52 protein-coding genes and 1 pseudogene (1 of these 53 running past the window's edge) are annotated in these 56,726 nt (G+C 73.0%); 41 read left to right on the top strand and 12 right to left on the bottom strand.

The window, feature by feature from the left end; all coding sequences use genetic code 11:
- Positions 1–195: 195 nt before the first annotated feature.
- The 3 genes from AB0C78_RS02240 (at position 196) to AB0C78_RS02250 (ending at position 2,847) form a co-directional block, all read left to right on the top strand.
- Positions 196–1,023: a hypothetical protein gene (locus AB0C78_RS02240; RefSeq protein ID WP_360740757.1), complete on the top strand. Its 828-nt coding sequence runs from the start codon at positions 196–198 to the stop codon at positions 1,021–1,023.
- Between the two features lie 64 nt (positions 1,024–1,087).
- Positions 1,088–2,074: an ATP-binding cassette domain-containing protein gene (locus AB0C78_RS02245; RefSeq protein WP_360740759.1), complete on the top strand. Its 987-nt coding sequence runs from the start codon at positions 1,088–1,090 to the stop codon at positions 2,072–2,074.
- Positions 2,071–2,847: an ABC transporter permease gene (locus AB0C78_RS02250; protein ID WP_360740761.1), complete on the top strand. Its 777-nt coding sequence runs from the start codon at positions 2,071–2,073 to the stop codon at positions 2,845–2,847. The genes AB0C78_RS02245 and AB0C78_RS02250 overlap by 4 nt, the downstream gene beginning before the upstream one ends.
- On the opposite strand, the gene AB0C78_RS02255 is transcribed toward AB0C78_RS02250, so the two are convergent.
- From AB0C78_RS02255 to AB0C78_RS02270, 4 genes are all read right to left on the bottom strand, one after another.
- The gene (locus AB0C78_RS02255; protein ID WP_360740763.1) at positions 2,825–6,013 is read right to left on the bottom strand and encodes a BTAD domain-containing putative transcriptional regulator; all 3,189 of its coding nucleotides are present in this window, start codon (positions 6,011–6,013) and stop codon (positions 2,825–2,827) included. The genes AB0C78_RS02250 and AB0C78_RS02255 overlap by 23 nt on opposite strands.
- Before the next feature lie 76 nt (positions 6,014–6,089).
- Positions 6,090–6,965, bottom strand: coding sequence for an HAD-IB family hydrolase (locus tag AB0C78_RS02260; RefSeq protein ID WP_360740765.1), 876 nt, complete (start codon positions 6,963–6,965; stop codon positions 6,090–6,092).
- Between the two features lie 10 nt (positions 6,966–6,975).
- The gene (locus tag AB0C78_RS02265) at positions 6,976–7,179 is read right to left on the bottom strand and encodes a hypothetical protein (protein WP_151546421.1); all 204 of its coding nucleotides are present in this window, start codon (positions 7,177–7,179) and stop codon (positions 6,976–6,978) included.
- Positions 7,180–7,255: 76 nt separating this feature from the next.
- A complete protein-coding gene (locus tag AB0C78_RS02270; protein WP_151546422.1) occupies positions 7,256–7,882 on the bottom strand; it encodes a sigma-70 family RNA polymerase sigma factor in 627 nt (208 codons plus the stop codon).
- Between the two features lie 198 nt (positions 7,883–8,080).
- On the opposite strand from AB0C78_RS02270, the gene AB0C78_RS02275 reads away from it, so the two are divergent.
- The 8 genes and pseudogenes from AB0C78_RS02275 to AB0C78_RS02310 all read left to right on the top strand — a co-directional run bounded on the left by AB0C78_RS02275 (position 8,081) and on the right by AB0C78_RS02310 (position 17,135).
- Positions 8,081–9,457 carry an antibiotic biosynthesis monooxygenase gene (locus AB0C78_RS02275; RefSeq protein ID WP_360740767.1) on the top strand — a complete coding sequence of 459 codons (1,377 nt, stop codon included), beginning with the start codon at positions 8,081–8,083 and terminating at the stop codon, positions 9,455–9,457.
- Positions 9,458–9,459: 2 nt separating this feature from the next.
- Positions 9,460–9,735 (top strand): glutaredoxin family protein, encoded by a 276-nt coding sequence (locus tag AB0C78_RS02280; protein ID WP_151545944.1) that lies wholly within the window; start codon positions 9,460–9,462, stop codon positions 9,733–9,735.
- 347 nt (positions 9,736–10,082) lie between these two features.
- Positions 10,083–10,826: a redox-sensing transcriptional repressor Rex gene (locus AB0C78_RS02285; RefSeq protein WP_151545943.1), complete on the top strand. Its 744-nt coding sequence runs from the start codon at positions 10,083–10,085 to the stop codon at positions 10,824–10,826.
- Between the two features lie 157 nt (positions 10,827–10,983).
- A pseudogene (locus tag AB0C78_RS02290) lies at positions 10,984–12,273 on the top strand (glutamyl-tRNA reductase); the annotation flags it as partial.
- A gap of 390 nt (positions 12,274–12,663) precedes the next feature.
- Positions 12,664–13,584 carry a hydroxymethylbilane synthase gene (gene hemC / locus AB0C78_RS02295; RefSeq protein ID WP_360740770.1) on the top strand — a complete coding sequence of 307 codons (921 nt, stop codon included), beginning with the start codon at positions 12,664–12,666 and terminating at the stop codon, positions 13,582–13,584.
- 122 nt (positions 13,585–13,706) lie between these two features.
- On the top strand, positions 13,707–15,236 hold the full coding sequence (locus AB0C78_RS02300; RefSeq protein WP_360741099.1) for a uroporphyrinogen-III synthase: 1,530 nt from the start codon (positions 13,707–13,709) through the stop codon (positions 15,234–15,236).
- A gap of 55 nt (positions 15,237–15,291) precedes the next feature.
- Positions 15,292–16,275, top strand: coding sequence for a porphobilinogen synthase (gene hemB, locus AB0C78_RS02305; protein ID WP_360740772.1), 984 nt, complete (start codon positions 15,292–15,294; stop codon positions 16,273–16,275).
- 221 nt (positions 16,276–16,496) lie between these two features.
- Positions 16,497–17,135, top strand: coding sequence for a bifunctional DNA primase/polymerase (locus tag AB0C78_RS02310; protein ID WP_360740774.1), 639 nt, complete (start codon positions 16,497–16,499; stop codon positions 17,133–17,135).
- A 39-nt stretch (positions 17,136–17,174) separates the two neighbouring features.
- On the opposite strand, the gene AB0C78_RS02315 is transcribed toward AB0C78_RS02310, so the two are convergent.
- Entirely contained in the window at positions 17,175–18,872 is a 1,698-nt protein-coding gene (locus tag AB0C78_RS02315; protein ID WP_360740776.1) for a protein kinase, read from the bottom strand.
- A gap of 136 nt (positions 18,873–19,008) precedes the next feature.
- Here AB0C78_RS02315 and hemL point away from each other — a divergent pair, with 136 nt between their 5' ends.
- Positions 19,009–20,301, top strand: coding sequence for a glutamate-1-semialdehyde 2,1-aminomutase (gene hemL, locus AB0C78_RS02320; protein WP_360740778.1), 1,293 nt, complete (start codon positions 19,009–19,011; stop codon positions 20,299–20,301).
- Positions 20,302–20,455: 154 nt separating this feature from the next.
- Here hemL and AB0C78_RS02325 read toward each other — a convergent pair whose 3' ends face one another.
- Together AB0C78_RS02325 and AB0C78_RS02330 are read right to left on the bottom strand one after the other, a co-directional pair.
- Positions 20,456–21,331, bottom strand: coding sequence for a 4-hydroxy-tetrahydrodipicolinate synthase (locus AB0C78_RS02325; RefSeq protein ID WP_360740780.1), 876 nt, complete (start codon positions 21,329–21,331; stop codon positions 20,456–20,458).
- Between the two features lie 5 nt (positions 21,332–21,336).
- Positions 21,337–22,359, bottom strand: coding sequence for an EamA family transporter (locus AB0C78_RS02330; RefSeq protein ID WP_360740782.1), 1,023 nt, complete (start codon positions 22,357–22,359; stop codon positions 21,337–21,339).
- Positions 22,360–22,432: 73 nt separating this feature from the next.
- Between AB0C78_RS02330 and AB0C78_RS02335 the strand changes: the two genes are divergently transcribed.
- From AB0C78_RS02335 to AB0C78_RS02375, 9 genes are all read left to right on the top strand, one after another.
- Entirely contained in the window at positions 22,433–23,347 is a 915-nt protein-coding gene (locus tag AB0C78_RS02335; protein ID WP_151545935.1) for a LysR family transcriptional regulator, read from the top strand.
- A gap of 175 nt (positions 23,348–23,522) precedes the next feature.
- Positions 23,523–25,307, top strand: coding sequence for a serine/threonine-protein kinase (locus AB0C78_RS02340; protein WP_360740784.1), 1,785 nt, complete (start codon positions 23,523–23,525; stop codon positions 25,305–25,307).
- Between the two features lie 93 nt (positions 25,308–25,400).
- Positions 25,401–26,042, top strand: coding sequence for a histidine phosphatase family protein (locus tag AB0C78_RS02345; protein WP_360740786.1), 642 nt, complete (start codon positions 25,401–25,403; stop codon positions 26,040–26,042).
- Between the two features lie 48 nt (positions 26,043–26,090).
- Complete coding sequence (locus AB0C78_RS02350) at positions 26,091–26,681, top strand: TlpA disulfide reductase family protein (RefSeq protein WP_151543240.1); 591 nt, start codon at positions 26,091–26,093, stop codon at positions 26,679–26,681.
- A 10-nt stretch (positions 26,682–26,691) separates the two neighbouring features.
- A complete protein-coding gene (locus AB0C78_RS02355) occupies positions 26,692–27,432 on the top strand; it encodes a cytochrome c biogenesis protein CcdA (protein ID WP_360740789.1) in 741 nt (246 codons plus the stop codon).
- Between the two features lie 27 nt (positions 27,433–27,459).
- On the top strand, positions 27,460–29,343 hold the full coding sequence (locus AB0C78_RS02360; RefSeq protein ID WP_360740791.1) for a cytochrome c biogenesis protein ResB: 1,884 nt from the start codon (positions 27,460–27,462) through the stop codon (positions 29,341–29,343).
- A 4-nt stretch (positions 29,344–29,347) separates the two neighbouring features.
- The gene (gene ccsB, locus AB0C78_RS02365; RefSeq protein WP_360740793.1) at positions 29,348–30,340 is read left to right on the top strand and encodes a c-type cytochrome biogenesis protein CcsB; all 993 of its coding nucleotides are present in this window, start codon (positions 29,348–29,350) and stop codon (positions 30,338–30,340) included.
- A 288-nt stretch (positions 30,341–30,628) separates the two neighbouring features.
- Complete coding sequence (locus tag AB0C78_RS02370; RefSeq protein WP_360740795.1) at positions 30,629–31,639, top strand: hypothetical protein; 1,011 nt, start codon at positions 30,629–30,631, stop codon at positions 31,637–31,639.
- A gap of 47 nt (positions 31,640–31,686) precedes the next feature.
- A complete protein-coding gene (locus AB0C78_RS02375) occupies positions 31,687–31,974 on the top strand; it encodes a hypothetical protein (RefSeq protein ID WP_360740796.1) in 288 nt (95 codons plus the stop codon).
- Between the two features lie 102 nt (positions 31,975–32,076).
- On the opposite strand, the gene AB0C78_RS02380 is transcribed toward AB0C78_RS02375, so the two are convergent.
- The gene (locus AB0C78_RS02380) at positions 32,077–32,280 is read right to left on the bottom strand and encodes a BldC family transcriptional regulator (protein WP_151543245.1); all 204 of its coding nucleotides are present in this window, start codon (positions 32,278–32,280) and stop codon (positions 32,077–32,079) included.
- A 294-nt stretch (positions 32,281–32,574) separates the two neighbouring features.
- On the opposite strand from AB0C78_RS02380, the gene AB0C78_RS02385 reads away from it, so the two are divergent.
- From AB0C78_RS02385 to AB0C78_RS02475, 19 genes are all read left to right on the top strand, one after another.
- Positions 32,575–33,540 (top strand): threonine/serine dehydratase, encoded by a 966-nt coding sequence (locus tag AB0C78_RS02385; protein WP_360740799.1) that lies wholly within the window; start codon positions 32,575–32,577, stop codon positions 33,538–33,540.
- Positions 33,541–33,585: 45 nt separating this feature from the next.
- Positions 33,586–33,825, top strand: coding sequence for a DUF4229 domain-containing protein (locus tag AB0C78_RS02390; RefSeq protein ID WP_151543247.1), 240 nt, complete (start codon positions 33,586–33,588; stop codon positions 33,823–33,825).
- Between the two features lie 56 nt (positions 33,826–33,881).
- Positions 33,882–34,583, top strand: a complete 702-nt coding sequence (locus tag AB0C78_RS02395; protein WP_360740801.1) for a demethylmenaquinone methyltransferase — start codon at positions 33,882–33,884, stop codon at positions 34,581–34,583.
- Positions 34,584–34,719: 136 nt separating this feature from the next.
- Positions 34,720–35,976: a geranylgeranyl reductase family protein gene (locus AB0C78_RS02400; protein ID WP_151543249.1), complete on the top strand. Its 1,257-nt coding sequence runs from the start codon at positions 34,720–34,722 to the stop codon at positions 35,974–35,976.
- A gap of 241 nt (positions 35,977–36,217) precedes the next feature.
- Entirely contained in the window at positions 36,218–36,577 is a 360-nt protein-coding gene (locus tag AB0C78_RS02405; protein WP_151543250.1) for an NADH-quinone oxidoreductase subunit A, read from the top strand.
- Position 36,578: 1 nt separating this feature from the next.
- A complete protein-coding gene (locus AB0C78_RS02410) occupies positions 36,579–37,127 on the top strand; it encodes an NADH-quinone oxidoreductase subunit B (RefSeq protein WP_151543251.1) in 549 nt (182 codons plus the stop codon).
- Complete coding sequence (locus AB0C78_RS02415; protein WP_360740804.1) at positions 37,128–37,874, top strand: NADH-quinone oxidoreductase subunit C; 747 nt, start codon at positions 37,128–37,130, stop codon at positions 37,872–37,874.
- A complete protein-coding gene (locus AB0C78_RS02420) occupies positions 37,871–39,217 on the top strand; it encodes an NADH-quinone oxidoreductase subunit D (protein WP_151543253.1) in 1,347 nt (448 codons plus the stop codon). The genes AB0C78_RS02415 and AB0C78_RS02420 overlap by 4 nt, the downstream gene beginning before the upstream one ends.
- Complete coding sequence (gene nuoE / locus AB0C78_RS02425) at positions 39,214–39,996, top strand: NADH-quinone oxidoreductase subunit NuoE (protein WP_360740806.1); 783 nt, start codon at positions 39,214–39,216, stop codon at positions 39,994–39,996. The genes AB0C78_RS02420 and nuoE overlap by 4 nt, the downstream gene beginning before the upstream one ends.
- Complete coding sequence (nuoF, locus tag AB0C78_RS02430) at positions 39,993–41,291, top strand: NADH-quinone oxidoreductase subunit NuoF (protein ID WP_360740808.1); 1,299 nt, start codon at positions 39,993–39,995, stop codon at positions 41,289–41,291. Before nuoE ends, nuoF begins: the two co-directional genes overlap by 4 nt.
- A complete protein-coding gene (locus AB0C78_RS02435; RefSeq protein WP_360740810.1) occupies positions 41,288–43,753 on the top strand; it encodes an NADH-quinone oxidoreductase subunit G in 2,466 nt (821 codons plus the stop codon). The genes nuoF and AB0C78_RS02435 overlap by 4 nt, the downstream gene beginning before the upstream one ends.
- Positions 43,750–45,087, top strand: coding sequence for an NADH-quinone oxidoreductase subunit NuoH (gene nuoH, locus AB0C78_RS02440; protein ID WP_360740812.1), 1,338 nt, complete (start codon positions 43,750–43,752; stop codon positions 45,085–45,087). The genes AB0C78_RS02435 and nuoH overlap by 4 nt, the downstream gene beginning before the upstream one ends.
- A gap of 43 nt (positions 45,088–45,130) precedes the next feature.
- Complete coding sequence (gene nuoI / locus AB0C78_RS02445) at positions 45,131–45,682, top strand: NADH-quinone oxidoreductase subunit NuoI (RefSeq protein ID WP_360741101.1); 552 nt, start codon at positions 45,131–45,133, stop codon at positions 45,680–45,682.
- On the top strand, positions 45,679–46,623 hold the full coding sequence (locus AB0C78_RS02450) for an NADH-quinone oxidoreductase subunit J (RefSeq protein WP_360740814.1): 945 nt from the start codon (positions 45,679–45,681) through the stop codon (positions 46,621–46,623). Before nuoI ends, AB0C78_RS02450 begins: the two co-directional genes overlap by 4 nt.
- Entirely contained in the window at positions 46,620–46,919 is a 300-nt protein-coding gene (gene nuoK / locus AB0C78_RS02455; RefSeq protein ID WP_151543260.1) for an NADH-quinone oxidoreductase subunit NuoK, read from the top strand. Before AB0C78_RS02450 ends, nuoK begins: the two co-directional genes overlap by 4 nt.
- Positions 46,920–46,929: 10 nt before the next feature.
- Positions 46,930–48,846 (top strand): NADH-quinone oxidoreductase subunit L, encoded by a 1,917-nt coding sequence (gene nuoL, locus AB0C78_RS02460; protein WP_360740816.1) that lies wholly within the window; start codon positions 46,930–46,932, stop codon positions 48,844–48,846.
- The gene (locus tag AB0C78_RS02465) at positions 48,843–50,432 is read left to right on the top strand and encodes an NADH-quinone oxidoreductase subunit M (RefSeq protein ID WP_360740818.1); all 1,590 of its coding nucleotides are present in this window, start codon (positions 48,843–48,845) and stop codon (positions 50,430–50,432) included. The genes nuoL and AB0C78_RS02465 overlap by 4 nt, the downstream gene beginning before the upstream one ends.
- Positions 50,429–52,039 carry an NADH-quinone oxidoreductase subunit NuoN gene (gene nuoN / locus AB0C78_RS02470; protein WP_360740820.1) on the top strand — a complete coding sequence of 537 codons (1,611 nt, stop codon included), beginning with the start codon at positions 50,429–50,431 and terminating at the stop codon, positions 52,037–52,039. The genes AB0C78_RS02465 and nuoN overlap by 4 nt, the downstream gene beginning before the upstream one ends.
- A 22-nt stretch (positions 52,040–52,061) precedes the next feature.
- On the top strand, positions 52,062–53,090 hold the full coding sequence (locus tag AB0C78_RS02475) for a polyprenyl synthetase family protein (protein ID WP_151543270.1): 1,029 nt from the start codon (positions 52,062–52,064) through the stop codon (positions 53,088–53,090).
- On the opposite strand, the gene AB0C78_RS02480 is transcribed toward AB0C78_RS02475, so the two are convergent.
- A complete protein-coding gene (locus AB0C78_RS02480; RefSeq protein WP_360740822.1) occupies positions 53,066–54,316 on the bottom strand; it encodes an MFS transporter in 1,251 nt (416 codons plus the stop codon). The two genes, AB0C78_RS02475 and AB0C78_RS02480, sit on opposite strands and share 25 nt — an antisense overlap.
- A 95-nt stretch (positions 54,317–54,411) precedes the next feature.
- On the opposite strand from AB0C78_RS02480, the gene AB0C78_RS02485 reads away from it, so the two are divergent.
- Entirely contained in the window at positions 54,412–55,431 is a 1,020-nt protein-coding gene (locus AB0C78_RS02485) for a LysR family transcriptional regulator (RefSeq protein WP_360740824.1), read from the top strand.
- On the opposite strand, the gene AB0C78_RS02490 is transcribed toward AB0C78_RS02485, so the two are convergent.
- The 3 genes in view from AB0C78_RS02490 to AB0C78_RS02500 are tightly spaced (each overlapping or abutting the next) and all read right to left on the bottom strand, a layout consistent with a single transcriptional unit that may run on beyond the window.
- Entirely contained in the window at positions 55,364–55,990 is a 627-nt protein-coding gene (locus AB0C78_RS02490; RefSeq protein ID WP_151543265.1) for an ATP/GTP-binding protein, read from the bottom strand. The genes AB0C78_RS02485 and AB0C78_RS02490 overlap by 68 nt on opposite strands.
- A complete protein-coding gene (locus tag AB0C78_RS02495; RefSeq protein WP_151543266.1) occupies positions 55,971–56,399 on the bottom strand; it encodes a DUF742 domain-containing protein in 429 nt (142 codons plus the stop codon). The genes AB0C78_RS02490 and AB0C78_RS02495 overlap by 20 nt, the downstream gene beginning before the upstream one ends.
- Positions 56,396–56,726, bottom strand: partial view of a roadblock/LC7 domain-containing protein gene (locus AB0C78_RS02500; RefSeq protein WP_360740827.1) — the 3' portion only. The gene runs 95 nt beyond the window's last position; 331 of the gene's 426 nt are visible here — the last part of the coding sequence; its start codon lies beyond the right edge, outside the window — the gene reads right to left on this strand; the stop codon is at positions 56,396–56,398. Before AB0C78_RS02500 ends, AB0C78_RS02495 begins: the two co-directional genes overlap by 4 nt.

Consider the following 56,726-nt stretch of genomic DNA (forward strand, 5'->3'; position numbering starts at 1 on the left):
GCAGAGGCTCCAAAGTCAAGGGTGGACGAAGTCCATCGCGTAGCGACGCCGAAGGCGCCCTTGACTTTGGAGGGGCGGCCCCGTACGCAAGCGCCGCCCCCACCGCCTCTGCGTCCTATGCTCGAACGCTCCCAATGGGTCAAAGGCGAATTGTGTGGCTTGATGGGCGGTTCTGCGGCAACGAGCATGCTGTGCATGGAGACGGGCGACCTGACCACACCGGCAACCAGCGGCGAGCACCGCGAGCAGCACGAGCAGGACGAGCAGGACAAGCAGGACGAGCGCGGCGAGCGCGGCGAGCAGGTCGTTCCGCTGCCGGTTCGGCGCACTGCGAGCTTTCGGCGCTGGTACACCGCTCAGCGCAACGCAGGCAACACCCTGCTCGGCGCTCGCCCTGTCTGGACGTCAACACCGGGCCAGGAGTCAAACGAACAGCCAGGCGAGGAGCCGGGGGCGGTGTTCTTCTGGGCGTTGCATGTTCGGATGCATGTCGCCGCCGAGGACCGGATCAAGGACAACGAGGTCGTCATCTCGCGGCCGGACGTCTCCGTGGTTGCTCTGTACCGTCCTGGCCCGTCGTTGGACGAGACGGTGGTCGTGCTGGTTCGGGAGTTCCGTAGTCCGGCCTCGACGCCCGATGGGTACGTCCATGAGCTGCCCGGCGGCTCGTCTCCTCCGAAAGCAACAGAGGCGACCGCCCCGGATCCGTTGGTGCAGGCGGTCGATGAGGTGGCGGAGGAGACCGGCCTGCGGGTCGACCCCCGTCGATTCCGCGCGCACGGGAGCGGGCAGGTCGCGGCGACCGTGTCGGCGCATCATGCTCATCTGTTCTCGGTCGAGATCACTGACGAGGAGCTGGGCTGGCTGCGGACGCGGCAGGACTGTCCGCACGGCGTCGAGGCCGATTCCGAGCGGACGTGGGTGGAGATCGCGACGTACGGGGAGATCCGCGCGGCGCGGCTCGTCGACTGGGCGACGTTGGGCATGCTCGCCGAGGCGCTGACGACCGCCGACATCCGCTGAAACTGAAACCCGCTGAAACCGCGGTGAAAGCGGGCTGAAGGCGGCCGCGCGCAGAGTCGGTGGCATGACGACGAAACCGGTGCAGACGGCCATCGAGGTGGTCGGGCTGCGGAAGGCGTTCGGGGACAAGGTCGTGCTCGACGGGCTCGACTTCGAGGTGCCCCGCGGGACGGTCTTCTCGCTGCTGGGACCGAACGGGGCGGGCAAGACCACGGCGGTCCAGATCCTGTCCACGCTGATCGGCGCGGACGGCGGGGAGGCGCGGGTCGCGGGACGCGACGTGGCGCGGGACCCGGACGGGGTGCGGCGCGCGATCGGCGTGACGGGCCAGTACTCGGCGGTGGACGGCCTGCTGACCGGCCGCGAGAACCTGATCCTGATGGCCGACCTGTACCGGCTCGGCCGCGCGGAGGGCCGCCGCCGAGCGGACGCCCTGCTGGAGCGGTTCGACCTGGTGGACGCGGCCGGGAAGCTCGCGTCCACGTACTCCGGCGGGATGCGGCGCAAGCTCGACATCGCGATGACGCTGGTCGCCGAGCCGCAGATCATCTTCCTGGACGAGCCGACGACGGGCCTGGACCCGCGCAGCCGCCGGGCGATGTGGGAGATGGTGCGGAGCCTGGTCGCCGGCGGCGTGACGATCTTCCTGACGACCCAGTACCTGGACGAGGCGGACCGGCTCGCCGACCGGATCGGCGTGCTGAACGGCGGCCGGCTGGTCGCGGAGGGCACGTCGGAGCAGCTCAAGCGGATGGTGCCGGGCGGCCACGTGGTGCTGCGCCTGGCCGGCCCGGACGGCCTGGACGCGGCGGCGCGGGTGCTGCCGGTGTCGGCGCGCGACGACGAGGCGCTGACGCTGCAGGTGCCGAGCGACGGGGGCGTCCGGTCGCTGCGGGCGCTGCTCGGCCGCCTGGAGGACGAGGCGATCGAGGTGGAGGAGTTCTCCGTCCACACCCCCGACCTGGACGACGTGTTCCTCGCCCTCACCGGCGACACGGCCGGGGACGCCGGAGAACAGCAGGACGACGAGCGGAAGGTGGCCTCGCGATGACCGCGATCTCCCAGGTGACGGCGGACTCGGCGACGATGCTGCGGCGCAATCTGCGGCACGCGCTGCGCTATCCGTCGCTGTCGGTCAGTTCGATCATCACGCCGATCCTGTTCCTGCTGCTGTTCGTCGGCGTGTTCGGCAAGGCGCTCGGCAAGGGTGTCGGCGGGGTCGACTACATCGACTACGTGACGCCGGGGATCATCCTGATGGCGGTGGCGTCGGGCTGCATGTCGCCGTCGGTGGCGGTCGCGGTGGACATGACGGAGGGCGTCATCGCCCGGTTCCGGACGATGCCGATCGCGCGGTCGTCGCTGCTGACCGGGCACGTGGTGGGCAGCATGATGCAGACCCTGATCAGCCTGGTGCTGTCGGTGCTGGCGGCGGTCGCGATGGGGTACCGGCCGGACGCGGGGCTCGGCGGCTGGCTCGGCGCGGCGGGGCTGATGGTGCTGCTGACGTTCGCGCTGACGTGGTTCGCGGTGGCGCTCGGGCTGCTGGCGAAGGGCCCGGAGGGGGCGAGCAACTCGCCGCTGCTGATCCAGTTCCTGCCGTTCCTCGGCAGCGCGATCGTCCCGCCGGACTCGATGCCGGCGGGGGTGCGGTGGTTCGCCGAGTACCAGCCGTTCACGCCGATGATCGAGGCGCTGCGGAAGCTGCTGATGGGGCAGCCCGCGGGGCACGACGCGGCGGTGTCGGTCGCGTGGTGCGTGGGCGTCGCGGCGGTCGGCTACCTGTGGTCGAAGTGGCTGTTCAACCGCGATCCGTCGCGCTGACCCAGGCGCGCAGCGCCGCGCGGGCGGCGTCCCGCAGCCCGTCCCGGTCGAGGCCGGCGTACTCCGACACCGCGTCGGCGTACGCCGGCCCGGCGGCGTCCTGGGCGGTGCGGCGGGCGGCGTCCGGTGCCATCGTCGGCTGGAACGTCCGGACGAAGTTGAGCCGCTCGGCCAGCGCGATCATGCGGGCGGCGCGCGCCGGGTCGCCGCCGCGGGCGAGGTCGATCATGGCGAGGGCGAGCAGGATGCCGCCCTGGACGGGCAGGTCCATGAAGAACGCCGGGACGGGCAGCGGCGGGTCGCCCAGCAGCGCCGCCAGCTTGGCGGGGAGCGCGGCGGCGATGTCCTCGACGAGGTCGAGCCGGCCGTGCCGGGCGTGCGCGACGACGGCGGCGATGTGCGACTCCAGCGTCCAGGGGTCGAAGGCGGGTTCGATGGACGGGTCCGCGTCGCGCTCCAGCCGGCCGATGGCCTCGCGCCACAGCCGCAGCCCAGTGCCGGTGTCGCCGCGGGCGAGCGCGACCTCCGCGCGCGCGCCGAGGTCGAAGGCGGCGGTGCCGTAGGACTCCTCAGGCCCGGCGACCAGGGACCGGTCGAGCCAGCGTTCCGCCTCGTCGTACTGGCCGAGGTGGAGGTGGACGCCCGCGATCGCCCAGTGCAGCCCGAACATGTCGCGCCACCGGTACTGCTCCATCAGCCGCAGGGCGGCCATCAGGTGCGTCAGGGCGCGCTCGTTGTCGTCGACCTGCATGAGCAGTTCGCTGAGCCGGGAGTGGGCGGCCAGCCCGACCCAGGGGGTGACCGGTGCCTCGGCGGCCTTCAGCACGACCTCGGTGGCGGCGAGCGCCCCGTGCAGGTCGCCGGCCCGTTCCAGTACGTATCCGGCGACGACGTCGGCGATGCCGGCGAGCAGCGGTTCGCCGCTCGCACGCAGCTCGTCGAGGGTGGTGGAGCCCTCGGCGAGGATCTCCGGCGCGGACCGGACGACGAGCGCCATGGCGCCGCCCAGCGTGGACGGTGAGGGCGGCGGGAGGCGGCGCAGCGCGACCAGCGTGCGCGTCACCTGCGGGCCCTTCAGCACCAGCGAGATCATGGAGCACAGCGCGAGGGCGGCCCGGGTGGTGGGGACCTCCTCGGGCGCCGGCCGGAACATGGTCAGCACCCCCGAGACCTCCCCGGCGAGCGCGGACAGCCGGGTGAAGGCGGACTCGATCGTCCAGAGGGCCCCGAGGACGGCGGTCACGGCGGCGGCCGACGGTCCGTCGCGGCGGGCGAGCGCGTGCCGCAGCGCCTGCTGGAGGTTGTCCTGCTCGGCCCGGACGAGCTCGATCGTCTCGAGCGGTTCGGCCTCGAACAGCCGCTCGTGGTGGGCGGTGCCGAAACCGCGCGCCCAGGCGAGCAGGCCGGTGACGGCCCGCTCGGTGTCGCCGGCCTCCTCGCGGTGCGCGGCGCTGAACTCGCGGACGCTCTCCAGCATCCGGAAGCGGGTCCCGGCGCCGGTGTCGGCGACGACGAGCAGCGACTGGTCGGCGAGGTCCTCCAGGATCTCCAGGACGTCGTCGCCGACGAGGTGGCGGGCGGCGCCGGCGGTGAACCCGCCGGGGAAGACCGACAGCGCCCGCATCGCGGCGCGGGACCGCGGGTCGAGCAGGTTCCAGCTCCAGTCGACGACCGCGTGCATGGTGCGGTGCCGGGCGGGCGCGTCGCGGGCGCCGCCGCGCAGCAGCGCGAACCGGTCGTCCAGCCGGCGGGCGATCTCCGCGACCGACATGACCCGCACCCGCGCCGCCGCCAGCTCCACGGCGAGCGGCAGGCCGTCCAGGTGGCGGCACAGCTCCCGCACCTTCGCGGCGGGCAGGTCGGCGTTCGGGCGGGCGGCGCGGGCGCGCTGCTCGAACAGCTCGGCGGCGGTCGCCTCGTCCAGCTCGGGCAGCGGGTACACCGACTCCGACGACAGGCCGAGCGGCGCCCGGCCGGTGGTGAGGACGCGCAGGTCGCGGGTCATCGAGACGAGCGCGCCGACGAGGCCGGCGGCGCGGTCCACGACGTGCTCGCAGTTGTCCAGGACGAGCAGCGCCGGGCCGGGGCCGAGCGCGTCGGCGATCGCGGCGGCGAGGTCGCCGGAGCCGCCCGGCCGGGCGTGCGCGCCCCGCGCCTCGCCGGCCCCGAGGACGGACGCGACCTCGCCGGCCACGTCGCCGTCCGGCGCGACGCCGGCGAGCGGGACGACGTGCACGATCCGCTGCTCGGCGGCGTGCGCGACGGCGTGCGCGAGCCGGGTCTTGCCGAGGCCACCCGTCCCGACGATGGAGGTGACGCGGGAGGCGCGCAGCAGCCCGAGGACGTTGGCGAGGTCGGCGTCGCGGCCGAGCAGCGGGTTCGGTTCGTGCACGATGCCGCGCCGGACGGCGGGCGCGCCGTCGAGGGCGGTCTCGCGCAGCAGGTCCTGGTGGACGGCGCGCAGCGCGGCTCCGGGCTCGGTGCCGAGCTCGTCGCGCAGCGAGCGACGGTAGGACTCGAACCGGGCGAGCGCGGCGGACGGCCCGGCGGTCGCTGCCTCGCAGCGCAGCAGCTCGTTGAGGATCTCCTCGTCGTGCGGGTGGTCGGCGGCGAGGGCGGCGAGCGGGCCGGCCGCCTCCTCGCGGCGGCCGAGCCGGGACAGCGCCAGCGCGCGCGTCCGGACGAGCTCGCGGTAGGTCCGGGCCCGGTCGGCGCGCAGCTGGGAGAGCGGCGACAGGGGGTCGCCGCCGGACGCGTCCGGCGGGCCGTCGAACAGCGCGAGCCCTTCCTCGGCGTGCGCGAGCGCGCCGGCATGGTCGCCTTCGCGCGCGCGGCGGGCGCTCTCGGCCGCGCTCGCCACGACGGCGGACGCGTCGACCGCCGACTCGTCCAGTCCCAGCCGGTATCCGGACGGGGTGCTGGCGATGACGTCGGGGCCGAGCTGCGACCGCGCTCGGGAGACGACGACCTGCAGCGCCTTGCCCGGGTTCTCCGGCCGCTCGTCCGGCCAGAGGCCCTCGACCAGCCGGTTCACGCCGAGGCCGGTGCGCGGTCCGGCCGCGAGGAGCGCGAGGAGGTCGCGCAGCCGGGGGCCGGTGACGTCGCGTCCGCGGCAGGCGACCCGCGACAGCAGCGCCAGCTCGACCTTCACCCGGGCGGTCCTCACACCGACAGCGTAGAGCGTGTCACCGCAACTCGCGATAGGTCGCGAGTTGCGGGCGATCGCCCCGGTTCATGCGGTCTCAGTTCGTCCGGTAGTGGCGGCGCAGCGCGATCCCGGCGGCGACGCCGCCCGCCAGCGCGCCCGCGCCCGCGGCGGCCGGCAGCGCGACCATCGTCACCTTCCGGCCGGTCCGGAAGTCGTGGATCGGCCAGCCATGCTCCTTGGCGTGCTCGCGCAGCGCCCCGTCGGGGTTGACGGCGTGCGGGTGCCCGACGGCCGTCAGCATCGGCAGGTCGTTGATCGAGTCGCTGTAGGCCGAGCAGCGGGACAGGTCCAGCCCCTCGCGCGCCGCGAGCGCCCGGACGGCCTCCGCCTTCGCCGGGCCGTGCAGCAGGTTCCCGACGAGCCGCCCGGTGTAGACGCCGTCGCGGGTCTCGGCGACGGTGCCGAGCGCGCCGGTCAGCCCGAGCCGGTGCGCGATCGTCCGGGCCACCTCGACGGGCGTGGCGGTGACCAGCCACACCTGCTGCCCCGCGTCCAGGTGCTGGAGGGCGAGGGTGCGGGTGCCGTGCCAGATGCGGTCGGCCATCACCTCGTCGTAGATCTCCTCGGAGAGCCGGACGATCCCGGCGACCCGCTGCCCGGCGACGAACGCCAGCGCGGCCTCCTTGGCGCTGCCGATGTGCTCGGAGTTCTCCGTGCCGCGCAGCCGGAACGCCGCCTGTCCCCAGGCGAACATCGCCAGGTCCCGCATGGTGAACAGCTTGCGGGCGGCGAGGCCGCGCGCGAAGTAGTAGATGGACGCGCCGCGCATCATCGTGTTGTCGACGTCGAAGAACGCCGCCGCGGCGGGGTCCGGCTCGGGGAGCGGGCTCGGCTCGGCCGCCGCCGCGGCGGCCGCCTCCCCGGCGCTCACGTGGTCCTCGTCCTTGCCGCGCTGCCAGAATCGCCGCATACGCCCGAGCCTAATCAACACGCGCGTTCCGGCCGTCCTCCCGCGCCTCATTGCGATCGTTGTCACTGGCGTCTCCGGCGGCGGTCATCAGGCGCTCGCGCAGCATCGCGCGGAAGCGCGGGTCGGGGCCCGGCTCGGCGGACCCGGCCCGGCCGGGGCGCAGCCCGTCGAGCCGCCGGCCCGCCTCGGCCCTCTTGTCGTACCTGCTCCTCACGCCCGCAAGAACGACCGGACGGCGCGGCGGGTTACGGCCCGCCCTTAACTGACAGGTCGTCCAATAAGATTGGAGGCTAGCCGCGCAGGTCGTCGGGGAGCATCCGGGCGAGCGAGCGCACGGCGCGGTACTGCAGCGCCTTGATCGCGCCCGACTTCTTGTCCATGATCAGCGCGGTCTCGGCCACCGACAGCCCGTGCATGAACCGCAGCACCACGCACTCCTGCTGCTCCGAGCCGAGCCGGCGGACCGCGGCGAGCAGCGTCCGGTGCGTCATCGCGTCCAGGACGGCCCGCTCCGGCCCCTCCTGCGCGCGCTCGGGCTCGACCGGGTCGGCCGTGCAGACCTCCAGCCGGTAGCGGCCCGACTTGAAGTGGTCCGCGACGAGGTTCCGGGCGATGGTCACCAGCCAGGCGCCGAAGTCCTTGCCCTGCCAGCGGAAGTCGCGGATCCGCCGGAGCGCGCGCAGGAACGTCTCGCTGGTGAGGTCCTCGGTAAGGGAGTGGACGCCCACGCGGTAGTAGACGTACCGGTAGACCAGCTCGACATAGTGGTCGTAGAGGGAGCCGAACGCCTCGGCGTCGCCCTCGCGGGCCCGCAGGACCAGCGCCTTGAGCACCTCGGCGCGGTCGGCGCCGGCGGCGGACTCCCGGGAACGCCGAGGAAGCGGGACGACCCGGGTTTCGAGGGCCAAGCTGCTCATGCAGGTCTCCTCGGGGCGTACGCGACCTCCGACGCGATCTGCCACTCTAGATACCGATCCGTACGGCAGGCAATGGGTGCGGGGCCCTCCCCGCCCGCGAATCCGTGCGCCGCCGCACCAGGGCCGGGCGCTCCGCGAGCGCCCGGTGAAGACGGCGGTTACCTCTCATCGCCCGCGATCGGGCACCATGGGGACGCCATGGTCGATGCCCTCATCGCGTTCGTTGCGACCCTTGGTGCCCTCGCGGCCACCGGGTTGCTCGTCCAGCGCGCCTACAAGGACCGGCTGCTCTACCTCATCGCCTGGTCGTTCACCCAGGTCGGACTGACGCTCGCGCTGCTGTGCATGGCCATCGGCTTCATGGCCGGCTACAACGGCCTGTTCTTCCGCGTCATGGAGCTCGGCGCCGCGCTCATCGGACCGGTGTGGCTGGCCCTCGGCATGATCGAGCTGATCGCCCGGTACGTCCAGGTCCGGTTCGGCGCCTGGCTGTTCACGATCTCCTACACGGTCGTCGCGATCGTCATCCTGCTGGTCGACCCGCTCAAGGGCTCGCTGTCCAAGAGCCTGCCGAAGCCGAGCGACACCTACGACGCGCTGCCGCTGCTGCTGATCGACGGCGCGCACGTCGTCGCGGTGATCGCGCTGGTCGGCTGCACGGGCGTCACCGCCTACCTGGCGAGCAAGCGCGACCGCGAGGCCGGCGAGCTGCTCATCCCGGTCGCGCTCGTCGCGCTCGCCGGGGTGCTCGTGGTCAGCGGCACCCGCGGGTTCCTGCCCGCCCCGCTCGCGGTCATCGCGCTCGGCGGCGCCGCCGGCCTCGTCTGGTACGGCGCGATGCGCACCATCCCGGTGTACGAGGACGACGAGGGCTACGACGAGTACGGCGAGGAGTACGCCGACGAGCCCGCCACCGGCTACGAGGAGCAGGCGTACGCCGGGCCGCAGCACGCGCCGTCGCACGCCGCGCCGGCCGAGCCCGTCCCGGCGCCGACACCGCCCGCCGACCCGCGCCGCGGCGAGCTGCGCTTCCCCGACCCGGCGCCCGCCGAGGAGCTGCGGTTCCCCGACGCGCCCGCGATCGAGTCCCCGGCCCCCGCGGCCTTCGACCCGTCCGCGTTCGGCCCCGACCCGGCCGGGCCGACCAGCGTCGACGGACCGCCGGCCGTGCCCGAGCCCGCGCTGCCCGGCGGCGCCCTCGCGGGCCCGCTCGGCGGCCTCGGCCCGTCCGGCGGCGGCCTGCCCGACGGGTGCGGCCAGATCACCGTCTACACGCTGCTGGACGGCCGGGAGCCCGCCTTCGACCGGCTCGCCGCGGAGCTGGTCCGGGCCGTCCGGTCGGCCGAGCCGGACACGCTGGTCTTCGCCTGCCACGAGGTGGTGAATGGGCCCACCCAGCGGATCTTCTACCAGCTGTTCCGGGACGAGGCGGCGTTCGCGGTGCACCGGCGGCAGCCGCACCTGCAGCGGTTCCTCGCCGAGTCCCGGACGCACGTGCTGGCCACGAACGTGATCGAGCTGCGGCTCGGCGCGGCCAAGCTGCCGCTGCCCGCGCCGGACCACCAGGGAAGGTGAGCATGCCGGCCACCGGACCGGGCGGCGACGTCCGCATCACGCTGCTCGGCAAGCCGGGCTGCCACCTGTGCGACGACGCCCGCGCGATCATCGAGCGCGTCGCGGCCGAGCTGGACGTGCCGTGGGACGAGCGGGACATCACCCGGTCCGAGGAGGACACCCGGGAGTACTGGGAGCAGATCCCGGTCACGCTGATCAACGGCGTCCAGCACGACTTCTGGCGGGTCGACGAGGACCGGCTGCGCGCCGCCATCGCCAAGGCCCGCGCCGCCTCCTGACCCGTCCCGCCGCGCCTCCCGACCCGGCCCCGCCGCGCCCGCGCGGGTCCGGACGGGCCTGGAACGCGGGCCGGCGGATGTCTCATCGGTCACACCGCGCCGCGCCGCGCCGGGCGCCCGGCCCGCGGGTACGGTCACGAAACCCGCTGCTGGACGGGCTTTGGGCGGCGGCGCGCGCTCCGGCGGCCGCGTCCGCCGTCCGGGGGGCACTTTGTGCGCGTATTCACAAAGGCTTAACCTGATGGATAGCCCTGGGGCGGTCCGGCCGCGGCCGTGCGGTCCGGCCTCGAGCCGGGGTGAGGGGTTCTCGGGCCCCGCCCCCAGCGTCGAGCCCCGAAGAGCAGGCCGTGACATCTCGACAGAACCGCAACCACCGCGACCGCGCGGACCGCGGCATCCCCGAAGCCACCGTCGCGCGCCTGCCCGTCTACCTGCGGGCCCTCACCGGGCTGCAGGAGCGCGGTGTGGCGACCGTCTCGTCCGAGGAACTGGCGGCCGCGGCCGGCGTGAACTCGGCGAAGCTCCGCAAGGACCTGTCCCACCTGGGCTCCTACGGCACCCGCGGCGTCGGCTACGAGGTGGAGTACCTCGTCTACCAGATCTCGCGTGAGCTCGGTCTCACCCAGGATTGGGTGGTCGCCATCATCGGTGTCGGTAACCTGGGCCGTGCATTGGCCGGTTATGGCGGATTCGCGTCCCGCGGGTTCCGGGTGGCCGGCCTGCTCGACGCCGACGAGGCGATCGTCGGCCAGGAGATCTCCGGCATGACCGTGGAGCACACCGACCGGCTCGAGGACGTGATCGCCGATCACGGCGTGTCCATCGCCGTGATCGCGACCCCGGCGGCCGCCGCCCAGGGGGTGTGCGACCGCGTCGTGGCCGCAGGCGTGACGAGCGTGCTGAACTTCGCGCCCGTCGTGCTGTCGGTGCCCGACGGCGTGGACGTGCGGAAGGTCGACCTGTCCATCGAGTTGCAGATCCTCGCGTTCCACGAGCAGCGCAAGGCCGGGGGCCCGGACGACTACGCCCCCCTGGCGAGCGGCGACGCCCCTCCCGGCGCCACGCAGTACGTAGAGGCGGTTGAGGCATGAGCGGGTCGAAGCGGCGCGGCGTCGTCCGGACCGAGGAGCGGCGGGAGCGAGGAACGAGCGACCAGGGCGACGAGGCCGTGGCGGTCGGCGGGGTCGGCTGGTCGGGGAGAGCGAGACGGCGGCGAACGGAGCCGCGGAGGCCCGCGGGAGGCGCAGCATGAGTGTTCTTGTCGTCGGGCTCAGCCACCGGAGCGCGCCCGTGCCGGTGCTGGAGCGGACGGCGGTGACCGGGGACGACCTGGCGAAGCTGCTGCACGCGGTGCACGAGTCCGCGAACGTCGCCGAGACGGCGATCGTGTCGACGTGCAACCGGGTCGAGATCTACGCGGTGGTCGACAAGTTCCACGGCGGCGTCTCGGCGATCTCCGAGCTGCTGGCGCTGCACTCCGGCGTGCCGCTGGACGAGCTGTCCCGGCACCTGTACGTGCACTACGAGGAGCGGGCCGTCCAGCACGTGTTCGCGGTCGCGTGCGGGCTGGAGTCGATGGTCGTCGGCGAGGGCCAGATCCTCGGGCAGCTGCGGCAGGCGTTCCGGCTCGCCCAGGACGAGGGGACGCTCGGCCGCGACCTGCACGACGTGCTGCAGCAGGCGCTGCGGGTCGGCAAGCGCGCGCACGCCGAGACGGGCATCGACCAGGCGGGCGCGTCGCTGGTCAGCGTGGGCCTGGAGGTCGCCGCGCGGCACCTCGGCCCGCTGGCCGGGGTGCGGGCGCTGGTGGTCGGCGCGGGGTCGATGAGCTCGCTGGCGGCGGCGACGCTGAGCCGGGCCGGGGCCGGCGAGGTCGTGGTCGCCAACCGCACGCACGCCAACGCCGTCCGGCTGGCGGAGTCGCTGGACGTGCCGGCGCGGGCGGTGGAGCTGGCGGACCTGGACGCCGCGATCGCCGACGCGGACCTGGTGGTGTCCTGCACGGGCGCGACGGGCCTGGTGCTGACGGCGCCGCAGGTCGCCGCGCAGGGCGTCGGGGCGGACGGCCGGGACCGGTTCTTCCTGGACCTGGCGCTCCCGCACGACGTGGACCCGGCCGTCGGCGCGCTGCCCGGGGTGCGGCTCGCCGGGCTGGACGAGCTGCGCACCGCGCAGGAGGCCGCGCGGGCGATCGGCCCCGAGGCGGTGGAGGCGGTCCGGCGGATCGTCCGGGACGAGGTCGAGGCGTTCCTCAGCGCGGCGCGCGCCGCCGCGGTCGCGCCGACCGTGGTCGCGCTGCGCACCAAGGCCGCCGCGGTCGTGGAGTCGGAGCTGACCCGGCTCGCGGGCCGGCTGCCGGAGCTGGACGAGCGGGCCGTCAGGGAGATCCAGCAGACCGTCCGGCGGGTCGCGGACAAGCTGCTGCACGCGCCGACCGTCCGGGTGAAGGAGCTGGCGGCGGCGCCGGGCGGCGACTCCTACGCCGACGCGCTGCGCCGGCTGTTCGACCTGGACCCGAAGGCGCCGGTGGCGGTCGCGCGCGCCGACATGCGTCCCGACGACGACGCCGGGGAGCCGGCGCCCGGGAGCGCCTCGGCGCCCTGGAGCGGTTCCGCACGTACGGTGGAAGGGACCCGTGCCGCGGACGGGTCCGGCGGGACGCGGGTCGCGGACGCGGCGAAGGCGGCTGAGGTCGCGCGGGTGACGCGGGCGGACTGCGCCGAGGCCGACTGCGTGAGCGGCGGCCCCGCGGACGCGGCGGCGGACCCGGTCGACGCCGGCACGGTGAACGCGCAGGCCGCGAGCGTCCGGGCGGTCAGCGCCCGCGGCGGCGCGCCGCGCGGTGAAGGAGCACAGTCGTGAACGCGGGGGCCGTGGAGCGCGCCGCCCGCCCTACGGTCGGAGCAGGGCAGTGAGTGGAGCAGCGCATTGAGTACCGCGGACAGGGGCCCGCTGCGGCTCGGCACCCGCAAGAGCCTCATGGCGATGACGCAGTCGCGGCTGGTCGCGGACGCATTGACGGAGGCCACCGGGCATGCCGTGGAGCTGGTCGGGGTAACGACCGAAGGTGATGTCTCCAAGGCGCTGCTCGCCCAGATCGGCGGGACGGGTGTCTTCGTCAACGCGCTTCGCGACAGGCTGCTGGCCGGTGAGGTGGACTTCGCCGTGCACTCGCTGAAGGACCTGCCGACCGGGCCCGCGGAGGGGATCGCGCTCGCCGCGACCCCCGTCCGCGACGACCCGCGCGACGCCCTGTGCGGCCCCTGCAAGCTGGCGGACCTGCCGCGCGGCGCCCGCGTCGGCACCGGGTCGCCGCGCCGCGTCGCGCAGCTGCGCGCGATGCGCCCGGACCTGGACGTCGTCGCGATCCGCGGCAACGCCGACACGCGGCTGCGCAAGGTCGCCGACGGGGAGCTGGACGCGGTGGTGCTCGCGCACGCGGGGCTGCGCCGGATCGGCCGGCTGGACGCGGTCGCGGAGGTCTTCGACCCCGACCAGATGCTGCCGGCGCCCGGGCAGGGGTCGCTCGCGCTCGAATGCCGCGCCGACCGGGCGGAGCTGCGTGCGCTGCTTGGAACGGTCGATGACCCGATGACCAGGGCCTGCGTGACCGCGGAGCGGACGGTGCTCGCCGTCCTGGAGGGCGGTTGCTCCGCGCCCGTGGGAACATACGCTGCCGAAGTAGAAGAAGAACTGCATCTGACCGCGACCGTCGCCGCGTTCGACGGGAGCCGGCAGATCAGGCTGTCCGCAAGCGGCCACCCGGACGACGCCGAGACGCTGGGGCGCGACCTCGCGCACCGGCTGCTCGCGCAGGGGGCCGACCAGTTGATGGGGGAGCGCGATTGAGCCCCGCTAGCCAGAGCCCCGCCTGCCCGGGGGCCGCCGGCCCGGGCGCCGCCGGATCGGCCGCCGCCGGATCGACCACGGCCGGCCGGCCGAGCCGTACCACCGACCCCGGCACGGTCGCGATCGTCGGGATGGGCCCGGGCGACCCGGGCCTGCTGACGCTGCGCGCCGCGGCCGAGCTGGAGCGCGCCGACACCGTCGTGGTCAGCCGCGCGCACTGCCCCGCCGACGTCCTCGCGCACTGCCGCGCGGACGTGGAGGTCCTCGACACCGCCGACGGCGACCCGGTGAAGCTCGCGTCGCGCGCCGCGAAGGCGGGGCGCCGCGTCGTCCGGCTGTTCCACGGCGACCCCGGCGTCGTCTGCGGGTTCGCCACCGAGGGCGCCGCGCTGCGCAAGGCGGGGGTGCCGTTCGAGGTCGTCCCCGGCGTGTCCGCCGTGACCGGTGTGCCCGGCTATGCGGGCATCCCGCTGACCGACCCCGAGCACCGCGAGTTCCGGTTCGTCGACGCCTCCGATGGCGGCGTCGACTGGGAGGAGTTCGCCGGGTCCGACGCGACCCTCGTGATCTTCGGCGCGGAGGGCGCCGTCGCCGAGGTCGCCAAGGGCCTCGTCGCGGCCGGCCGCCCGGACTCGACGCCCGCCGCGATGACCAGCCTCGGCACCACCACCGAGCAGGAGACCGTCGTCTCCACCCTGCAGAAGCTGGCCTCCGACACCAAGGGCATGGAGGCCCCCGCGATGATCATCGTGGGGGACGTGGTGTCCTGGCGCGACAAGCTGTCCTGGTTCGAGACCAAGGCGCTGTTCGGCTGGCGGGTGCTGGTGCCGCGCACCAAGGAGCAGGCCGCGTCGCTGTCGGACCAGCTCCGCGGGTACGGCGCCGTCCCCGACGAGGTCCCGACGATCTCCGTCGAGCCGCCGCGCACCCCGCAGCAGATGGACCGGGCCGTCAAGGGCCTCGTCACCGGACGCTACGAGTGGGTGGTGTTCACCTCCACCAACGCGGTCAAGGCCGTCCGGGAGAAGTTCGTCGCCTACGGCCTGGACGCCCGCGCGTTCGCCGGGCTGAAGGTCGCCGCCGTCGGCGAGCAGACCGCCGCCGCGCTCGTCGAGTTCGGCATCCACCCCGACCTGACCCCGTCCGGGCAGCAGTCCAGCGAGGGCCTCGCCGAGGTGTGGCCGCCCTACGACGAGGACCTCGACCCGATCAACCGGGTGCTGCTGCCGCGCGCCGACATCGCCACCGACACCCTCATCGCCAAGCTCACCGAGCTCGGCTGGGAGTGCGAGGACGTCACCGCCTACCGGACGGTCCGGGCCGCGCCGCCGCCCGCCCCGATCCGCGAGGCGATCAAGGGCGGCGGGTTCGACGCGGTGCTGTTCACCTCGTCGTCCACGGTGAAGAACCTGATCGGCATCGCCGGCAAGCCGCACAACGTCACGGTGATCGCGGTGATCGGCCCGCAGACCGCCAAGACCGCCGAGGAGTACGGGCTGCGCGTCGACGTGATGGCGGACAAACCGTCGGTATCGGCGCTCGCTGAGGCCCTCGCGGAGTACGGTGCCAAGCGGCGGGCGGCCCAGATCGAGGCCGGCGACCCGCTGCGCAAGCCCAGCCAGATGCGCCGGGGAGCCCGGCGCCGCAAGTAAGAGCCCGCCGACCGGGCCCGGCGCGGCCCGCGCCGGGCACCGGGAAAGAAGGATCATGTCTGCTCAGTTCCCCGTCGCGCGGCCGCGGCGGCTGCGGCGCACGCCCGCGCTGCGCCGGATGGTCGCCGAGACCCGGCTCGCCCCCGCCGACCTGGTGCTGCCGATGTTCGTCAAGGAGGGCATCACCGAGCCGCAGCCGGTCGCGTCGATGCCGGGCGTCGTGCAGCACACCCGCGACAGCCTCCGCAAGGCCGCGCACGAGGCGGCCGAGGCGGGCGTCGGCGCGCTCATCCTGTTCGGGATCCCCGCGGTGAAGGACGGCACCGGCTCGGCCGCCGACGACCCCGCCGGGATCGTCCAGCTGGCCCTGCGCGACCTGGCGTCCGACCTCGGCGACGCCATCGTGGTCATGACGGACCTGTGCCTGGACGAGTACACCGACCACGGGCACTGCGGCATCCTCACCGCCGGCGGCGAGATCGACAACGACGCGACGCTGGAGCGGTACGCCTCCATCGCCGTCGCGCAGGCCGCCGCCGGGGCGCAGGTGGTCGGCCCGTCCGGGATGATGGACGGGCAGGTCGGCGTGATCCGCGAGGCCCTCGACAAGGGCGGCTACACTGACGTCTCGATCCTCGGGTACTCGGTGAAGTACGCCTCCGCCTACTACGGCCCGTTCCGCGACGCCGCCGAGTGCGCCCCGCAGTTCGGCGACCGCTCCACCCACCAGCAGGACCCGGCCAACGCCGACGAGTCGCTCCGCGAGGTGTTCCTCGACCTCGACGAGGGCGCCGACATGGTGATGGTGAAGCCCGCCGGGGCCTACCTCGACATCGTCCGCCGGGTCCGCGACGCCGTGGACGTCCCCGTCGCCGCCTACCAGGTCAGCGGCGAGTACGCGATGATCGAGGCCGCCGCGGAGAAGGGCTGGATCGACCGGGACCGCACCATCATGGAGTCGCTGGTCGCGATCCGCCGCGCGGGCGCCGACATGATCCTCACCTACTGGGCCACGGAAGTGGCGAAGAAGCTGCGCTGACCCGCGAGCCGCCCCGCACGCCCCCCGCACCACCGGCACCACCCGCACCCCCGCGCGCCCCCTCGGAACCCTCATGCGCCCGCCGGGAGAAAGCTCCAATGATCATAAACGGGTAGTTACTTAGGGTCGTTTCGGCGGGGGCGCCGTGTCTGGCGCGGCGGGGCGCGGGCATCATCGTCTATCAAGAACCCACGTTCGACCTTGGGTATTGGGGGGCGGAGATGCTGGCGGTCTCGGGGAACAGGCGGCAACGGGCGGCACGCGACCGGATGGCCTCGGCCGCCCTGGAGTACGCCGCGATGGGCTGGCCCTGCTTTCCGGGGGCGCACCCGCCCTCCGCCGGCGACCGGTCGTGCTCGTGCGACCGGATCGGCTGCCCCGACCCCGCGGCGCACCCGGTGTCGGCGGCGTGGGCGCACCAGGCGTCCGCCGACCCGGACCGGATCCGGCGCTGGTGGACGCAGCGCCCGCAGGCCAACATCATCCTGCCGACCGGCCGGGTCTTCGACGTGTTCGACGTCCCGGCCGCTGCCGGCACCGCCGCCCTCGACCGGATCGCCCGCGAGGACCTGCCCGTCGGGCCCGTCGCGAACCTCGGCGACGAGCGGCACCTGTTCTTCGTCGCCACCCGCGGCGCCCCCGCCGACGAGGACGAGTGGTGGTCCTGCCACCTCGACACCTCGCCGGAGACCGTGACCGAGACGCCCGGGATGCGGTGGCACTGCCGCGACAGCTACGTCGTGGCGCCGCCGTCGCTGCTCGCGTCCGGCAAGGAGGCCGCCTGGGTGCGGCCGCCGCGGCGGGAGCCGCTGCCCGACCCGCTGCGGCTCCTCGAGGTCCTCGCCGACAGCTGCGAGTGACCGGCCCCCGCGGCCGGCGCGGGCCGGTCCGGCCCGCGGTCAGCGCGGCGTCTTGATCGCCTTGCGGCCCCACGCGGAGTACGACGTCGTGATGATCTGGTTGCGGCCCTTCGCCGGCCCGGCCCGCAGCCACAGCTTCACCGGCCGGGACGAGCCGTCCAGCTTGAGCGCGAAGCTGATCTGCTGGACGCCGGTGGCGCGCGCCATCTCCGCGTAGAGCGTGCCCGAGCCGGGCGTCCGCGCGAGCGCCGCGACCGGCGCCTCGCCCCGGTACACCCCTCCGGACTCGGTCAGCGCCGTGGCGGCGTTCAGCAGCGTCGTCACCGCGGCCACCGAGCTGCCGCGCCGCACCTGCTCGGCCAGCGCCGGGTAGCCGCGCGCGCCGGCCGGGGACGGCCGCCACTTCTTGCCCGCCCGCAGGTACACCCGGTCGCCGATCACCACGGCCTGCGCCCGCTTGCGGGTCTTGCCGGACCCCGACAGCGTCATCGAGTACGCCGGCTCCGCGCCCTTGACCAGGCCGAAGGTGCCCTGCGCGGCGCTCGGCGCGCCGCAGCAGCCGGTGCGGCGGTAGCTGAACCGGGCGCCCGGCGCCTGGTCGGCGGCCTGGACGATGCGCGCCGAGAGCTCCGCCGGGGCGACCCCGCCGGGCGGCACGGACGGCTGGGGCGTGCTGCTCTGCGCGGGCGACGGGGTCGGCGGCGTGGCGTCGCCGTCGCCCGACTTCACGAACACGACGCCGCCGACGACCGCGCCGGCGGCGACGACCGCGGCGATGGCGGCGGTGATCCGGCGGTTGCCGGAGCCCCGCGCGGGCGCCTGCCCGGTGGCGATCACCTGGTTGCGGCCGCTGCTGCGGGACGGCTTGGGCTTCGGCGGCTCGGGCTGCAGCGCGGCCTGCGCGGCGAGCTCGGTGAGCCGGCCGCGGCCCTGCGCCTCCCACGACGGCCCGTACGCCGACACGGCGGCCTCCTCGAGGGCGCCGAGGTAGTCCGCAGCGGACTTCGGGCGGGTCTCCGGGTCCTTCGCGAGGCCCTGGCCGATCAGCTCGCGCAGCGGACCCGGGACCTCCTCGGCCGGGACCGGCGCCTCGCGGTGCAGCCGCGCCATGTTGCGCCCGGCGTACGGCGGGTGCCCGGTGAGGCACTCGAAGAAGATCGCCGTGGCCGCGTACAGGTCGGTGGCGACGGTCGCGGGTGCCCCGTCCCACAGCTCCGGCGCGGCGTACGCGGGGGCGAGCTGCGCCTCGGTGCCGGGCGCGGCGGTCGCGAAGTCGGTGAGGCGCGCGTTGCCGTCGCCGTCCACGAGGACCGCCGACGGCCGGACGGCGCCGTGCACGACGTCGAGGGCGTGCGCGGCGGCGAGCCCGAGCAGGGTCCCGCCGAGCATCGACAGGGCCGCGAGCGGGCCCGTGGGGCCCTGCGCGGCCAGCACCCGGCGCAGCGCGACCCCGTCGACGTACTGCATCACGACCGCGGCGCCCTCGGGCGCCTCGACGAAGTCGTAGAGATCGGCGACGTTGGGATCCTCGAGCTGGGACAGTGTGCGCGCGGACGCGCGGAACCGCGCCATGAAGGCCTCGTCGGCGCGCAGCGCGCCGGCGAGGTACTTGATCGCGACCTTCGTGCTGGTCATGTCGTCGACCGCCAGCACCACACGGCCCGCGGCGCCGTCGCCCAGTTCCCGCTCATGGGTGAAGCCCGGGACCGTCCAGCCGTCAACCACGGTGAAAGCCATCCCTCCGATACGGCGGACGCCGGTGAAGATAACGGGCGCCTCCCGACCGGGCGCCGATGTCGTACTTGGTGGAATATCGGCCCGTACCCGGCGAGGTCAAGCGCAGTCGCCGAACTGCAACTGAGAGACTGGAAACGTGACTGGAACCGATCGCTCCCAGCAGTTGTTCGAGCGTGCCGAGGGGCTCGTCCCCGGCGGCGTGAACTCACCGGTCCGCGCCTTCGGGGCGGTCGGCGGGACGCCGCGCTTCATCGCCTCGGCGCGCGGCCCGTACCTGACCGACGCCGACGGCAACGAGTACGTCGACCTGATCTGCTCGTGGGGCCCGATGATCCTCGGGCACGCCCACCCGGACGTGGTGGCCGCGGTCCAGGACGCGGCGGCGCGCGGCACGTCCTACGGGGCGCCGACGCCCGGCGAGGTCGAGCTGGCCGAGGAGATCGTCGCGCGGGCGCCGGTGGAGAAGGTCCGGCTGGTCAACTCGGGGACCGAGGCGACGATGTCGGCGATCCGGCTGGCGCGCGGCTTCACCTCCCGCCCGAAGATCGTGAAGTTCGCGGGCTGCTACCACGGGCACGTCGACTCGCTGCTGGCGGCGGCGGGATCGGGCGTGGCGACGTTCGCGCTGCCCGACACGCCCGGCGTGACCGGCGCGACGACCGCCGACACGATCGTGCTGCCGTACAACGACGTCGCCGCGGTGGAGACGGCGTTCGACGAGCACGGCCACGAGATCGCCTGCGTGATCGCGGAGGCGGTGCCGTGCAACATGGGCGTCGTCCCGCCGCTGAACGGCTTCAACGCGCTGCTGAAGCGGCTGTGCGAGCGCTACGGGGCGCTGCTGGTGCTGGACGAGGTGCTGACCGGGTTCCGGGCGTCCCGGTCCGGCTGGTACGGGATCGAGGGCGTCGCGGCGGACCTCGTGACGTTCGGGAAGGTGATGGGCGGCGGGCTGCCCGCCGCGGCGTTCGGCGGCCGCGCCGAGATCATGGACCGGCTCGCGCCCGCCGGGCCCGTCTACCAGGCGGGCACCCTGTCGGGGAACCCGCTCGCGACGGCCGCCGGGCTGGCGACGCTGCGCGGCGCGACCGACGAGGTGTACGCGGCGATCGACCGGGCCGCCGGGATCGTGTCGAAGGCCGCGTCGGAGGCCCTCGCGAAGGAGGGCGTCCCGCACTCGCTGCAGAACGCCGGGAACCTGTTCTCGATCTTCTTCACCGAGGGGAAGGTCGGCGACTTCGCCGCCGCGCAGCGCCAGAACGTCAAGGCGTACGGGGCGTTCTTCCACGCGGCGCTCGACCGGGGCGTCTACCTGCCGCCGTCGGCGTACGAGGTGTGGTTCCTGTCGGCGGCCCACGACGACGAGGCGATCGGCCGGATCCTCGACGTCCTGCCGCACGCCGCCCGCGCCGCCGCTGCGTCTTCTTGATCCCGGTCAGGGGGCTCGCCTGGCGGCTCGCCCCCTGACCGGGATCGGGCGAGCGCGGCATCGCTTCGCGATCTTCCCGGTGAGGCTCGCCTTCGGCTTCGCCTCACCGGTCAGGTGACGCGCTCGCGTGACGGCTGAGGCATCTCAGGAGCGGCTAGGCGAAGCTCAGCCGCCGGAAGGCGTGGAGGGCCTCGGCGACCGAATCGGCGTGCGGGGCGTGCAGGGGAGCGCGGACCGCGGGATCGTCGATCAGGCCGATCTCGGCGAGGCACGCCTTCAGGACGGACGGGGACGGCTCGGCGAACAGCGCCCGCGCGAGCGGCAGCAGGGCGTTGTGCAGGGCCAGCCCGCGGGCCGCGTTGCCGTGCCGGGCGGCGTCCGCCATGTCCGCGTAGGCGCGCGGCGCCAGGCACGCGGACGCGGCGACGCCGCCGGACGCGCCGAGCTGCAGCATCGGGTAGATGTAGGCGTCGTCGCCGCACAGCACGGCCTTGCCGGTGTCCGCCGCCAGCATCTCCAGGGTGTCCTGGTCGACGGCGCCCGCGCAGTGCTTGATCCCGGCGACGCAGCCCAGCCCGAGCAGCCGGACGAGCGTCTCCCCGGACAGCGGCTTCCCCGTCCGGTACGGGACGTTGTAGGCGATCAGCGGGACGTCCACGGCGGCGCCGACGGCCGCGAAGTGGTCGATCACGCCGTCGTCGGACGGGCGCAGGTAGTACGGCACGACGACGAGCAGCGCGTCGGCGAGTGGCGCGTGCTCGCGGGCCTCCCGGATGGTGTCCGCGGTGCCCATCGTCCCGGCGCCGACGATCAGCCGGGCGCCGTGCTCGATGGACACGGCGCGGCACACCTCCAGGACGGTCCGCCGCTCCTCGGCCGTCAGGAGCGCGGCCTCGCCGGTCGTGCCGAGCGCGACGAGCCCGGTCGCGCCGTCGCCGAGGCAGTGGACGGCGAGGCGTTCGAGGGACTTGGCGTCCACCTCGCCGGAACGGGTGAACGGCGTGACCAGGGCCGCATTGATTCCGTGCATGGATGTCACCTCGTCTGGACGGGCTCCGCCGGCGGAGCCACCTGGATGGGCGCGCGGGAAGCGCTGGGCGCGCGGGAGGCGCGGGTCTCGTGGGCGCCGCGGGACGTGCGGGACGAGCGGGACCGCAGCCGGACGCTGCCCGCCGCGACGCCGCAGATGATGAGCGCCGCCCCGGCGAGGCGCGTCCCGTCCACGTGCTCGCCGAGGACGAGCGCGGCGGACAGCAGCCCGAACGGCGGGACGAGCAGCGAGTACATGGCGACGGTGCCGGCCTCGTAGCGGCGCATCAGCCAGCCCCACACGCCGAACCCGACGAGCGTCGAGACGTAGGCGATGAAGGCCAGCGAGCCGACCCCGGCGACGGACAGGTGCCGCGCCGCGTCCGGCACCGCCCCCGGCCCCTCGAAGACCAGCGAGAGGGCGAACAGCGGGACGGGCGGGATCAGCGACATCCACACCATGAACCCGAAGGCGTCGACGGGCTCGGCCGCGGTCTGGTTCATCCGCCGCATCGCGACGTTCGCCAGCCCCCAGCTCGCCGCCCCGCCGATGCACAGCAGGAACGCGCCGACCGGGCTCCCGCTGTGCTCCCCCGACCAACCGGCCCCGTCCGACCTCCCGGCCGCCTGCGCGACGCCGAGCAGGGCGACGCCGGCGAACGCGACGGCCATTCCGATGATCTGCCGGGCGCCGAGCCGCTCGCGCAGCAGCACCCCGGCGAACAGCGCCGTGAAGATCGCCTGGACCTGGAGCACCACCGACGACAGCCCCGCCGGCATCCCCAGCCGCATGCCGATGAACAGCAGCGCGAACTGCCCGACGCCCAGCGGGATCCCGACCAGCCACAGCCAGCGGACCGCGACCGGCGGGCGCCGCACGAAGAACACCGCGGGCAGCGCGGCGGCGGTGAACCGCAGCGCGGCGAGCAGCAGCGGCGGGAAGTCCTCCAGCGCGACCTTGATCGGGACGAAGTTGAATCCCCAGATCGCGGCGATCAGGGTGGCCAGCAGGACGTGGCGCGGTCTCATGCCCCGATCGTCGCCCGGCCCCTTATTTTAGGACAAGCTAGAATCTGTCGACATCTCGTTTTAGAGTTGCTACATGCTCGATCTCGAACGGCTGCGCGCGCTGCACTCCGTCGCCACCTACGGCTCGGTCAGCGCCGCCGCCGACGTCCTGCACGTCACCACCTCCGCGGTCTCCCAGCAGCTCGCCAAGCTGGAGCGGGAGACCGGCCAGAAGCTGCTCGAGCGCAACGGCCGCGGCGTGCGGCTCACCGACGCCGCGGAGCTGCTCGTCGGGCACGCCGAGAAGATCCTCTCGCTGGTCGAGCAGGCCCAGGCCGACCTGGAGGCGCACCGCGGCTCGGTCGTCGGCCAGCTGACCCTCGCGGCGTTCCCCACCGCCGTCCGCGGGCTGATGCCGCAGGCGCTGCGGCGGCTCCGCGCCGAGCACCCCGACCTGCGCGTCCTGGTGCGCGAAGAGGACCCCCTGCACAGCATGCCGCTCGTGCTGCGCGGCGACCTCGACATGGCCGTCGTCCAGGACTGGAACAACGAGCCGCTGCCGCTGCCGGAGGGCCTGCACAAGGGCGCCATCTGCGACGACGTCGCCGACGTCGCGCTGCCCGCCGGGCACCCGCTGGCCGGCCGCGACAGCGTCGACCTCAAGGAGCTGGCCGGCGACCCGTGGATCAGCTCGGTGCCCGACAGCATCTGCTGCGACTGGCTCCTGCGCACCCTGCGCGCCGTCGACAGCGAGCCCCGCATCGAGCACATGGCCTACGAGTTCGCGACGCAGCTCGCGCTCGTCGCCGCCGGGATCGGCAACGCGATCCTGCCCCGCCTCGGCCGCTGCGACGTGCCGCCGGACGTCGCGGTCGTCCCGCTCGCCGAGCCGCTGACCCGCCGCGTGTACGCGGTCTGGCGGGAGGAGGCCGCGCGCCGCCCCGCGATCCGCGCCGCCGTGACCGCGCTGCGCGCCGGCGTCCCCGACTCCGCCGTGCGAGCCGCCTGACCGCCCGCGTCCCGCGCCGACCGCCCGCGTCCCGCGCTGACCGGCCGCGTGCCGCGTCGACCGGCCGCGTGCCGCGCTGACCGGCCGCGTCCTGCCTCGTGCCGCCGGGGGACGGCCGGGTCGCCGTGCCGCGCCCGATTCGGTACCTTCTTCGCGATCATGGCGGGAGGGTGCGATGAGCGGCTGGCGGATCGAGGGATACGCCGAGGTGCGGGAGCTGGGCGCGGGCGCCCAGGGACGCGTCGTGCTCGCCCGGCACGAGCGGTCCGGCACGCCCGTCGCGATCAAGTACCTGAACGCGTCCGCGAGCGAGGACGACCGCGAGCGGCTCCGGCACGAGGCCCGGATGCTCGGGCGGGCCGAGAGCCCGCACATCGCCCGCCTCTTCCGGCTCGTCGAGGGCCCCGACGGCGCCGCGATCATCATGGAGGCCGTCGACGGGGTGTCCCTCAAGGAGCTCCTCGCCCGGCACGGCGCGCTCGGCCCGGAGGCGTCGCTGTCGGTGCTGAAGGGCTCGCTGCTCGGCCTCGCCGCCGCCCACGCGCTCGGCGTCGTCCACCGCGACTACAAGCCCGCGAACGTCGTCGTCCCGGCGGACGGGCGCAGCCGGCTCGTCGACTTCGGCATCGCCGCCCCGGCCGGGCAGGAGGCCGGCGGCGCCGGCACCCCGTCCTACATGGCGCCCGAGCAGTGGGACCGGCACACCGCCACGCCCGCGACCGACGTGTACGCCGCGACCTGCGTGTTCGTCGAGTGCGTCAGCGGGCACCGGCCGTTCGCCGGGAACCGCGCCGAGCTGATGCGGGCGCACCTCACCGGCCCCGTCCCGGCCGAGACCGTCCCCGAACCGCTCCGCCCCCTCGTCGCGCGGGGCATGGCCAAGGACCCCGCCGACCGCCCGCCGAGCGCGGCCGCTTTCGTCGACGACCTGGAGCGGACCGCCCGCGAGGCCTACGGGCCGGACTGGGAGTCGCGCGGGGTCCGCGCGCTCGCCGCGTCCGCCGTCGCGCTCGCCGCCCTGTTCCCGCTGGCCGCGTGGGTCGTCCCGGGCGCCGCGTCCGCGGCGGGCACCGCGGCCGCGCAGGGCGCCGCGCATGCCGCCGGCCAGGCCGCCGGGCAGAGCGCCGCGGGCCACGTCGCCGCCAAGGCCGGCGGCGCGAGCGTGATCAAGGCGTTCTTCGGCAGCGCGGGCGGCATCGCCACCGCCGCCGCCGGGACGGCCGTGGTCGTCGGCGCCGGCGCCATCGCCGTCCAGCAGTTCGGCAAGGACGACCCGGCGCCGCGCCCCACGGCGACCCGGCCCGTGGCGGCCGTCGCGGCCGTCCGGGACTGCCCCGTCACCGGATTCGACGGCCGGAAGACGACCCCGTCGCCCGGTCCCGCGCAGGTCCGCCTCCCCGAGCAGGTGAAGCCGCCGAAGGACGCCGCCGTCTACGACCTCGGCCAGGGCCGGTACCTGATCGGCCCGGCCGCGAAGGGGTGCTCCGGATCCGTCGGCGCGAACGCCGGGTACACCACGATCGGCGATTCGAAGACGCTGCGGATAACGCAGAACTGGCAGGGATCCGTCGGCAACATCGCCGACCAGGTCTGCATGTACTTCCCGGACTCGCCCGAGGCCGCGAAGGCGAAGCGGGACTTCGGCCCCTGCACGTCCGCCGTGCACGACCGGCAGGACGTCCCGACGGGGGATCCGGCGCTGCGGCTGGTACTGGCGACCGAGCAACCGACGGAACCGCCGCCCCCGTCGCCCTACATGATGGTGACCCTGGCCACGATGGGATCCAACGGGCTGCCGTCGCCCGTCACGTGCCTGGCGCCCGCCGCGCGCGCCGACATGTGCGACGCCGCGCTCACCTACTGGTTCGTCCAGGCGACGGCCGGCACGAAGATCGCCAAGCCGGACCTGGACCGGGTCTCCGCGCGCATCGCCGCGTACGTGCGGGCCGCCGCGCGCTGAGCGCCCCGCCCGCGCCCCGCCAGAGCCCCGCCTCCGCCGCGCGCATGGGGCGTGGACGGGACGGCCGGGCGGCGCGGGTAGCCTGATCGGGCCATGACTGACGACACGACGATCGTTCACCTGCTGCGGCACGGTGAGGTGCACAATCCCGAAGGCGTCCTGTACGGGCGGCTGCCCGGCTACCGGCTCAGCGAGGACGGCGTCCTCATGGCCAAGGCCGCCGCGAAGTGGTTCGCCGACCGGGACGTCACCGCGCTGTTCTCCTCGCCGATGCAGCGGGCGCTGGAGACCGCCGCGCCGCTGGCCGACTCGTTCGACCTGCCCGTGACGGTGGACGATCGGCTGATCGAGGCGGAGAACCACTTCGAGGGGCTGACCTTCGGGGTGGGCCCGGGCTCGCTGCGCCGCCCCGAGCACTGGCGCCACCTGGTGAACCCGTTCCGCCCGTCGTGGGGCGAGCCGTACAAGGAGCTCGCGGCGCGGATGCGCGCCGCCGTGATCCGGGCGCGGGAGGCGGCCCGCGGCCACGAGGCCGTGTGCGTCAGCCACCAGCTGCCGATCTGGATCCTGCGGCTGCACGCCGAGCACCGCCGGCTCTGGCACCACCCGAGCCGCCGCGAATGCGCGCTGGCCAGCGTGACCAGCCTCACGTTCGAGGGCAGCAGGCTCGTCGAGGTCGGCTACCACGAGCCCGCCGAGGGGATCGCGAAGGGCCCCAGTGTCGCGGGTGCCTGACCGCACCGCTAAGTTGAGTACTACGTCCTGTAGTAGTAGGAGGGTCCGTTGAGCCCCCGAATCCCCCATGCGCGCGCCGCGGCCGCCGCCGTCGCGCTCTGCGGGCTGCTGGCCGGCTGCGCGGGAACCGGTTCGGCCAAGAGCGGTCCCGACGGCAACGACGACCGGTTCATCTCGGGCGACGGGAACGTCACGCAGTACCAGCCGGGGCACCGCAAGACCCTGCAGGAGGTCACCGGCCAGACGCTCGACGGCCAGTCGTTCAAGCTCGACTCCCTCAAGGGCAAGGTCGCGGTCGTCAACTTCTGGGCGTCGTGGTGCGCGCCCTGCCGCGGCGAGGCGCCGTCGCTGGAGCAGATCTACACCGAGAACAAGGCGAAGGGCGTCGAGTTCCTCGGCGTCAACTTCAAGGACGCCAAGGACAACGCCAAGGCGTTCGAGCGCAAGTTCAAGGTCACCTACCCGAGCCTGTTCGACGGGGACGGCCAGGTCACGCTCGCGTTCCGGGAGGTGCCGCCGAGCGCCATCCCCAGCACCCTCGTCCTGGACCGGCAGGGGAAGGTCGCGGCGCGGATCATCGGCGCCACCACCTACTCCAAGCTGAACCCGCTGGTGGGGAAGGTGCTCGCGGAAAAATGAGCGCGGCGCGGTGAACGTTGACGAGACGGTGACGAGCGGGTCGCTGGTGGCGGCGGCGCCGCTGGCGGCCCTCGCCGGGCTCGTGTCGTTCCTGTCGCCGTGCGTGCTGCCGCTCGTCCCCGGCTACCTGTCGTACGTGACGGGGATGACGGGCGCGGACCTCGCCGAGCAGCGCCGCGGCCGGCTGCTGTCCGGCGTGCTGCTGTTCGTCGCCGGGTTCAGCGTCGTGTTCGTCAGCTACGGGGTGGCGTTCGGCGGCCTCGGCCGCTGGCTGCTGGAGTACCAGGACCAGATCACCCGGGTGCTCGGCGTCGTCACGATCGTCTTCGGGCTGGCGTTCATGGGGCTGATCCCCGGGCTGCAGCGGACGATGAAGTCGGGCCGGCTGCCGTCGGCGGGCCTCGCCGGGGCGCCGCTGCTCGGCGCCCTGTTCGCGCTCGGCTGGACGCCGTGCATCGGGCCGACGCTCGGCGCGGTGCAGTCGCTGGCGATCAGCGAGGCCAGCGCCACCCGGGGCGCGCTGCTGTCCCTGGCGTACTGTGTCGGGCTCGGGGTGCCGTTCGTGGTGACGGCGATCGCCTACCGCCGCGCGCTCGGCGCGTTCGGGGCGGTGAAACGGCACTACCCCCTCGTGATGCGGATCGGCGGGGGGATGCTCGTCCTCATCGGGGTGCTGCTGGTGAGCGGCCTGTGGGGGGAACTGAACATCGAGCTGAAGTCGTGGATCAGCGGCTTCGAGCCGGTTCTGTGATGCCGACGGATCGGCAGAGGCATTGATATGAGCGACATCAAGGACATCGAGACGGGCACGCAGGCGCCCGCCGCACGGCAGGCACCCGAGGAGGTGCCGCGGCCGCGGGGCCTCGGCCCGCTGGGCTGGCTGCGGTGGGGCTGGCGGCAGCTCACCACCATGCGCACGGCGCTGATCCTGCTGTTCCTGGTGGCGCTGGGCGCGGTGCCGGGGTCGGCGCTGCCGCAGCGGGGGCAGGCGCCGGAGAAGGTCGCGGCGTACCTGTCCGACCACAAGACGCTCGGCCCGTTCTTCGACAAGCTCTCGCTGTTCGACGTGTTCGCCGCGCCGTGGTTCGCGGCCATCTACATCCTGCTGTTCGTGTCGCTGGCCGGCTGCGTCATCCCGCGCGCGGTGAAGCACTACCAGTCGATGCGGGCCCGCCCGCCGGCGGCACCGCGCAACCTCGGGCGGCTGCCGCAGTCGGTGTCGTACGAGACGGACGACGCGCCCGAGGACGTCCTCGCGGAGGCGCGCAAGGTGCTGCGCGGGCGCCGGTTCCGGGTGGACGTGTCCGGCGGCGCCGCGTCCGCGGAGAAGGGCTACCTGGGGGAGACCGGCAACCTCGTCTTCCACCTGGCGCTGCTCGGGCTGCTGTTCGCGCTCGGCGCGGGCAACATGTTCGGCTACCGCGGCAGCGTGCTGATCACCGAGGGCAAGACGTTCGCGAACTCGCTCGGCCAGTACGACGAGTTCACCCCGGGACGGCTGTTCAAGGACGGCGACCTCGCCCCGTTCACCATCTCCCTGGACGACTTCAAGGCCAAGTACGAGCTGGAGGGCGACAAGCGCGGGCAGGCCACGGCGTTCGACGCCTGGATCCACTACCGCGACAAGCCGTCCGGCAAGGACACCAAGTACGACCTGCGGATCAACCACCCGCTGAAGGTCGGCGGCACGAAGGTGTACCTGCTCGGCCACGGCTACGCGCCGAAGTTCACCGTGAAGGACGCCAAGGGCAACGTCGCCTTCCAGGACACCGTCCCGTTCCTGGCGATGGAGCCGCGGAACCTGACGTCCGAGGGCGTCATCAAGGTCCCCGACGCCGAGCCCGACCAGCTCGCCTTCTACGCGATCCTGTGGCCGACGGCGGTCGCGAGCCCGGACGGCAAGCAGATCGTGTCGGCGTTCCCCGGCGCGCTGCGGCCCGTCATCACGCTGTCGTCGTTCAAGGGCGACCTCGGCCTGGACTCCGGCACCCCGCAGTCGGTGTACAAGCTGGAGGGCATCGGCAAGACCCTCCAGCCGATCAAGGGCGGCGAGAAGCTGCTGGAGCCGGGCGAGACCTTCACGCTCCCCGGGAACGCGGGCTCGATCACGTTCGACGGCATGGCGGAGTACGCGACGCTGTCGGTCAACCACGACCCCGGGCGCATCCCCGCGCTGATCGCGGCGGTGCTGGCGGTGCTGGGCGTGGCGACCTCGTTCCTCGTCCGGCGGCGCAGGGTGTGGGTCCGTGCGAGCGCCGGGACGGGCGGGCGTACGGTGGTGGAGGTCGGCGGCCTCACGCTCGGGAACCCGCCCTCGGAGTTCGACGACATCGTGACCGCGCTGCGCGGCCCGGACGCCCCCGCCTCCGAACCGGACGAGCCCGAACCGGAGAAGGCCGAACCGGAGAAGGCCGAGTCGGAGAGGGCCGAACCGGAGAAGGCCGAGTCGGAGAGGGCCGAGTCGGAGAGGGCCGAGTCGGAGGAATCCGAAGCGGAGGAATCCGAGGCGGAGAAGCGCGAACCGGAGACGTCCGAAGCGCAAAAGACAGGGCGGGAGGAGGCCGGGTCCGTCGAGGACGGCACCGGGCCACAACAGAACGGGTCCGAAGCGGACCCCGGCGCCGATCGGGGTTCCGGGTCGGCAACCGAACCGAAGGAGTGACGAGGTGAGCAACGCCGACCTCGCGAACCTGAGCGACAAGCTCATGCTGACCACCGTGGTGATGTACATCGTCGCGCTGGTCGCCTACGCGGCCGATCTCGGCTTCGGCCGCCGCTCCGCGGCGGTGGCCGAGGAACGGGCCGAGGCCAAGGTGCTCGTCGGCGCCGCCGGCGCCGAGACCGTCGAGGGCGCCGGGCCGGCCGGCGCGGCCGCCTCCGCCGAGGCGTCCGAGGACGCCGGGGCCGAGCGCCAGCGGGTCGACTGGGCGCGGCTGGCGATCGTGCTGAACGTGCTCGGCTGGGTGGCGCACCTTGGCATCCTGGTCACCCGCGGGCTGGCGGAGCACCGCTGGCCGTGGGGCAACATGTACGAGTTCATGACGGCCCTGTCGTTCGCCGCCGTGACCGCGTTCATGATCGTGGCGCTGCGCTACAAGGCGCGGTTCCTCGGCGCGTTCGTGATGGCCGCCGTGGTCATCGCGCTCGGCGTCGACAACATCTGGCTGTACGACTCGGCGGGCCCGGTCAGCCCGGCGCTCAACTCCTACTGGATCGCGATCCACGTCACCGCCGCGATCATCGCGACCGGCTCGTTCACGGTGGCGGGCGCCGCGACCATCCTGTACCTGCTGAAGTCCCGCGCCGAGACGAGCGAGGCCGGGGTCGGCGGCGGGATGCTGTCGCGCATCCCGTCCGCCGCGGACCTCGACCGGCTGTCGATGCGGGTGACGACGTTCGCCTTCCCGATCTGGACGGCCGCCATCATCATGGGCGCCATCTGGGCCGACGAGGCGTGGGGCCGCTACTGGGGCTGGGACCCGAAGGAGGTCTGGTCCTTCGTCACCTGGATCGTGTACGCCGCCTACCTGCACGCGCGCGCGACGGCCGGGTGGAGGGGCCGCAAGGCGGCGATCCTGTCGCTGATCGGCTTCGGCTGCCTGCTGTTCAACTTCTTCGGCGTCAACTACATGTTCTCCGGCATGCACTCCTACGCCTGAGCGCGCCCCGGGCACGTCACCGAGCACGTCCCGGGCACGTCCGGGCACGTCGACGAGCACGTCACCGGGCATGTCGACAAGCACGTCACCGGGCATGTCGACGAGCACACGAGCAGGTCATCGAGGACCGCGGCCACCGCTCCGGCGGGGCGCCGCGGTCCTCGCACATCCGCGCCCGCCCGTTCCGTGGTGACTCGCGGGGATGACGCCGAGTCGGGTTGCGGCTTACCCTGCCTCGGGGGCCCTCTCGCTCGGCGACTCCGCGGGCCCCGCTGACAGAGGAGCCTGATGCGCTTCAAAGGCATCCACCGCAAGCCCCGGGAGCTCAGGAACCGGGAGGCGCCCCGGGGCTCGGCGTTCCGCGGGGACGGCGCGGCCCGCAGGGACGACGCGGCCCGCGGGGACGAGGCGGCGTACGCGCCGTCGCCGCCGGACTCGGGGCGCCGCTCCGAGCCCGGGCACGTCCGGCCGCGCAGCAACCAGCCCCGCGACCGGTTCGGCCGGTTCCGCAAGGCCGGCCGCGACGACGACTTCGCGCTCGCCCCCGGCACCGACCGCCCGGACGCCGCCGAGACCGCGCCCGGACGGTACGGGCGGCGCGGCGCGGGCCGTCCCCGCCCCGGCGACTACGCGTGGAGCGACTTCGAGCTCGACGACGCGCTGCGCGTCGAGCCGTACCCGCCGGGCATGCCGCACGCGGCCGACGGGCGGCGGCACTGCGGCGTGCTGGAGAGCGTGCTGTACCGGCAGTGGGACGCGCGGCAGGGCCCGCCGACACCGGAGGTGATCCGGGCCGTCGACAGCCTCGCGTCGCTGCCGGAGGCGCTGAAGGAGAAGCTCGCGGGCGGCCTCGACGGCATCTACGTCGGTCCCGGCGGCGTCCCGCAGCTGGACGACATGGGCCACCTGCGCGACCGCCCGCTGCCGTCCGGCCGCGCCACCTGGGACATCTGCGCCGGCGCCTACGGCGACCGCAAGATCATCGTGGGGGACCGGCCGTCGCCGACCCCGGACGTGATGCTCCACGAGGTCGGCCACGCGCTCGACGACATCGACGGCGAGGCCGGCGGGTGGACCTCCGACAGCCCCGCGTTCCGGGAGCTGTACGAGCTGTGCCGCCCCCACCTCGCCAGCGACTTCCACCGGCAGCCCGACGCGCTCGGCCGCCGCGAGTTCTTCGCCGACGCGTTCGCCGCGATCTCGTCGCGGCAGCGTCCGGCGCTGGTGGATATGCTCGCCGGCAACATCAGGACGGCACTGGAAGTCATGCTCTTCTTCAACCGCAGATACGGCATCTAGGACACCGCGATGCCGGCGAAGGCGATGGACTCCGAGGGTGATCGACGATGTACGTGATCCGGCTCCCCGACGGCACGCTCCGGGTGCCCCACAGCGTCCTCGCCGGTGACGAAGGGCCCGCGGACGACGGGCCGGGCGCGGACCGGGAGCGGGGCGGGCGGATCATCGCCGACGCCTACGTGGAGATCGGGCCCGGGGATCCCGACTACGACCGGCTCCTCGGCCAGTCGCTCACCGAGCAGGAGCTGGAGGACAGGCGGCGCCGCTGGCGGGACGAGGACGCCGAGCTGGCGCGCCGGTTCGAGGAGTGGCGGGACGGCGAGGCGGAGGAGTAGCCGTGCCGGGTCATCGCGCGACCCCGGACGCCCGGGCTGGTGGACCGGCCGCGGGAGGGCGGCGGTCCGGGCGGTTCCGAGGCCTCGGTCGGCTTCGCCGGGTCAGTGGACCGAGTGCTCGGCGACCGGCTCTTCCCCGCGCAGCAGCGCGTGGACCTCGGACTCCCGGAAGCGGCGGTGGCCGCCGGGAGTGCGGATGCTGCTGATCCGGCCGGCCGCTGCCCACCGGGTGACCGTCTTCGGATCGACCCGGAAGAGGGCGGCGACTTCCCCTGGGGTCAGCAGGCGCTCGCTCGTGCTCTCCACGTTTTCTCTCCCCCTTTGTCCCGCTCTCGGCGCGGGTGGACTGTTTAACAGTGTGGCGGGTCAAGACCGATTTCTCCCTTGTTTTCGGAAAACATCACGCACCGTAGTTCGCCGAGCAGCGGCGATGACGGTCGGTGCTCGCCACCTGGGTCGCTGGGGCCTCGCACACCACACTTGACCTGGCGTGTCACGCCGGCAACCGGCCCTTGACAGGCCGATGGCGGCCCGGTGACGCGGCGGCGGGCACGGCACCGGCGCGCGCGGCGGCGGCCGCCACCCCATACCCTCGTGACCATGTCCGATCTTGTTTCGCTGCAGGAGATCGAGCACGCCGCCGAACGCCTCGCCGGCGTCGCCGTGCGCACGCCGCTCGTCCCGTTCCCCGGCACCGGCGACGGGACGGCGCTGCTGGTGAAGGCCGAGTCCCTGCAGCCGATCGGAGCGTTCAAGCTGCGCGGCGCGTACGCGACCATCTCCTCCTTGCCGGAGGAGCAGCGCGAGCGCGGCGTCGTCACCCACTCCAGCGGCAACCACGCCCAGGCCGTCGCGTACACGGCCCGCGCGCTCGGCATCCCCGCCGTCCTCGTGATGCCGCACACCACACCCGGCGTGAAGGTGGACGCCTGCATCGCGCTCGGCGCCGAGATCGTCTACGTGGAGCCGACCGCCGAGGCCCGCGAGGAGACCGCGGCCAAGCTCGCCGCCGCGCACGGCTTCACCCTCGTCCCGCCCTACGACGACGCGCGGATCATCGCCGGCCAGGGCACCGCCGGGCTGGAGATCGTGCAGGACCGTCCGGACGTGGACGTCGTGCTCGTCCCGGTGAGCGGCGGCGGCCTGATCTCCGGCGTCGCCGCCGCGGTGAAGGCGCTGCGCCCCGAGGCGAAGGTGATCGGCGTCGAGCCCGAGCTGGCCGCCGACGCCCGCGACTCGATGCGCGAGGGCCGCCCCGTCACCTGGGACGCCGAGAAGACCGGCCGCACCATCGCCGACGCCCTGCGCGTCCAGCGCGTCGGCGACCTGCCGTTCGCGCACATGCGGGCGCATGTCGACGGCATGGTCACCGTCACCGAGGACGAGATCCGGGCGACCATGCGGCGCCTCGCCCGCGAGGCCCGCCTGATCGCCGAGCCCGCCGGCGCCGTCGCCACCGCCGCCTACCTGTACCACCGCGACGATCTCCCGGCCGCCACGACCTATGTCTCCCTCCTCTCGGGCGGCAACGTCGACCCGGCCCTCTTCCTCGACGTCCTCAAGTAGCCCCCAGGAGAGATCGCTCGAACCCGGCGGTACCCTCGAAGGGTCATGCGTTCCGTACTGCTTTACACCTCGGGCCGGCTGGCGATCTTCGCCGCCACGGCCGGTGTGCTCGCGCTGTTCGGGGCCCGCGGGTTCCTGCTCCTGCTGCTGGCACTGCTGATCAGCGGCATCATCAGCTTCGTCCTGCTGTCCGGCCAGCGCGACCGGATGTCGGCCGCGGTGACCTCCGGGCTGAGCGCCCAGCGCGACCGGTTCCAGCGCGCGAAGACCCGCGAGGACGCGTAGCCCGTACCGAACGGGCGCCTCGAAGGCGCGGTCGGGGCGGGCAATAGGCTGGCCTCATGACCCGCGCCTCTCTGGATAAGAAGCCCGCCGACGTCGCGGCGATGTTCGACGGCACCGCCGAGCGGTACGACCTGCTGAACACGCTGATGACGGGCGGGCAGGACCGGCGCTGGCGGCGGGCGGCCGTCCGGGCGCTGGACGCGCGGCCGGGCGAGCGGATCCTCGACCTCGCGGCCGGGACCGGGACGTCCTCGGTGCCGTTCGCGGAGGCGGGCGCGCAGACCGTGGCCTGCGACTTCTCCCTCGGCATGCTCCGGGTGGGGGTGCGCCGGCAGGCGGGCGTGCCGCGGCTGAGCTTCGCGGCGGGCGACGCCCTGCGGCTGCCGTTCCGGGACGGCTCGTTCGACGCGGTGACGATCTCGTTCGGGCTGCGCAACGTCGCCGACACCGGGCGGGCGCTGCGCGAGCTGCGGCGGGTGGCCAAGCCGGGCGGGCGGCTGCTGATCTGCGAGGTCAGCCATCCGCCGAACGCGCTGCTGGCGCTCGGCCACCGGACCCACCTGAAGTACGGGCTGCCGCTGCTGGCGCGGGTCAGCTCCAATCCCGACTCCTACCGCTATCTCGCCGAGTCGACGCTCGCCTGGCCCGACCAGGCGGGGCTGGCGCGGCTCGTCCAGGACGCGGGCTGGACGAAGGTGCGCTGGCGCGACCTCACGTTCGGGGTCGCGGCGATGCACCATGCGATCAACCCCGGCTGATCGCGGCGCCGGCGGGTTCGGGACCGGTCCAAAACAGAACCGGCCCAGAAGTACCCACCGGTCGTGATAAAGGAATAGACTCCCCACCGGATCCTTGTGAAGTACTTCACAAGCGAACGAGCTAAAGAGGAACGCCGTGACCGACTCCACCCGACACGCGGACGTGATCGTCGTCGGGGCAGGCCCCGCCGGATCGTCGACCGCCTACTGGCTCGCGCAGGCCGGGCTGGACGTGCTCCTGCTGGAGAAGGCCACCTTCCCGCGCGACAAGATCTGCGGCGACGGTCTCACCCCGCGCGCCGTCCGGGCGCTCATCGGGATGGGCGTCGACATCAACGACCCCGGCTGGGGGCGCAACAAGGGGCTGCGCATCTACGGCGGCGGCGTCAAGGTCGAGCTGCCCTGGCCGGAGCTCGCGAGCTTCCCCGACTTCGGCCTGGTCCGCAAGCGCACCGACCTCGACCAGCTGCTCGCCGAGCACGCCGCGAAGGCGGGCGCCCGGCTGCTGCAGGGCTGCACCGTGACCGGCCCGATCCTGGACGAGCGCACCGACCGGATCAAGGGTGTCACCGCCACCTACGAGGGCGAGGACGTGGAGTTCCACGCGCCGCTCGTCGTCGCGGCCGACGGCAACTCGACCCGCCTGTCGCTGGCGATGGGCCTGCGCCGCCGCGAGGACCGCCCGATGGGCGTCGCCGTCCGGCGCTACTTCCAGACGCCCCGCCACGACGACGAGTACATGGAGGCGTGGCTCGAACTGTGGGACGGCGAGCGCCTGCTGCCCGGCTACGGCTGGGTGTTCGGCGTCGGCGACGGCACGTCCAACGTCGGGCTCGGCCTGCTCAACACCAGCAAGGCGTTCCAGAACGTCGACTACCGGGGCATGATGCGGCGCTGGTGCGCGCAGATGCCGGAGGACTGGCAGTTCGACGAGGAGCACGCGACCTCGAAGATCCGCGGCGCGGCGCTGCCGATGGGCTTCAACCGGCAGCCGCACTACACCCGCGGGATGCTGCTGGTCGGCGACGCCGGCGGCATGATCAACCCGTTCAACGGCGAGGGCATCGACTACGCGCTGGAGTCCGGCCGGCTGGCCGCCGACATCATGGTGCAGGCGCTCGCCCGCCGCACCCCGGCGCAGCGCGAGCGGACGCTGTACGAGTACCCGCGCATCCTGAAGGACGAGCACGGCGGCTACTTCACGCTGGCCCGCGTGTTCGTGCAGGCGATCGGCGACCCGCGGATCATGAAGTTCCTGACCGCGCACGGCCTGCCGCACCCCACCCTCATGCGGTTCACCCTCAAGCTGCTCGCCAACCTGACCGACCCGAAGGGCGGCGACGCCATGGACCGGGTCATCAACGCGATGCAGAAGGTGGCGCCGGCGGCATGAGCGAGGTCCGGATGCTCCCGCAGATATCGCCGTTCCCCGCGAAGCCGCAGGTGAGCGGACTACAGTGCATTACCCGACCCCCTGAGGGGAGTGCTATTGATCACCTTGGCTAGGGTGGCGACCCGTGCTCGTGAGAATTTTCACGAGCGTGTGCAGGGTCACGCCGCCGAGGCGCGCCGGTCCGGCCCCGGACCCCGCGCCCCGTACAGCGTCGTACGTACCGAGGAGGGGCGGTAGAGACATGGATCTCTATGTTCCGATCATCGTGCTGGGAGTGCTCGCCGCCGTCTTCGCCGTCGGCTCGGTGGCGATGGCCTCGCTCACCGGCCCCAAGCGGTGGAACCGCGCGCGCCTGGACGCCTACGAATGCGGCATCGAGCCGACCCCGCAGCCGGTCGGCGGCGGGCGGTTCCCCGTCAAGTACTACCTGACGGCGATGCTGTTCATCGTCTTCGACATCGAGATCATCTTCCTGTACCCGTGGGCCGTCGCCTTCGACCACATGGGCATGTTCGGCCTGGTGGAGATGGTCCTTTTCATCGTCACCGTTCTCGTCGCCTACGCCTACATCTGGCGTCGCGGCGGTCTGGAGTGGGACTGACATGGGTCTTGAGGAGAAACTCCCGAGCGGGTTCCTGCTGACGACGGTCGAGCAGGTCGCGGGCTGGGCGCGCAAGAGCTCGGTGTGGCCGGCGACGTTCGGCCTCGCGTGCTGCGCCATCGAGATGATGGCGACCGGCGACCCGCGGCACGACTTCTCCCGCTGGGGGATGGAGCGCGCCTCCGCGACGCCGCGGCAGGCCGACCTGATGATCGTCGCGGGCCGGGTGAGCCAGAAGATGGCCCCGGTGCTGCGGCAGATCTACGACCAGATGACCGAGCCCAAGTGGGTCATCGCGATGGGCGTGTGCGCCTCGTCCGGCGGCATGTTCAACAACTACGCGATCGTGCAGGGCGTCGACCACATCGTCCCGGTGGACATCTACCTGCCCGGCTGCCCGCCGCGGCCGGAGATGCTGCTGGACGCGATCCTCAAGCTGCACGACAAGATCCAGAACACCAAGCTCGGCCCGCAGCGCAAGAAGCAGATCGTCGAGCTGGAAGAGGCCAAGCGCCGCCAGCTGCCGCTGCTGGGACAAGGAACGGTTTAGATGTCTTCCGAGAACCCTGAGCAGAGGGCCGAGCAGGGCGCCGACCAGCTGCCCGCGCAGGCCGAGGAGGAGCGCCGCGAGCAGCCGATCGCCCGCACGGGCATGTTCGGCGCCAAGACGACCGGCGACACCTCCGGATACGGGCGGCTGGTCATCCGGCAGAGCCCCAAGGTCACCGCGCCGCGCCCCTACGGCGGGCCCGACGGCGCCGCCGAGGCCGGCGAGTTCGACGAGACCGCCGACGAGCTGGAGCGCCTGCTGCCCGACTTCGGCGACGCGATCGAGCGCGTCGTCGTGCACCGCGGCGAGCTGACGTTCTTCGTCAAGCGCGAGCGGCTCCTCGACGTCGCGCGCACCATGCGGGACGAGCCGACGCTGCGCTTCGAGCTGTGCTCCGGCGTGTCCGGCGTGCACTACCCGAAGGACGAGGGCGCCGAGCTGCACTCGGTCGTGCACCTGCTGTCGATCACCCACAACCGGCGCGTCCGGCTGGAAGTGACCTGCCCGGACGCCGACCCGCACGTCCCGTCGCTGGTCCCGGTGTACCCGACGTGCGACTGGCACGAGCGCGAGACCTACGACTTCTTCGGGATCGTCTACGACGGTCACCCCGCGCTCACCCGCATCGAGATGCCCGACGACTGGGTCGGCCATCCGCAGCGCAAGGACTACCCGCTCGGCGGCATCCCCGTCGAGTACCGAGGCGCGGAGATCCCCCCGCCGGACGAGAGGCGGTCGTACGTATGAGCTCAACGAAGTACACCGAGTACGACGCCTACGCCGCCGAGGAGGCGGCCGAGGGCCGCGTGTTCGACGTCAACGGCCAGGACTGGGACCAGGTCGTCGCGGGCGCCGAGGACCTCGGGGACGAGCGGCTCGTGGTCAACATGGGCCCGCAGCACCCGTCCACGCACGGCGTCCTGCGGCTGATCCTCACCCTCGACGGCGAGACCGTCGACGACTGCCGGGTGGGCATCGGCTACCTGCACACCGGCATCGAGAAGAACATGGAGTTCCGCACCTGGACGCAGGGCACCACGTTCTGCACGCGCATGGACTACCTCGCGCCGATCTTCAACGAGACGGCGTACTGCCTGGGCGTGGAGAAGCTCCTGGACGTCACCGACCAGGTGCCGGAACGGGCCCAGATCATCCGCGTGATGATGATGGAGCTGAACCGGATCTCCTCCCATCTGGTCGCGATCGCCACGTTCGGCCTCGAACTGGGCGCGACGACCGTCATGCTGAACGGCTTCATCGAGCGCGAGTACACCCTTGACCTCTTCGAGGAGATCACGGGTCTGCGGATGAACATGGCGTACGTCCGTCCGGGCGGCGTTGCCCAGGACCTGCCGAGCGGTGCGCTCAGCAAGATCCGCGACTATCTCGACCGGATGCCCAAGCGGATCCAGGCGCTGCGGAAGCTGATGGACGCCAACCCCGTCTATCTCGCCCGGACCAGGGACATCGCGTATCTCGACCTTACCGGGTGCATGTCGCTGGGCGTCACCGGCCCCGTCCTCCGGGCCACCGGCCTGCCGTGGGACCTGCGCAAGTCGCAGCCCTACTGCGGCTACGAGACCTACGACTTCGAGGTCGCGACGCAGGACACCTGCGACGTGTACGGCCGCTATCTCGTGCGGATGCAGGAGATGGAGGAGTCGCTGAAGATCGTCGAGCAGTGCGTGGAGCGGCTGCAGCGGGTCAAGGGCCCGGTGATGATCGAGGACAAGAAGATCGGCTGGCCGGCGCAGCTGGCGATCGGCGCGGACGGGATGGGCAACTCGCCCCGGCACATCGCGCACATCATGGGCACCTCGATGGAGGCGCTGATCCACCACTTCAAGCTGGTGACGGAGGGCTTCCGGGTGCCGGCGGGGCAGGCGTACTCGCACATCGAGTCGCCGCGCGGCGAGCTCGGCGCGCACGTGGTCAGCGACGGCGGCACCCGCCCGTACCGGGTGCACTTCCGCGAGCCGTCCTTCGTCAACCTGCAGGCCACGCCGGCGATGGCCGAAGGCGGCATGGTCGCCGACGTCATCGCCGCGGTGGCCAGCATCGACCCGGTCATGGGGGGAGTGGACCGATGACGTTCGAACCGGAAGTGCGCGAGCGCCTCGAGCGCGACGCGAAGCAGATCATCGGCCGGTATCCGAAGCCGCGGTCGGCGCTGCTCCCGCTGCTGCACCTGGTGCAGTCGGAGGAGGGGCACGTCTCGCAGGACGGCATCGAGTTCTGCGCCGAGCAGCTCGGCATCACGCCGGCGCAGGTGACGGGCGTGTCGACGTTCTACACGCAGTACAAGCACGAGCCGGTCGGCGAGTTCCACGTGGGCGTGTGCATCAACACGCTGTGCGCGGTGATGGGCGGCGACCAGATCTGGAACGAGCTGACCGAGCACACCGGGGTCGGGCACGACGAGGCCACCCCGGACGGCAAGGTCAGCCTGGAGCGGATCGAGTGCAACGCGGCCTGCGACTTCGCGCCGGTGATGATGGTCAACTGGGAGTTCTTCGACAACATGACTCCCGAGAAGGCCAAGCGGCTGGTCGACGACCTGCGCGCTGGTAAGGAAGTGCTTCCTTCGCGCGGGCCGAACAAGCTGTGCAGCTGGAAGGACGCGTCCCGGGTGCTCGCCGGGTTCCCCGACGGCCGCGCCCACGAGGGCGTCCAGGCCGGGCCCGAGTCGCTGCGCGGGCTGGAGCTCGCGAAGCAGCGCGGCTGGGAGGCCCCGTCCGCCGACACCGGCGGGGCGGCGCCCGAGGAGCCGGTCCGGCCGGGCGAGATCACCGATCCGCCGCCCAACGAGCCGGGCAAGCCGATCGGCGGCGACGTGAAGCCGGGCAGCCAGGAGGGGCGTAACCAGTGACCACGCTCACCCCGATCCTCACGAAGAACTGGGACCAGGCCGACTCGTTCACCCTCGCGGGCTACGAGCGCGAGGGCGGCTACCGGGCGCTGCGCAAGGCGCTCGGGCTGGCGCCGGACGAGATCGTCCAGATGGTCAAGGACTCCGGCCTGCGCGGCCGCGGCGGCGCCGGGTTCCCCACCGGCATGAAGTGGGGGTTCCTGCCCGCCGAGAGCCCGAACCCGCGCTACCTCGTCGTCAACGCCGACGAGTCCGAGCCGGGGACCTGCAAGGACATCCCGCTGATGATGGCGAACCCGCACGTCCTCGTGGAGGGCGTCATCATCAGCTCCTACGCCATCAAGTCGAACCAGGCGTTCATCTACGTGCGCGGTGAAGTGCTGCACGTGATCCGCCGGCTGCAGCAGGCGGTCGCCGAGGCGCGCGAGGCCGGGTACATCGGCACGAACATCCTCGGCTCCGGCTACGACCTGGACGTGGTCGTGCACACCGGCGCCGGCGCCTACATCTGCGGCGAGGAGACGGCGCTGCTCGACTCCCTCGAGGGGTACCGCGGTCAGCCCAGGCTCAAGCCCCCCTTCCCGGCGGTCTCGGGCCTGTACGGCGGCCCCACCGTCATCAACAACGTCGAGTCGATCTCGTCGGTTCCCTCGATCGTCGAGAACGGCGCCGACTGGTTCACCTCGATGGGCACCGAGAAGTCCGCGGGCTACGGCATCTTCTCGCTGTCCGGGCACGTCACCCGGCCCGGGCAGTACGAGGCGCCGCTCGGCATCACGCTGCGGGAACTGCTCGACATGGCGGGCGGGATCCGCGAGGGGCACCGGCTGAAGTTCTGGACGCCCGGCGGGTCGTCCACCCCGATCTTCACCGAGGAGCACCTGGACGTGCCGCTGGACTTCGAGTCCGTCGGCGCCGCCGGGTCGATGCTCGGCACCCGCGCCCTGCAGATCTTCGACGAGACGACCTGCGTCGTCCGCGCCGTGCTGCGCTGGTCGGAGTTCTACGCGCACGAGTCGTGCGGCAAGTGCACGCCGTGCCGCGAAGGCACCTACTGGTACAAGCAGATGCTCAAGCGGCTGGAGGCGGGCCAGGGCGAGGAGGAGGACCTGGAGACGCTCCTCGACCTGTCCGACAACATCCTCGGCCGCTCGTTCTGCGCCCTCGGCGACGGCGCGACGAGCCCGGTGGTCTCGTCGATCAAGCTGTTCCGGGACGAGTACCTCCGGCACTTCGAGCAGGGCGGCTGCCCGTTCGACCCGGCCAAGTCCACCCTCTGGGGAGGTGCGAAGTGACCGTCACCGACGACAAGTCGGCGGTGGAGAAGCCGGTCGAGATGGTCTCGTGCACCATCGACGGCTTCGAGATCGAGGTGCCGAAGGGCACGCTGATCATCCGGGCCGCCGAGCTGCTCGGCATCCAGATCCCGCGGTTCTGCGACCATCCGCTGCTGGATCCGGTCGGGGCCTGCCGGCAGTGCCTGGTGGAGATCCCCGACGCCGGCAACGGGCGCGGGATGCCGAAGCCGCAGGCGTCGTGCACCACCACGGTGATGCCCGGGATGGTCGTCAAGACCCAGCTGACCTCGCCGGTCGCCGACAAGGCGCAGCACGGCGTGATGGAGCTGCTGCTGATCAACCACCCGCTGGACTGCCCGATCTGCGACAAGGGCGGCGAGTGCCCGCTGCAGAACCAGGCGATGTCCAACGGGCGCGGCGAGTCCCGGTTCGTCGAGACCAAGCGGACGTTCCCGAAGCCGATCCCGCTGTCCAGCCAGGTGCTGCTGGACCGGGAGCGCTGCATCCAGTGCGCCCGCTGCACCCGGTTCTCCGACCAGATCGCCGGCGACGCGTTCATCGACCTGTTCGAGCGCGGCGCGAAGGAGCAGGTCGGCGCGGCGGACGGCAAGCCGTTCCAGTCCTACTTCTCCGGCAACACGGTGCAGATCTGCCCGGTCGGGGCGCTGACCGGCGCCGCGTACCGGTTCCGGTCCCGGCCGTTCGACCTGGTGTCGCAGCCGAGCGTCTGCGAGCACTGCGCGTCCGGCTGCGCGCTGCGCACCGACCACCGGCGCGGGAAGATCACCCGCCGGCTGGCGGGGGACGACCCGCAGGTCAACGAGGAGTGGAACTGCGACAAGGGCCGCTGGGCGTTCACCTACGGGACGCGCCCCGAGCGGCTCACGCACCCGCTGGTCCGGAACGAGAACGGCGAGCTGGAAGTGGCGTCGTGGCCGGAGGCGCTGACCGTCGCGGCCCGCGGGCTCGCGGCGGCGCGGGGCTCCGCGGGCGTCCTGACCGGCGGGCGCGTCACCCTTGAGGACGCCTACGCCTACGCGAAGTTCGCGCGGATCGCGCTGCACACCAACGACGTGGACTTCCGGGCCCGGCCGGTGTCGGACGAGGAGTCGCGGTTCCTCGCCTCCTCGGTCGCGGGCCGCCCGATCGAGGTGTCCTACGCCGACCTGGAGAAGGCGCCCGTGGTCGTCCTCGCCGGCTTCGAGCCGGAGGAGGAGTCCCCGATCGTGTTCCTGCGGCTCCGCAAGGCGTTCCGCAAGAACGGGCTGAAGGTGTTCGGGATCGCCCCGTTCGCGACCCGCGGCCTGCGGAAGGTCGGCGGGACGCTGCTCGCGACCGCACCCGGCTCGGAGTCGGAGACGCTCGGCTCGCTGATCGGCGACCCGTCCCGCGCCGGCGTCCGGACGCTGCTGGAGACGCCCGGCGCCGTCATCATGCTGGGCGAGCGGCTCGCCACCAGCCCCGGCGCGCTGACCTCGGCGGTCCGGCTCGCGCAGGTCACCGGCGCCCGGCTGGCGTGGGTGCCGCGCCGGGCCGGGGAGCGCGGCGCGATCGAGGCCGGGGCGCTGCCCGGGCTGCTGCCGATCGGCCGCCCCGTCACCGACCCGGAGGCGCGCGCCGAGGTCGCCCGCGCCTGGGGCGTCGCGGACCTGCCCGCCGGGCCCGGCGAGGACACCGCCGGGATCGTCGCGGCGGCCGGTGCCGGACGGCTCGGCGCGCTGCTCGTCGGCGGCGTCGACCCGTACGACCTGCCCGACCCGGACGCGGCGCTGCGCGCGCTCGACGCCACCCCGTTCGTGGTGAGCCTGGAGCAGCGGCCGAGCGCGGTCACCGACCGCGCCGACGTGGTGCTGCCCGTCGCGGCCGTCGCCGAGAAGGCCGGCACGTTCGTCGACTGGGAGGGCCGCGGCCGCCCGTTCGACGTCGTGCTGAAGTCCGCCGGGAAGCTGTCGGACCTGCGGGTCCTGCAGGCGCTCGCCGACGAGATGGACGTGCACCTCGGGCTGCCCGGCCCGGAGGCGGCGCGGCGGGAGCTCGCGCAGCTCGGCGCCCACCGCGGCGAGCGGCCGGAGCCGCCGGACGTCGCGCAGGCGCTGCCGCCGCACCCCGAGCAGGGCGAGGCGCTGCTCGCGACCTGGCGGCTGCTGCTGGACCGGGGCCGCCTCCAGGATGGCGAGCCGTTCCTCGCGGGCACCGCCAAGGCCGCGGTGGCCCGGCTGTCGCCCGCGACCGCGGCGGAGATCGGCGCGACCGCGGCCGTCACGGTGTCGGGGCCGCGCGGCGAGGTGACGCTCCCGCTGGAGATCACCGCCGACCTGCCCGACCGGGTGGTGTGGCTGCCGACGAACTCGGCGGGCTGCGCCCTCCACCGGGACCTGGGCGCGGCGGCGGGCGGCGTCGTCAAGATCGCGAGCGGGGTGCTCGCCCGCCCGACCGAGAACGCGGGAGGTACCCGATGAGTCCGCTTGCGGCGCCCGCCGCCGATCCGACGCTCGCCACGTTCGGCAAGGACCCGTGGTGGCTGATCGGCGGCAAGGTCCTGGTCATCTTCGTCTTCCTGGTGCTGACCGTCCTGCTGTCGATGTGGGTCGAGCGGCGGGTCATCGGGCGGATGCAGCTGCGCGTCGGCCCGAACCGCGCCGGACCCCAGGGCCTGCTGCAGGGCCTCGCCGACGGCGTGAAGCTGGCGCTGAAGGAGGACATCGTCCCCCGCCAGGTCGACAAGGTCGTGTTCGTCCTCGCGCCGGTGATGTCGGCGGTGCCGGCGTTCATCTCGTTCATCATCATCCCGTTCGGCCCGACGGTGTCGGTCTTCGGGCACCACACCGCGCTGCAGGGCACCGACCTGCCGGTCGCGGTGCTGCTGGTGCTGGCGATGTCGTCGATGGGCATCTACGGGATCGTGCTGGCGGGCTGGTCGTCGATGTCGCCGTACTCGCTGCTCGGCGGGCTCCGCTCGTCCGCGCAGATGATCTCCTACGAGATCGCGATGGGGCTGTCGTTCGTCGCGGTGTTCATGTTCGCCGGGTCGATGTCCACCTCCGAGATCGTCGCCAAGCAGGACCACATCTGGTTCGCGGTGCTGCTCGCCCCGTCCTTCGTGGTCTACGTGATCACGATGATGGGCGAGTCGAACCGCATCCCGTTCGACCTGCCCGAGGGCGAGGGCGAGCTGGTCGGCGGCTTCCACACCGAGTACTCGTCGCTGAAGTTCGCGATGTTCTTCCTCGCCGAGTACATCAACCTGGCGACGCTGTCGGCGCTGTGCACGACGCTGTTCCTCGGCGGCTGGCGGGCGCCCGCGCCGATCTCCACCGTGTGGTCGGGCGCCAACGCCGGCTGGTGGCCGGTGCTGTGGTTCCTGGTCAAGCTGTGGCTGTTCATCTTCTTCTTCATCTGGCTGCGCGGCTCGCTCCCGCGGGTCCGCTACGACCAGCTGATGAAGCTCGGCTGGAAGATCCTCATGCCGGTCTCGCTGGCCTGGATCCTGCTCGTGTCCACCATCAAGGCGTTCAAGAACGACGGCTACGACATCCAGCAGATCCTGTGGATCACCGCCGGGGTCATCGCCGTCGTCCTGGTGGTCACGGTGGTCTGGGAGATGGTCCGCGGCGGCGACGGCGGCGAGATCGTCCCGGGCGCCGAGGCGCCCGCTCCCCGGGACCCGGCCGCCGGCGGGTTCCCGGTGCCGCCGATGGACGCCCCCCACTACCACGGCCGGGCCCGCGAGAAGCCGGCCCGCCCGGCCACGATCGAATCCGCCTCCGAGGAGGTCACCAGTGGGACTCACTGATTTCCTGAATCCGGTCAAGGGGTTCGGGGTCTCGTTCCACCAGATGTTCATGAAGAGCGAGACCGTTCAGTACCCCGAGGTGAAGAAGCCGACCGCCCCGCGCTTCCACGGGCGGCACCAGCTCAACCGGTGGCCGGACGGCCTGGAGAAGTGCGTCGGCTGCGAGCTGTGCGCCTGGGCCTGCCCCGCCGACGCCATCTTCGTCGAGGGCGCCGACAACACCGAGGACGAGCGGTACTCGCCCGGCGAGCGGTACGGCCGCACCTACCAGATCAACTATCTGCGGTGCATCCTCTGCGGCCTGTGCATCGAGGCGTGCCCGACGCGGGCGCTGACGATGACCAACGAGTACGAGCTCGCCGACGACAGCCGCGAGAGCCTGATCTACACCAAGGACATGCTGCTCGCGCCGCTGCGCGAGGGCATGGAGGCGCCGCCGCACGAGATGCGGCTCGGCGACACCGAGGAGGACTACTACCGCCTCGGCCTCCAGCCCGAGGACGCGCCGAACATCTCCGCCGAGGGCGGCGGGCGGGCGAGCGCCGACAACGCGGTGAAGCGGGAGAAGGCGTCCAGGGGCGGTGAGGGCAAGTGACCGCCCACCTCCAGGCCGCCGGGGTCCTCGCGGGCCACGTCGCCGACAAGCAGTCCGGCGAGCCGTTCTTCTTCTGGCTGCTGGCGATCGTGTCGGTGTGCGCCGCGCTCGGCATGATCCTCGTCCGCAAGGCGGTGCACTCGGCGCTGCTGCTGGCGACCGTGATGCTCTGCCTCGCCGCGATGTACGCGATCCAGAACGCGCCGTTCCTGGCGTTCGTCCAGGTGATCGTCTACACCGGCGCGGTGCTGATGCTGTTCCTGTTCGTGCTGATGCTCGTCGGCGTCACCTCCACCGACTCGCTGGTGGAGACGATCAAGGGCCAGCGGTTCTGGGCGGTCATCGTCGCGATCGGGTTCTTCGTGCTGCTCGCCGCGGGGCTCGGCAACGCCGCGCTCGGCGACTCCGCCGGGCTGAAGGCCGCCAACGCCGACGGCAACGTCCTCGGCCTCGCGCGGCTGCTGTTCACCAAGTACGTGTTCGCGTTCGAGGCGACCAGCGCGCTGCTGATCACCGCGGCGCTGGGCGCGATGGTGCTGGCGCACCGCGAGCGGACCGAGCCGAAGCCGACGCAGAAGGACCTGTCCAAGGAGCGGTTCGCGTCCGGCGCGCACCCGGGCCCGCTGCCCGGCCCCGGCACGTACGCGCGGCACAACGCCGTCGACATGCCGGCGCTGCTCCCGGACGGGACGCCCTCGAAGCTGTCGATCAACCCCGTCATCGCGGCGCAGACCGACACCTCCGAACGGCACGCCGACCTGTACGGCGGGACCGAGCAGGGCGCGGTGGACGAGGACGTCGCCGCGGTCAAGGCGGCCACCGAAGAGGCGAAGGACGCGGACGCCGAGTCGCGCGTCGTCAGGGCCGGCACGCCGGCCGCCGGCGGGAACGCGGGCGGCGGCGCGGGCGGCAACGAGCGTGAAGGCGAGGCTGGTCAATGAGTCCGGGGCACTACCTGGCGCTCTCGGCGATCCTGTTCACCATCGGAGCCCTCGGCGTCCTCGTGCGCCGCAACGCGATCGTGGTGTTCATGTGCGTCGAGCTCATGCTGAACGCCACGAACCTCGCGTTCGTGACGTTCTCCCGCATGCACGGCACCCTCGACGGCCAGATCATCGCGTTCTTCGTGATGGTGGTGGCCGCGGCGGAGGTCGTGGTCGGCCTGGCGATCATCATGACCATCTTCCGGACCCGCAGGTCCTCGTCGGTGGACGACGCGAACCTGCTGAAGTACTGAGAGGTCGGGGATGAAAGCGGAAGGCATCCAGGCCGCGTCCTGGCTTCTCGTCGCGCTGCCCTTGCTGGGCGCCGCGATCCTCCTGCTCGGAGGCCGGCGCACCGACAAGTGGGGGCACCTGCTCGGCGTGGCGACGCCGGTGGCGTCGTTCGCGATCGGCGTCGCGATGCTCGTCCAGATGCTCGGCTACGACGACGCCGCGCGGCGCCGCACCGTGCACCTGTGGGACTTCATCAACGTCGGCGGGTTCAAGATCGGCATGGACCTGCTGGTGGACCCGCTGTCCATCAGCTTCGTCCTGCTGATCACCGGAGTGGGCTCGCTCATCCACATCTACTCGGTCGGCTACATGGCCGAGGACCCCGACCGGCGCCGGTTCTTCGGCTACCTGAACCTGTTCGTCGCGGCGATGCTGCTGCTGGTGCTCGGCGGGAACTTCCTCGTGCTGTTCCTCGGCTGGGAGGGCGTCGGCCTCGCCTCGTACCTGCTCATCGGGTTCTGGCAGCACAAGCCGACCGCGGCGACCGCGGCGAAGAAGGCGTTCGTCGTCAACCGCGTCGGCGACATGGGGCTGATCATCGCGATCGCGCTCATGTTCTCCACGTTCGGCACCGTCGACTTCGGCCCGATCCTCGGCGCGGGCGCCGAGCACGCGGGCCTCGCGACGAGGCTGAGCTCCGGCACCGCGACCGCGATCGGGCTGCTGCTCCTGCTCGGCGCGTGCGGCAAGTCGGCGCAGCTGCCGCTGCAGTCCTGGCTCCTCGACGCGATGGAGGGCCCGACCCCGGTGTCGGCGCTCATCCACGCGGCGACGATGGTGACCGCGGGCGTCTACCTGATCGTCCGCTCCGGGCCGATCTTCGAGATGTCCGACACCGCGCAGCTGGTGGTGACGATCGTCGGCGCGGCCACGCTGCTCGCCGGTGCGATCATCGGTTGCGGCAAGGACGACATCAAGAAGGCCCTCGCCGGGTCGACGATGTCGCAGATCGGCTACATGACGCTCGCCGCCGGCCTCGGCCGGCCCGGCTACGTGTTCGCCATCGCGCACCTCATCGCGCACGGCTTCTTCAAGGCGGGCCTGTTCCTCGGCGCCGGCTCCGTCATGCACGGCACCAACGACGACGTGAACATGCGCCACTACGGCGCGCTGCGCGGCGTCATGATGGCGACGTACGTGACGTTCGGGCTCGGGTTCCTCGCCATCATCGGGTTCCCGTTCCTGTCCGGATGGTTCACCAAGGACGCCATCATCGAGGCCGCGTTCGACAAGGGCGGCACGTCCGGCGCCATCCTCGGCGTCTGCGCGGTCATCGGCGCGGGCATCACCGCGTACTACATGTCGCGCGTGATGATCATGACCTTCTTCGGCGAGAAGCGCTGGGAGGAGGGCGTGCACCCGCACGAGTCGCCCAAGGTGATGACCATCCCGCTGATGGTCCTCGCCGTCGGCTCGCTCGCCGCGGGCGGCCTGCTGATCCTCGGCGGGTTCTCCGACTTCCTGGAGCCCGTCACCGGCAAGCCGGAGCACGCCGAGTCGTTCAAGTGGGTCACGCTGCCGGGCATCGTGGTCTTCCTCCTGATGATCGCCGGTTTCGCGATCGCCTGGATGCAGTACGGCCGCCGGCCCGTGCCGCGCGAGGCGCCCAAGGGCTCCTTCGTCACCGTCGCGGCCCGCAAGGACCTGTACGGCGACGCCATCAACGAGTCGCTGCTGATGCGGCCCGGCCAGTGGCTGACCCGGCTCGCGGTCTGGTTCGACGGACGCGGCGTCGACGGCGCCGTCAACGGGCTCGCCGCCCTCATCGGCGGCACGTCCGGGCGGTTCCGCCGGATCCAGACCGGGTTCGCCCGCTCCTACGCACTCTCGATGTTCTTCGGCGCCGCGCTCGTCGTGGCCGCCCTCCTGGTGGTGAACGTGTCATGAGTGACTTTCCCTGGCTGAGCGTCCTCATCGCGCTGCCGCTGCTGGGCGCCGTCGCGGTCAGCGTGCTGCCGCGCGACAACGAGCCGCTGGTCAAGTGGTTCTCGTTCGGCGTCTCCGCCCTCGTCGGCGTCCTCGCCCTGGCGATGGCGTCCGGCTTCGACGCCGGCGGCGACCGGTTCCAGTTCACCGAGAAGTACTGGTGGATCAAGGAGTTCGGGATCCACTGGGCGCTCGGCGTCGACGGCGTCGCGCTGGTGCTGATCCTGCTGTCGGTCATCCTCGTCCCGCTCGTCATGCTGGCGTCCTGGACCGAGGACGAGCGGTCCGGCGGCGTGGACGTCCCGGCGAAGCGGTCGGTGAAGGGCTACTTCGCGCTGCTGCTGTCCCTCGAGGCCGCGATGATCGGTGTCTTCGCGGCGACCGACGTGTTCCTGTTCTACGTCTTCTTCGAGGCGATGCTCATCCCGGTGTACTTCCTCATCGGGCACTACGGCGGCGGCGCCGCCCGCGAGCGCTCCTACGCCGCGGTGAAGTTCCTGCTGTACTCGCTGTTCGGCGGGCTGCTGATGCTCGTCGCGGTCGTCTGGCTGTACCCGCTGTCGAACAAGCCGGTCAGCGAGGGCGGCCTCGGGCACGGCACGTTCATGTTCCAGGAGCTGCGCGGGCTGCACGTCGACCCGACCACCGCCAAGTGGCTGTTCCTCGGCTTCTTCATCGCGTTCGCGATCAAGGCGCCGATGGTGCCGGTGCACACCTGGCTGCCGACCGCGGCGCAGCAGTCGCCGCCCGGCGCGCTCGTCCTCATCGTCGGCGTGCTCGACAAGGTCGGCACCTACGGGATGCTGCGGTTCTGCCTGGAGCTGTTCCCCGGCGCGTCCAAGTGGGCCACGCCCGCCGTGCTGGTGTTCGCGGTGATCAGCATCATCTACGGCGCGATCCTCGCGATCGGGCAGGTCGACCTGAAGCGCCTCATCGCCTACACGTCGGTGTCGCACTTCGGGTTCATCGTGCTCGGCATCTTCGCGATGACCTCGCAGGGCCAGTCCGGCGCCGCGCTGTACATGGTGAACCACGGCTTCTCCACCGGCGCGCTGTTCCTGCTCGTCGGCTTCATGATCGTCCGGCGCCGGTCGGCGCGGATCACCGACTTCGGCGGGGTGCAGAAGGCGGCGCCGGTGCTCGCCGGGACGTTCCTCATCGCCGGCCTGTCCGGGCTGTCGCTGCCCGGCCTGTCGCCGTTCGTGTCGGAGTTCCTGGTGCTGGTCGGCACCTTCAGCCGCTACAAGGTGGCCGCGTGCTTCGCCGTGACCGGCGTCGTCCTCGCCGCCATCTACGTCCTCTGGATGTACCAGCGGACGATGGGCGGCCCGAAGGTCCCCGCCGTCGAGGGCATGAAGGACCTCACGGCCCGCGAGAAGTGGGCCGTCGCCCCGATCATCGCGATCATCGTGGCGATGGGCTTCTTCCCGCAGCCGGTGCTGCACGTGATCAACCCGTCGGTGAAGGAGACGCTCGCCCGTGTCGACCGGCACGACCCGGCGCCGACGCTCACCGGTAACGTCGCCGAGAACGGAGCCCGTCCATGAGCCCTGCCAGTCACGTGAGCCCGGTGGCTCATGGGGTGCTCGCCCAGGGGGGTGACATCCCGGCCCCGCACATCGAGTACGGCCAGATCGGCCCGCTGCTGCTCGTCCTCGGCATCGCCGTCGCGGGCGTCCTCGTGGAGGCGTTCGTCGGCCGCACCTGGCGGTACGCGGTGCAGGTGCCGGTCGCGTTCCTCGGCCTCGCCGGCGCGTTCGTGTGGACGGTCCTGCTCGGCTGGCGCGACGACCCGCATCACGTCGCCGCGCAGGGCGCCCTCGGCGTGGACGGCCCCACCCTGTTCATCCAGGGCACCATCCTCATCCTCGCCCTGGTCAGCCTGCTGCTCATCGCCGAGCGCGGCAACGGCCGCAGCGGCGGCCTCGTCGGCGGCCACTTCGCCGCGCAGGCGTCCGCGCTGCCGGGCAGCGAGGCCGAGCAGCGCAGCACCGCCGCCGGGATCACCCAGACCGAGGTGTTCCCGCTGATGATGTTCGCGGTCGGCGGCATGATGATGTTCCCCGCCGCGAACGACCTGCTCACCATGTTCGTGGCGCTGGAGGTCATGTCGCTGCCGCTGTACCTGCTGTGCGGCCTCGCCCGCCGGCGGCGGCTGCTCTCCCAGGAGGCGGCCGTCAAGTACTTCCTGCTCGGCGCGTTCTCCTCGGCGTTCTTCCTGTACGGGACGGCGCTGCTGTACGGCTACGCCGGCTCGGTCCGGCTGTCGGACATCTCCGCGCAGGTCAGCAAGGACGCCGGCAGCGAGACCCTGCTGCTGGCGGGCGTCGCGCTGCTGTCGGTCGGGCTGCTGTTCAAGCTCGGCGGCGTCCCGTTCCACATGTGGAAGCCGGACGTGTACCAGGGCGCCCCGACCCCGATCACGGCGCTGATGGCGTCGTGCACGGTCGTCGCCGCGTTCGGCGGGATCCTCCGCGTGTACTACGTCGGGTTCGAGACGCTGAAGTGGGACTGGCGGCCCTACATGTGGGGCGTGGCGATTCTCACGATGGTGGTCGGCGCGATCATCGCGATCACGCAGTCCGACATCAAGCGGATGCTGGCGTACTCGTCCATCGCGCACGCGGGCTTCCTGCTCATGGGCGTGGTCGCCACGTCGCGCGACGGCCTGTCCAGCACGATGTTCTACCTCGTCGCCTACGGCTTCACCTCCATCGGCGCCTTCGCCGTCGTCACGATGGTGCGCGACGCCGGCGGCGAGGCCGGGCACCTGTCGCGGTGGGCGGGGCTCGGCAAGCGCTCCCCGGTCGTCGCCGGGGTGTTCTCCTTCTTCCTGCTCGCCTTCGCCGGTATCCCGCTGACCAGCGGGTTCACCGGCAAGTTCGCGGTGTTCAAGGCGGCCGTCGAGGGCGGCGCGACCCCGCTGGTCGTGGTCGGCGTCATCTCCTCCGCGGTCGCCGCCTTCTTCTACGTGAAGGTGATCGTCGTGATGTTCTTCAGCGAGCCGGAGGCGGACGGCCCCGTCGTCGTCGCCGGGCCGGCGACCGCGGCTGCGGTGGCGCTCGGGGCGACGGCTACTGTGGTACTCGGCGTGATCCCGCAGCCCGTTCTGGACCTTGCGGGCCACGCAACGACCCACATGTTCGTCCGGTAGGGAGTCTTGGGTGAGCGACCCAATCGCTGAGAAGTCCGGCGGGCCGGCTCGACAGGAGTCCGGCCCGTTCGGGCTTCCCGTCGACTCGGCCCTCGCGGCCGATGCCAGGGAGCGCCTGGCCGCAGTCGAGGAACTGCTACTGGAGTCGGTGCGGGGCGAGGACCCGCTGCTCAGCCAGGCGTCCAAGCACCTCGTCGAGGCGGGCGGGAAGCGGTTCCGGCCGATGCTGGTGCTGCTCGCCTCCCACTTCGGGAATCCCGACGCGGCCGGCGTGGTGCCGGCCGCCGTCGTCGTCGAGCTGACCCACCTCGGCACTCTCTACCACGACGACGTCATGGACGAGGCGACCGTCCGGCGCGGCCAGGCGTCCGCGAACTCCCGCTGGACGAACACCGTCGCGATCCTCACCGGCGACTACCTGTTCGCCCGCGCGTCCGACCTGCTCGCCGACCTCGGCCCGGAGGCCGTCCGGATCCAGGCCCGCGCGTTCGCGCGGCTGGTGCGCGGCCAGATCCAGGAGACCGTCGGCCCGGCGGAGGACGCCGACCCCCTCAAGCACTACCTGCAGGTCGTCGCGGACAAGACCGCCTCCCTCATCGTGGTGTCCGGCCAGTTCGGCGCGCTGCTGTCGGGCGCCCCCGCCCGCGTCGTCGACACCATCACCTCCGCCTGCGAGAAGATCGGCGTCGCGTTCCAGCTGTCGGACGACATCCTCGACATCGACTCCGAGACGGAGGAGTCCGGCAAGACCCCCGGCACCGACCTCCGCGAAGGCATCCGCACCCTCCCGATGCACCACGTCCTCGCCGGCGTCGGCTCCGGCCCCGACGACGCCCGGCTGCGCGAGCTGCTCGTCCAGGACCTGTCCGACGACGCGCTGCACGCCGAGGCCCTCGCCCTCCTGCGCGCCCACCCCGCCATGGACCGCGCGCGCGCCGACCTGCGCCAGTACGCGGAGGACGCCCGCGCCGAGCTCCTCACCCTCCCCGCCATCCCCGCCCGCGACGCCTTCACCGGCCTCTGCGACTACGTGGTCTCCCGCACCGGCTGACGGCCGGGTTCGCCGGTCCGGCTCGCCCGCGCGGCGCGCCGGGACCGGCCGTCCGGTCCCGGCGGGCGGCCCAGCACCGCCGCGGCGGCGAGGGCGAGGAAGCCGAGCGTCCCGCCCAGCCACAGGGCGCCGGCCTCCCCGGCGGTGTCGGCGACACGTCCGCCCGCCAGCGCCCCGAGCGAGATGGCGAGGTTGAACGCGGCGACGAACAGCGCCGACGCCGGTTCGGCGGCGCGCGGCGGCACGGACCGCAGCAGCCACGTCTGCAGGGTGACGGACACGCCGCCGTAGGCGGCGCCCCACAGCACCAGCAGCGCGACGGCCGGGAGCGGGGCCCGGCCCGCGATCGGGAAGAGCAGCACGGCCGGCGCGAGCAGCGCGGTGATCGCCAGAAGGGTGCGGCGCGGTCCGCGCGCGGCGGCCGTCCCCGCGGCGAAGTTCCCGGCGACGCCCGCGACGCCGTACAGCAGCAGCAGGGTGCTGATCAGGTCCGGGTCGACGCCGGACACCCGCTCCAGCACGGGCCGCACGTAGGTGTACGCCGCGAAATGCCCGCTGACCAGCAGGAACGTCACGACGAGTCCGGCTCGCGCGCCCGGTGCGCGCAGCACCCGCGCCATGTCCCGCGGGCGTGCCGCGCCCGTCGCGGGCAGCGGCGGCAGCAGCACGGCGAGCGCCGCGCAGGCGGCCAGGGACAGCGCACCGGCGACCGCGAACGCGGCCCGCCAGCCCGCGAGGTCGCCGATCAGCGTGCCGGCGGGGACGCCCGCCACCGACGCGACCGAGATCCCGCCGAAGATGAGCGAGGTGGCGGCGCCGGCGGAGCGTGCCGGCACCAGCCGCGCCGCGAGCCCGCCCGCGATCGCCCACACCCCGCCGATCGCCACGCCGACCAGGATCCGCGTGGCCAGCAGCGTCGCCAGCCCGGGCGCGGCGGCCGAGCCGAGGTCGGCCGCCGCCAGCAGGCCCGCCAGCCCGGCCAGCACCGCGCGCCGGTCCAGCCGGGCGGTGGCCGCCGACAGCACGGGCGCGCAGAGCGCCGCGACCAGGCCGGGCACGGTCATCGCCAGCCCGGCCGCGCCCGCGGACGCGCCGAGGTCCGGGCCGATCGAGGTCAGCAGCCCCACCGGCAGCATCTCGCTGGTGACGACGAGGAACGTGGCCGCGGCGACCGCGAGCACCGCCGGCCGGCCGCCCCGCGGCGGGGAGTCGGAAGGAACCGTCATGCCTTCGACCCTGGCCGGGCGGCGGCACGGGAACAACGGCGAAGACCGCATCCTTCTATGAGCGAGGCTCATCGATCGGCGACCGGAGGAGCGACGTGCCGGAACTGGAGGCCCGCGAGATCGAGTGCTTCCTCGTCCTCGGCGAGGAGCTGCACTTCGGCCGGACCGCGGAACGGCTCTACCTGTCCCAGAGCCGCGTCAGCCAGCTGCTGCGCTCCCTGGAGTCGCGGATCGGAGGCCGGCTCGTCGAACGCACCAGCCGCCGCGTCCGGCTGACGCCGCTCGGCGCGGGCCTGCGCGACGAGCTGGCCCCCGCCTACACCGCCCTCCTCGACGCCGTCGACGCGGCGAGGGCCAGGGCCCGCGGCGTCGGCGGCGTGCTGCGGATCGGCTTCGTCGGCTCGCTCGACGAGGACCTCGCCGGCCTCGTCCGCGCGTTCGAACGCGACCATCCCGGCTGCGAGGTGCGGACCGTCGAGGTACCGCTGGCCGACCCGTTCGGGCTGGTCCGGGACGGGGACGTCGACGCCGCGATCGTGCTCGCACCGGTGCGGGAGCCCGGCCTCGCCTCCGGCCCGGTGTTCTCCGAGGCGCCGCTGAGCCTCGCCGTCCCCGCCCGCCATCCGCTCGCGGACCGCCCGTCCGTGCCCGCCGAGGAGCTGGCCGGGCACCCGCTGATCCGGATCGCCGGACCCGCCCCGCGGTACTGGCGCGAGGCGCAGTCGCCGCGGCTCACGCCCGGCGGCCGCGCGGTCCCGTCCGGGCCGGCCGCCGGGACGATCCAGGAGGCCCTGGCGCTGGTCGCGGCCGGACGCGGCGCGATGCCGCTGTGCGTCCCGACGGCCCGCCGCCACGCGCGCGGCGACGTCGTGTTCGTCCCGCTCACCGGCCTGCCCGACTCGGCGCTGACCCTCGTCTGGCACCGCGACCGCGCCACCGCACGCGTCCGCGCCTTCGCCCGCGCCGTCGCCGAAGGCACGGCACGGGACCGCGCCCCGGCCGCCGCCGGCGGGTCCGGCGCCGCCGTCAGGGCGCGGTCAGGCGCGGTCAGGCGCCCTGCGACTCCAGCGCCGGCAGGCCCCGGGACTTCATCGCGTGCAGGACGAGGTCGATGAGCACCTGCTTGCAGGAGTCGAGACGGCGGGCGTCGCACAGCATCACCGGGACCTTCGGCCCCAGGTTGAGCGCGAGCTGGATCTCCGCGAGGTCGTACTGCCGCGCGCCCTCGAAGCAGTTCACCGCCACGACGAACGGGGTGCCGCGCCGCTCGAAGTAGTCGACCGACGGGAAGCAGTCCGACAGCCGGCGGGTGTCGGCGAGCACGACCGCGCCGAGCGCGCCGAGCGACACCTCGTCCCACATGAACCAGAACCGCTCCTGCCCGGGGGTGCCGAACAGGTACAGGACGTACTCGTCGCGGAACGTGAGGCGGCCGAAGTCCATCGCGACCGTGGTGGTCTTCTTGCGCTCCACCCCGGAGACGTCGTCGACGCCGACGCTCTCGTCGGTGAGGATCTCCTCGGTGCGCAGCGGCCGCGTCTCGGAGACCGTGCCGACCATCGTCGTCTTACCGACCCCGAAACCGCCCGCGATCACGATCTTGACCGCGGTGGGCATCCGGCGGGCGCGCGCGTCGCGCCGCCCGCCCCCGGCGTCAGAGAGCCCGGAGACCATCGATCACCGCCTTGTAGAGCCTGATGTCGTGCATGTCCGCCTCCGGTTCGGGCTCCTGCATCGTGACGAGCCCCTTGCCGAGCAGGTCGCCGAGCAGCACCCGCACGGTCGCCACCGGAAGGTCGAGGTGGCCGGTCAGCTCGGCGACCGACATCACCTGCTGGCACAGCCGGATGATCGACAGGTGCTCGGGGCCGAGGCCGATCGGGCCCTCCGGCTCGGGACCGGCCGCCACCACCAGCGTGATGAGGTCGAACTTGCCGTGGACGGGTTCGATGCGGCCGCTCGTCATCACGTACGGGCGCACCATCGGGCCGGCGCTCTCGTCGTAGATCCGCTCGTGGCCGGGGGTGTGCAGCGCGGGGTCCTGCGGCCAGGGTTCGTGCCCCGGCTCCTCCGGCGGCATCATGCGGGCCGGCCCTCCTGCGCCGCCTCCGACCGCGACGGCGAGGTGAGGTGGTGCCCCATGCTCGTGACGAGCATCGCCATCTCGTAGGCGATGAGGCCCACGTCGGCCTCCTCGCCGGCCAGCACCGCCAGGCAGGCGCCCTTGCCGGCGACCGACACCAGCAGGAACGCCGACTGCATCTCGACGATCGTCTGCCGGACGGGGCCGCCGCCGAACCGGGTGCCCGCGCCCTTGGCGAGGCTCTGGATGCCCGCCGCCACCGCGGACAGGTGCTCGCCGTCGTCCTGGCTCATGCCCGCCGAGGAGGCCATCAGCAGGCCGTCGGCC

The sequence above is a fragment of the Actinomadura sp. NPDC048394 genome (genome assembly GCF_040651755.1).
Lineage (GTDB): Bacteria > Actinomycetota > Actinomycetes > Streptosporangiales > Streptosporangiaceae > Spirillospora > Spirillospora montaniterrae.

Bases quoted from the DNA above. Each gene is read 5' to 3' on its own strand.
- AB0C78_RS02240 (WP_360740757.1), top strand. From the start codon at position 196: ATGGAGACGGGCGACCTGACCACACCGGCAACCAGCGGCGAGCACCGC.
- AB0C78_RS02245 (WP_360740759.1), top strand. From the start codon at position 1,088: ATGACGACGAAACCGGTGCAGACGGCCATCGAGGTGGTCGGGCTGCGG.
- AB0C78_RS02250 (WP_360740761.1), top strand. From the start codon at position 2,071: ATGACCGCGATCTCCCAGGTGACGGCGGACTCGGCGACGATGCTGCGG.
- AB0C78_RS02260 (WP_360740765.1), bottom strand. From the start codon at position 6,965: ATGCGGCGATTCTGGCAGCGCGGCAAGGACGAGGACCACGTGAGCGCC.
- AB0C78_RS02270 (WP_151546422.1), bottom strand. From the start codon at position 7,882: ATGAGCAGCTTGGCCCTCGAAACCCGGGTCGTCCCGCTTCCTCGGCGT.
- AB0C78_RS02275 (WP_360740767.1), top strand. From the start codon at position 8,081: ATGGTCGATGCCCTCATCGCGTTCGTTGCGACCCTTGGTGCCCTCGCG.
- AB0C78_RS02280 (WP_151545944.1), top strand. From the start codon at position 9,460: ATGCCGGCCACCGGACCGGGCGGCGACGTCCGCATCACGCTGCTCGGC.
- hemB (WP_360740772.1), top strand. From the start codon at position 15,292: ATGTCTGCTCAGTTCCCCGTCGCGCGGCCGCGGCGGCTGCGGCGCACG.
- AB0C78_RS02310 (WP_360740774.1), top strand. From the start codon at position 16,497: ATGCTGGCGGTCTCGGGGAACAGGCGGCAACGGGCGGCACGCGACCGG.
- AB0C78_RS02315 (WP_360740776.1), bottom strand. From the start codon at position 18,872: ATGGCTTTCACCGTGGTTGACGGCTGGACGGTCCCGGGCTTCACCCAT.
- AB0C78_RS02325 (WP_360740780.1), bottom strand. From the start codon at position 21,331: ATGCACGGAATCAATGCGGCCCTGGTCACGCCGTTCACCCGTTCCGGC.
- AB0C78_RS02330 (WP_360740782.1), bottom strand. From the start codon at position 22,359: ATGAGACCGCGCCACGTCCTGCTGGCCACCCTGATCGCCGCGATCTGG.
- AB0C78_RS02335 (WP_151545935.1), top strand. From the start codon at position 22,433: ATGCTCGATCTCGAACGGCTGCGCGCGCTGCACTCCGTCGCCACCTAC.
- AB0C78_RS02340 (WP_360740784.1), top strand. From the start codon at position 23,523: ATGAGCGGCTGGCGGATCGAGGGATACGCCGAGGTGCGGGAGCTGGGC.
- AB0C78_RS02345 (WP_360740786.1), top strand. From the start codon at position 25,401: ATGACTGACGACACGACGATCGTTCACCTGCTGCGGCACGGTGAGGTG.
- AB0C78_RS02360 (WP_360740791.1), top strand. From the start codon at position 27,460: ATGAGCGACATCAAGGACATCGAGACGGGCACGCAGGCGCCCGCCGCA.
- AB0C78_RS02370 (WP_360740795.1), top strand. From the start codon at position 30,629: ATGCGCTTCAAAGGCATCCACCGCAAGCCCCGGGAGCTCAGGAACCGG.
- AB0C78_RS02375 (WP_360740796.1), top strand. From the start codon at position 31,687: ATGTACGTGATCCGGCTCCCCGACGGCACGCTCCGGGTGCCCCACAGC.
- AB0C78_RS02385 (WP_360740799.1), top strand. From the start codon at position 32,575: ATGTCCGATCTTGTTTCGCTGCAGGAGATCGAGCACGCCGCCGAACGC.
- AB0C78_RS02390 (WP_151543247.1), top strand. From the start codon at position 33,586: ATGCGTTCCGTACTGCTTTACACCTCGGGCCGGCTGGCGATCTTCGCC.
- AB0C78_RS02395 (WP_360740801.1), top strand. From the start codon at position 33,882: ATGACCCGCGCCTCTCTGGATAAGAAGCCCGCCGACGTCGCGGCGATG.
- AB0C78_RS02405 (WP_151543250.1), top strand. From the start codon at position 36,218: ATGGATCTCTATGTTCCGATCATCGTGCTGGGAGTGCTCGCCGCCGTC.
- AB0C78_RS02410 (WP_151543251.1), top strand. From the start codon at position 36,579: ATGGGTCTTGAGGAGAAACTCCCGAGCGGGTTCCTGCTGACGACGGTC.
- AB0C78_RS02415 (WP_360740804.1), top strand. From the start codon at position 37,128: ATGTCTTCCGAGAACCCTGAGCAGAGGGCCGAGCAGGGCGCCGACCAG.
- AB0C78_RS02420 (WP_151543253.1), top strand. From the start codon at position 37,871: ATGAGCTCAACGAAGTACACCGAGTACGACGCCTACGCCGCCGAGGAG.
- nuoE (WP_360740806.1), top strand. From the start codon at position 39,214: ATGACGTTCGAACCGGAAGTGCGCGAGCGCCTCGAGCGCGACGCGAAG.
- nuoH (WP_360740812.1), top strand. From the start codon at position 43,750: ATGAGTCCGCTTGCGGCGCCCGCCGCCGATCCGACGCTCGCCACGTTC.
- nuoI (WP_360741101.1), top strand. From the start codon at position 45,131: ATGTTCATGAAGAGCGAGACCGTTCAGTACCCCGAGGTGAAGAAGCCG.
- nuoK (WP_151543260.1), top strand. From the start codon at position 46,620: ATGAGTCCGGGGCACTACCTGGCGCTCTCGGCGATCCTGTTCACCATC.
- nuoL (WP_360740816.1), top strand. From the start codon at position 46,930: ATGAAAGCGGAAGGCATCCAGGCCGCGTCCTGGCTTCTCGTCGCGCTG.
- AB0C78_RS02465 (WP_360740818.1), top strand. From the start codon at position 48,843: ATGAGTGACTTTCCCTGGCTGAGCGTCCTCATCGCGCTGCCGCTGCTG.
- nuoN (WP_360740820.1), top strand. From the start codon at position 50,429: ATGAGCCCTGCCAGTCACGTGAGCCCGGTGGCTCATGGGGTGCTCGCC.
- AB0C78_RS02480 (WP_360740822.1), bottom strand. From the start codon at position 54,316: ATGACGGTTCCTTCCGACTCCCCGCCGCGGGGCGGCCGGCCGGCGGTG.
- AB0C78_RS02490 (WP_151543265.1), bottom strand. From the start codon at position 55,990: ATGGTCTCCGGGCTCTCTGACGCCGGGGGCGGGCGGCGCGACGCGCGC.
- AB0C78_RS02495 (WP_151543266.1), bottom strand. From the start codon at position 56,399: ATGATGCCGCCGGAGGAGCCGGGGCACGAACCCTGGCCGCAGGACCCC.